This is a genomic window from Thermoleptolyngbya sichuanensis A183 (assembly GCF_013177315.1).
In the GTDB taxonomy this organism is placed as follows: Bacteria; Cyanobacteriota; Cyanobacteriia; order Elainellales; family Elainellaceae; genus Thermoleptolyngbya; species Thermoleptolyngbya sichuanensis.
The window spans coordinates 746,989-804,659 of sequence record NZ_CP053661.1 but is presented as its reverse complement, the minus strand read 5'-3'; the positions used below and the strand labels follow the sequence as shown (position 1 = coordinate 804,659).

The following is a 57,671-nucleotide window of genomic DNA, read 5'->3' as shown; positions in this document are numbered from 1 at the left end:
CAAACGGAATTCCGGAAGCAGTAGACTGTTAAGAAAGTTCAAAGCAGTAAGTTGGAAGAGCGTTGATCTGCGTCCTGGCAGATGCCAGGTTTTGACTATGGATGTGCTTCTTCCACGCAGATTGCTACCCTGACGTTTTCCTAAAGTTCTGTTGAAGTTCTGATTGAAGTGAGTGAGACAACTATGCGTAAGTGGGGTTCTTTGCTGCTGGCAGCCAGTCTGTCGGTAGCCGCAATCTCTGCCTGTACCTCAGCGCCTACGAATACTGCAAGCTCGCCCGGTGCTGAAGGCGCATCTCCAGCGGCAACTGCTGCGGGCAGAAGCCGACTTGACATGGTGAAGGAGCGGGGTAAATTGATCTGCGGCGTTGAGGGGACGATTCCTGGATTTAGCTTCGTTGACCCCAGCGGCAACTACTCTGGGCTAGATGTGGATGTCTGCCGCGCCGTGGCCGCTGCGGTTTTTGGCACATCGGAAGATATCGACAGCAAGATTGAATATCGAAACCTCGATTCTACGGCTCGTTTCCCAGCGGTGCAGAACGGCGAAGTGGATATGCTGTCTCGTAACACCACTTGGACGGCTAGCCGAGATGCGGCGGGCGGAAACGGTCTGGAGTTTGCGCCGACCACTTTCTATGACGGTCAAGGGCTATTGGTGAGTAAGGCCAGCGGCATCCAAGATGTGGCCGGTCTAGCAGGCAAGTCGGTGTGTGTGGAAACGGGAACGACGACCGAGCTAAACCTGGCCAGCCGCACCAAAGAAGCAGGTGTGACGATTAATGAAGTAAAGTTCCAGGACTCTAATGCGGCGATCGCCGCTTTCTCGGAGGGTCGCTGCGATGCCTTTACGTCTGACCGTTCTCAGCTTGCCGCCAAGCGCACCTCCCTGCCCAACCCTGACGACTATGTGCTGCTCGACGTGGTGATGTCCAAGGAACCTCTGGGCCCAGTGACCATCAACGGCGACTCTCGCTGGTATGACGTGGTGAAGTGGGTGACGTTTGGGCTGATTCAGGCAGAGGAGTTTGGCATTACCCAGGCCAACGTCGATCAAATGAAGCAAGACCCGAACCCCGACATTCAAAACTTCCTGGGGGCACAGGGTGAATTGGGTAGCCAGCTGGGTCTGCCTGCCGATTTCATGGTTCACGTTATCAAGGCGGTTGGCAACTACGGCGAAATCTACGAGCGCAACGTGGGCAGCGGCTCTGAGCTAAACATTTCTCGCGGCCCCAACGAACTGTGGACCAATGGCGGTCTGATGTACTCTCCGCCATTCCGCTAAAGTCTGCGCCGTTTTTCAAACACGCTGGAGGGCAGGTTTCGTCAACATTCAATCCGTCACAGCAGGCGGCTATGTTGCAAAGCCTGCCCTTCCTGGTATCTTTTCTGCAAAGGGCGAATTCTGAGGGGCGATATTGATTTTCGATTTTGGGTTTGCGATTTTGGATTGCCAGCTAAGGGGCTGCGGGGCTGCTGGCAATTTCATTCGTAGCGCCACTTAGAAGAATTGATAGACGCTCCGGTCAGTCCATTTGATGACGTAGTTTCTCAAGCGCATTTCCTCGCGTATTTTCTCCAAGTTTCCAGAAACAGAGCAGGTCGGCATGACGCACTCTTCTGACGGCACCGAAAAGATTCCCTTTTGGCGAGACGACCGGGTCTGGCGAATCATTATCCAGTTGGTTGTGCTGGGTGTTGTAGTGCTAATCGGGTCGATCCTGCTTGGCAATATGTTCCGCAACCTAGCGCAGTTGGGGCGGCAGTTTGACTTTGGGTTCCTAAGAAACCAGGCCGGCTTCAACATTGGCGAAACCATCGTGCCTTACCAGACCAACGATCGCTACTGGTGGGCGCTGGTGGTGGGTTTTTTGAACACGCTGCGGCTGATTTTGGTGGGCTTTGTGCTGGCGACGGTGATTGGGGTGCTGGCAGGAATCGCCAGTTTCTCTGACAACTGGCTGTTGCGTAAGCTCAACGTGTTTTACGTGGAAATTGTGCGGAACGTGCCGCTGCTACTCCAGCTTTTTTTCTGGATTTTTGTGGTGTTCTACAGCCTTGCGCCGCAGCGTAGCCTCAACGACCCGCCGACTCCGCTGCTGGGCAAGGGCTTTATTAATAAGGCCGGGCTGTTTATTCCTTGGCCCGCAAACAATGCAGGCGACTGGCTGGCGCTGCTGGGGGTTGTGCTGGGGGCGATCGCCGCTTTCTTCATCTGGCGCTGGCGCATCAAGCTGATGGAAACTGCTGGCGCATCGGGCAAAACGCAGCAGTGGATTTTGATTGGGCTGGCGATCGCCGGTCTGCTGGTTCTGCTGTTTGGCATGGAGTGGGAAACACCGGCCCTGGGCGAAAACAACAGAATTACCGGCGGCTTGAGAATTTCGCTGGAATACGCTGCTGTGCTGGCTGGGCTGTCGTTTTACACGGGCGCGTTCATTGCGGAGATCGTTCGAGCGGGCATCCAGTCGGTGTCGAAAGGACAGTGGGAAGCTGCCCGCGCCTTGGGGCTGCATACTGGGCTGGCGATGCAGCTTGTTGTCTTGCCCCAGGCCCTGCGGGTGATTATCCCCTCCCTCAATAGCCAGTACCAAAACCTGGCCAAAAACTCGACCCTGGCGCTGGCGATCGGCTATCCCGATTTTTTCTCCACCTTTCAAACCACGCAAAACCAGACGGGACGCGCCGTTGAGATGATTCTCATCCTGATGGCGGTGTATCTCATCATCAACTTAGCGATCACGACGCTGATGAACCTGCTCAACCGCGCTGTCCAGCTTAAGGAACGCTAGCCGCTGCGCCTGATGTCCCTGGTATCTGATTTAGATATCTGATTTAGAAGGCGATCGCCAAAACTCCCTTTCTTACTCCCAAGTTCTAGACCATGACCACCAGCTACCCCCCCGCCTCTACTTCCCCCCCACCCATCGCCCAGGTCGGCCCTGTCGCCTGGATGCGAAAGAACCTGTTCAATAGCTGGTTCAACAGCATTCTCACGATTCTGCTGGTGTGGCTTTTGGGCAGCACGGTGATTAACTTCGTGCGCTGGGCCTTTTCGCTGGCGCAGTGGGAGGTGATTCCGGCAAACCTGCCGCTGTACTTTGTGGGGCGATTCCCCGCGAGTCAGTATTGGCGGGTCTGGGTGTTGGTGGCGCTACTGGCGGCGCTGGCGGGGCAGACCTGGGGCATTTTGGCAAAGGCGGCTCCGCGTTTGTTTAGCCGTCCCGTGCTGATTGGGCTGGCGATCGCCGCGCTGACTGCCGTCATTTTTCCCACGCCGCCCCTCTATCGTCTGCTGATTTTGGGCGTTGTGCTGCTGGTGGCCGCGAGCGCCTGGATCGGCTGGCAAATCGGCAGCAAGACCCCCGGCTTTGGCAAGTGGCTGGCGCTGGCCTGGGCGATCGCCCTACCAATTGCGTTGTGGTTACTATTAGGCGGCTTTGGGCTGCGCCCGGTGAACATCAACGATTGGGGCGGGATGCTGCTGACGGTGTTTGTGTCGGTCATCAGCATTTTGCTGTCGTTTCCGCTAGGCATTTTGCTGGCGCTGGGCCGTCAAAGCACGCTACCCGTGATCCGCTGGCTGTCTACGGCCTACATCGAAGTGGTGCGCGGGCTGCCGCTGCTGTCAATTTTGTTTTTTGCATCAGTCATGGTGCCGCTGTTTATTCCGGGCAATATTCGGCTAAATCTGGTAATTCGCGCCATTATCGGTCTAACACTATTCACGGCGGCCTATCTAGCGGAAACCATTCGCGGCGGGCTGCAATCCATCCCTCGCGGACAAACCGAAGCCTCCCGCGCCCTGGGACTCAGCACGCCGCTGACGCTGGGGCTGATTATCCTGCCGCAGGCGCTGAAGGTGTCGATTCCGGCGATCGTGGGTCTATTCATCAGCCTGCTGCAAGACACAACGCTGTTGCTGATCATCGGACTGTTTGAGCTATTGGGCATCAGCCGCGCAATTTTGGCAAACCCGCAGTTTATCGGGCGCTATGCCGAGGTGTATTTATTCATCGGGCTGATTTTCTGGGTGCTGTGCTACGCCATGTCCTGGGGCAGCCGCAAACTGGAACAAAGCCTGAATACGACGCACTGAGGCTGGTAGTCCAACAAGATACGTTAGCGACAGAGCAACGAAAGGGTAACGAATTCTGCAAGACCTGGTTCTGCTCTTGTTGCTCTTACTGCTTCTATTGCTCTGACCAAGAAGGGCGAGGGAGCAGGCTCGAACGCTCCTGCCCCCGTCATCCCCAATTTGCTGCCTAGCGCACCAGCACCGTCATGAACTTATCTTTGGCAAAGGGCGCGGGTACGATGGGCGTGAACTTTACCCGATCGTTTGCGATCTTTTTCACGTAGAACTCGTTCATCAGGTGAATGACTTGGTCGCGTGTGCCGATGATTCAGACCTGCGGGCGCTCGTCCAGGGAAGACCGGGGAGCCGCGCCGCCGTGGGATTCGGACATGGGCGGGGTTACAGAAACGCTGGCGGTTGCGCGGTCAGTGGAGTTGGCTGCGGAACTTGCGGAACTTGCAGAAAAATCCGCAGCGAAAACGGGTTGCTGCGCGTGCAGCCCGTCGTTGCGTTCGGGAGACATAGGCTTTTCCTCGCTTGTGATTGGAAGCGGGTTTGGGAAACAAACAGGTTACCCACCGGAAAGGCATCCGATGGGAGGGAAAGGCTCAGGGTGTGGCGGTTTCCCAACCACTTGTCAGCACTTGCGAGGCGAATGATAATCATCAAAGCTTGGCTCCTGCCCCGACAGGAGTTAGGTTAGCTGGTTAGTTCGTGCTGGTTACACGGCTAATCAGAGCCTTCACCCTGAACCGGACAACCTCTACTGGAACTGAGAGAATTTAATTCCAGTGCCAGATACGACAGACCAAACTCTCGTAGAACGCAAGTATCAAACCCCAAAAATTCTCCAAATTTCTGTAACTTGATATCAACAACAGCACCCTACGGATTAGCGGCTCTTTCTGCCCTCAAATCCGGCGATCGCCGTGTGTAGCGTCAGGTAAATTCGGTCGGCTCCGATTTTCTCCAGCAGCCCCGATCGCCGCAGTTGGGCGTAGAGGTCTTGCTTCACCCGCGCCAAGGCGAAGGTGATGTGGCGGCTGGCTAGCTCGTCGCAAAATTCCGAGAGCATGTCGGCGGCGGTGATGTCGATTTCGGCGATCGCCTCCGTGTTCAGCACAAACCACTCGACGGGAACCCGCTCTGCGGCGATCGCCCCCAGGGCCCGCTGCTTGAAGTCTTCGGCGTTGGCAAAGCAGAGCGGCGCATCGTAGCGATAGATGACCAGACCAGGAATCGTGACTGCGCCGGGCCAGTCGTCGATGTCGTGCAGGCCAGGCACATCGGGCACGGTTCCCAAAACGGCATCGTGGGGCCGCGTGATGCGGGCAAACAGGTCGATCACCGATAGCCCGACGGCGATCGCCACGCCGACCAAAATATCCGTGAGCAATACGCCGAATAAAGTGGCGATCGCCAGCAAAAACTCGCTCTGGCGAAACCGCCTCAGCCGCTTCAGTTCGGGAATTTCAATCAGCTTGGTGGCGGCATAAATCACGATTGCCCCCAGCGCCGCCTTGGGAAACAGCGCCAGCAGCGGCCGCAAAAATAGGAGTACAACAATAACGACTCCGAAGGCCACCAGCGAAAACAACTGCGACTTGCTGCCCAGGGAATCGCCAATTACCGTGCGGCTGCCGCTGCTGCTGACGGGGAAGCCCTGCATCAGCCCTGTGCCCAGGTTGGCCGCGCCCAGCGCCAGCAATTCCTGATTTGCGTTAATTTCGTAGCCGTTGCGCGTGGCGAAGGCGCGGGCCGTCAGCACGTTGTCCGAGTAGCCCACCACCGCAATCCCCACCGCCGCCCCTAGCAGCGAAGGCAGTTCCGACAGGCTGGCCAGGGGCAGCGCCAGATGCGGCAATCCGGCGGGAATTTCGCCTACCACGGCCAGGCCCTGTCGCTCTAGATCCAGCAGCGCCACCGCCGTTGTCGCCAGCAGCACCGCCAGCAGCGGCCCCGGAGCCGTGCGCCACCGCCGCTGGATGCCAAACAAAAACGCCAGCACCAGCAGCGACAGGAGAAACGTGGGTCGATGAATCTGGTCAAGCTGGCTGAAAAATTCGCCAAACTGGCCAAACACGTTGTCCGACTGGATGGCCACGCCGCTGATTTTGCCCAACTGCCCGCCGATCATGATCAGCGCCACGCCGGCCATGTAGCCAATCAAAATCGGCTTGGAGAGCAGGTTGGCCAAAAAGCCCAGCCGCAGCAGCGAACCCGCTATGCACACCAGCCCCACCAGCAGCGCCAGCAGTGCCGCCAGGGTGGGATAACTCTGGGGCGAGCTGGCTAATAGAGGGGCGATCGCCGCTGCGGTCATTACGGCGGTTGTGGATTCCGGCCCGACGGAAAGCTGGGGCGACGACCCCAAAACGGCGTAAATCAGCATGGGTGGCAAAATGGCCCACAGCCCCGCCACTGGCCCCACGCCCGCCAGTTCGCCATAGGCCATGCACTGGGGAATCAGGTAGGCCGCCACTGTTGCCCCCGCCAGCACATCGCCCCGCAGCCAGTCGCGGCGATAGGCCCGCAGCCGATGCAGCCCCGGCATTGGCAGGCGATTCGGTTTCAGCAGGTTTGACTTGACGGCCACGGCAGTTCCTCTGGTTGCGACGGGTTAAGAAGAGATTAAGTCGCACCCTCTAGCCTAACGAAAAGGTGTCTCGGAATACCGTTATTCGCCGTTTTAGTAACCCTTCTCAGTAAACCTTTTCAAAATAATGGGTGTCTGGCATGTCGCGGCGCTGCCCCAGATCGACCCAGCCGCGCTTTTGGTAGAAGGCGATCGCCGCCAGATTGGTCGGACTGGCGCTGAGGCGGGCCCGGCCATAGCCGTGCTGCCCAAAGAACTGAGTCGCGTATTCATCCAGCCGTGCCCCCAGCCCTTGTCCCCGATATTCTGGAGCCAGATAAAACAAATTCACATAGCCCACGCTGGCATCGCGCTTCCAGCAGCCTAGCTCGATTTGCCCAATAATTTGCCCGGTTTTCCACAAATGCACGCAGCCGTCGGGCAACTCCGCAATCCGCTGCTCCAGCCACCGCAAATACTGCACGGCCCCGGCTCCATTTGGCTCGTAAAACCGCTCCGCCGACCCAAAGCTGCACACAAACGCATCCGCCCTGAACTGCACACACACCTGATGGTGTTTCGCCAGATCAATGGGCTTGAACTCGAAGGCAGCGTCGGAAGAGGGCATGTTGCAGAGGACAGTTTGCAGAGGTCAGTTTGCAGAGGTCAGTTTGCAGAGGTCAGTTTGTAGAGGTCAGACATTTTATTGAGCGTTTTGGGCAAAAGAAGGGCGATCGCCCCTTTAGAAACCTGAATTGCAGCGCAGGACTCCCGCTGCGTTGCACAAGCATTTCATGAGCATTTCATGAGCATTGCAGAATACTTAGCCAGCGATATTTACCCCCACGCAATTCCTCAATTTTATTCCAGGTGTAGATTAGCAGGGCAGATTAGCGGTGGGGGGCTGGGGGTCTTGCTGCGTCAGTCCTGCTTCAGAATCCGTTTGGCTGGCTTCCCAACTCAGCAAGGCCGACTTGCGCGACAGCCCCCAACGATAGCCGCCCAGCTCGCCCGACTCGCGGATGACACGATGGCAGGGAATCAGCAGCGCTACGGGGTTGCTGCCGATGGCGTTGCCGACGGCGCGGCTGGCGGTGGGGCGACCGAGGTGCTGGGCGATTTGCCGATAGGTGGCCAGGCTGCCGGGGGGAAGCTGGAGCAGCGATCGCCACACCTGAATTTGAAAATTGGTGCCCTTGACCCACAGGCTGATGGGCTTGGGGTTGTCGAGCGGGTTCAAGAGGCGATCGCCCACGGTCTGGGTCGCGGTGGGGTCGTAGCGCAGTGCGGCATTCGGCCAAAGCCGTCGCAGTTCCGCTTCCCCAGCGGACTCGGCAGCGTCCAACCCATCCAAAAACAGTAAATTGCATAGGCCCCGTGGGGTCATCGCCACCAGCGCCCGTCCAAACCGCGTCGGGTGAATACCGTAGACGATTTCCAGTCCTGCGCCGCCGGCCTTATATTCTCCGGGTGACATTGCCTCCAGCGACACAAACAGGTCATGCAGCCGCCCCGGACTCGACAGCCCCGCTTCCAGGCTCAAGTCCAGCAGGTTCTCGGTTTCCGCAATTTTGGACTTGGCATATTCCAGCGTCAGATATTGCAAAAAGCGTTTGGGGCTGATGCCTGCCCAGCGAGTAAATAGCCGCTGCACATGGGATTCGCTGAGGTGGAGATGCTGGGCTACGGCGGCCAGGTCGGGCTGTTCGACCCGGTGCGCCCGCAAAAAGGCGATCGCCGCTGCAATGCGCTGATAGTCGTCCAGATCGTCTCCGGCAACCGATCCTGCGACTGATCCGGCGACCGAGATTGGATGGGGTTGGCGCGTGTTCATTGCCGAAAATTTGCCGAAAATTTGCCGAGAGTTTGCCGAAAATTTGCCGAGAGTTTGCCAAGAACTTGCCAAGAATTTGCCAAAACCTGGCCGAGAACCTGCCGAGAATTTGCCAAAAACTTGACTAAACTTAGCTCAATCTAGCGATCGCCCCTGGCAAAACTCCACCCGATTTTTGCAATCCTGCGCCGCAAGTCCCCAAAAACACCGAGTAATCGCATTTTCTCGGAATCCTCTCCGTAGATTCCGTCAGGCACTTGTTTTCCTGCAACAGCTAGCCTCGGATTAGCTGTTGCAATCGTTTCAGGACTCCTGCTGTTTTGAAACTGCTGCTTCAGGGTTGCTATTTTCACAAAGTTCTATGCGTTTTTCCCAGCTTCATCAACCGCTCCGCTGGTTTGCACTGACTGTTTTTTCCGCCTCATCGATCGCCCTGGTTTCGCCACCCCGCGAATGGGCTGCCACCGCCCAAACCACCAGCCAGTCCGTGAGTCCAGAGATGGCCCAGGCTATGCTGCAACAGGCCGTGTGCCTCAACGACTGGAGTCAGGCAATTTACGCGGTGAACTTGCTGATCGGATCGCCCAGCACCGCGCCCGCCCTGCGAGAGCAATGGGTTCGCTATCGTCGGCAGCTTCAGGAATACCAGACCCTCCGCAGCAGCTTTGACCTGAGCAATACGCCAGAATGTGCAGGGGCGATCGCCCAGGCCCAGCAAGCCGCTGCCGCTCAGCAGGTCGCCCGTGCCCAGCCGCTCGACTGGGATCGCGCCACCGCCGGATTCCGCCAGTCCAGCCCATCCCACCCCCAGACGAGCGCCGCCCCCACAGGACGCAGCACAACAGCCTCCAGCACCGCCCGCAGCAGCGCCAACAGAAGCGGCGGGAACGACTGTGCAGACCTGATGAACCCCCGCAGCGGCGAACGTCGCGTCTCCACGGGTTCCGCCAGCAGCCGCTGGAACTACGCTATCTTCCAGGCATCAAGCAGGCAATATTATCTGCGCTATTGGGAACAGGCAGACTGCACCCGTCGAGGGGAAACTCGCTCGTTTAGCACCGAGCGGGAGGCGTATCGAGCGTTTATCTGTGAGCATGATCGAGAAAGGTGCGATCGCCTCCCCAACTAAACCCAGCGTAAGTCCCACAAAAATTCAGAGCATCGGACAGAAATCGTCATAGACATAGCCAAATCTGCTCGATGCTTTTATTTAAGCTAGCTTAAGCCAGTTTCTGAGCAGCAGGATAGAGTCATAATCGATGTCAATCGTTGTTTATTCCGAATCTTTGTCCTGGTTTCCTGCTTTGTGCTTCTGGCTAATCGCGCTAGGCTTATCACATGAGTCTTTTATGGAAGCCGCGTCGAGTTGCGATCGCCCGGCTTTTCTTCCGTAAGCATCCGAGGCCGTTGATGGCCTGAAGGAAACAAACCGAGCCATTCAAGGGACTACGATAAATATATCGAACGCTTGATATACAAAAGACTGGTTTTGAATCCCCCACTTTAGTCAATGCCAAAGATTGTTGACCACGAAGAATATCGCAAAGAGCTGCTGAGCAAATGCTTTGAGGTGATTGCTGAGAAGGGCTACAACGCAGTCACCATGCGACAAATCGCTCAGCGTGTCGGGGTTTCTACGGGCACGCTCTATCACTACTTTCCCAGCAAGGAAAGCCTGTTCGAGCAGCTTGTGGGTTTTGTTTGCGAACAGGACTCCTTCGAGTTTATGTCCCGCACTGCCCACCTGGAGAGCGTTTCAGAGCGTCTCAGGGTGGGGTTTGAGCTATTGGCGGAGCGGGAGGAATACTTTCAGCACCAGACGCTGATGATGCTGGACTTTGCCCGCCAACTCAGCCTGGAAGAGGTGAACTGCAACGAAACGCTGCAAGGCTCGGTGGAGGGTACAGAGCAGGGCATAATGCACTGTCTCGGCATTGATGACATTGAACTGGTGCGCTTTTTGGGCAATTTTGTAGATGGACTGCTGCTGCGGCGATTGTATGTGGGCGATCGCACGTCGATCCCGCGCCAGGCCGCGCTGCTCGGTGAAATGCTGCAAGCCTATCTCGCGTCCAAGCAAGCCGCCCCCACTGAACCCTCCGTTGAACCTCCTGTTGAACCCCCCGTTGAAATCCCTGACCAAGCCCTTAAGCAAACCCTAGAAAAAAAGCTGAGCAAAGAACTGGACACAGCCGCGCTGGTGGGCCAGGAGGAGCGCAACTAAGCCACCCTCAAGCGTCCTTGAAACCTTCTGCGGTGGTGGAGTTTGGGGCTAAACATGGCCGCCTGTGGTTTGTCTGAATTTTTTCAAAAAGGGAGTGACAAATTGAAACAATGCGCCTATATTGTTTTATAACTCCTGTTCGATATAAATTGTCCTGGCGATCGCTCCGGCCTGGGTTTTGCCTAACTGGACTGCGACGGGTCAATCAACCTTCAAGTTAACGAGCTTTTAAGTGCGAACGGACACCTCGATTAGTTGCCTTATTGAGAATTTTAGGAGTCTGAAACCCTCCTTTTCTCGTAGCCATTCTCAAGAGGATCTGAATTTTTCGAGGTGCCCGAGCTTTTAAGTACAAGCTTTCAAGAAGTTGGTTAAGGAACCGGGTTAATGCCCGCGCCTCAAGAGTCTGATACTTGTTCGAGAGTCGTGTTCAGTCCGTACTTCTATCAACACTGATTCGCCTCCTGGAAATCTTGGCCACCCCCCCTTTCCCCACCGTCTAGCTACTGTGTACACACAGTCTTCTATGCTTGAGCGGCGATGCTTTGCTCCCCCCTTAACCTCCCTTAAGTAAGGGGGAACCGGAGCCGAACCCAGAGTGACCCAAAGCGGGGAGAACGGGATCGGAAGTCCCTCTTACCATCGGAAGTCCCCCTTGGTAAGGAGAACCTGGGGGGATCTTTCGGGGCCTTATGCAAACAATCGAGATGGGTGTACGCAGTAACGGCTGTCTAGAGAGGTTTGCATGACTTGCTGACACTCTCTAACTTGTAGAGAACTTGCAGAGGAGTTTGTTTGTGCGTCTCGATTTGCATGTCAATCGTTCGATTGTCGATGCTAGAAATAACGACCGTTCGATATACAAAAAATCGCTTCGTCAATTTTCGTTCACGCTTAACCGCGACCCGCTGATGCCCTTTCCAAAGCCCGTGCGCTCCTAAGGTAACGCCGTGCTGGCTCGCCCAATTCTGGTTTTGCTTTCGGTCAGCCTTGTCCAAAAGATTGGCTACAAAATTTCTCCAAGAGCAGGTGTTCTTCTATGCAACCCATCAGTCCGTCCCCACTTGCAACGCCTAACCTAAAACTCGCGTTTCTCCCGGTCAAGCAGGCCCGTCGCCGAGCATCTAGCGTCCTTTCGGTGCGTGAGCAAGAGGTGCTACAGCTTATCGTCGATGGATGCCGCACATCTGAAATTGCAAAACGACTACACCTCAGCCAAAACACTGTAAAGGTTCACGTTCGCAATATCTTTAACAAGTTTGGCGTGAATGATCGCGTGCAAATGGTTGTCCATGCATTTCGGAATGACCTGGTTCACTAAGTAAATGATCCTAATTCTTTGCAAGTCAGGACTTACGCACTTGCGATAGGCTCTTTGGGTTTTGGACGATTTTTCGCGGGCTGCGTCCGCGAAAAATCGTCCAACTGCGTAAGTCCTAGCAAGTATTTGTAGGATGTACTAGCGCCAGCGTAACGCATTAAAGCTTTTCGGGTCAGTGCGTTTTTGGAAAGGCTTGTTCTAATAAAAAAGCGCCATCAACTGGGCGCTTTCGGGTGTGAGGACTCAGTACAATAACTCAGTGAATAGGACTCAGTGAACAGCGGAATAAGCGAAACATTCATCGATCCATTCAGCCTCAGGAATTGGGAGAGAAAAACTGCCCAATTCCTGATCTCAGAGCTAGATTACGCTTCCGCTTCGGTCGGCTCTTGCTGTCTTTTGGCTTTGTATTGCAGCACTGCCTGAGACAGTTCTGTTGCAACTAGCGTGATGAGCAGCGCGTCATCAATTTGTCCCAAGAACGGGATCATATCTGGGGAAAAGTCGAAGGGGCTGATGAGATAAATCAGCGATGCGCCGACGATCCACCAGCGGTACTTGGGGTTGGCAACCAGCTTGCGAAGCAACCCATAAAACGGCTGAGCAAAAAATTTCTTCATTTCAGTGACTCGATTCGCTTGACCACGACCTTACGTTATTCATCATCGCGGATTGCCCAGGGTTTTGAAAGCGCTTAAAGGTGCGGTTTATCGGGCTATTTTGGGGGTGAAAACCAGTCTTTGGGTGAGGGATGGGCGAGAAATTTTGGATTTTGGATTAGGGATTTTGAATTAGGGATTTTGGGCAGCATTCGTTTGCTGTCTAATTCTTGGAACCTGCCTGCTGATTCCTAATTCCTCAATGCAGAGTGTGCAGCTTGCGCCAGCGCTTTGAGGGCGGCGGCATCGGGGGGCGATTCGGTGCTGTCTAGGTTGAGCCAGAGCAGGTATTCGAGGTTGCCTGCGGGGCCGACGAGGGGCGACCAGGTGAGATTGGCGTAGCGCCAGCCGAGGGTTTGGGCAGCGGCCAACACCTGGGCGATCGCCCCTGCTTGGTCAGCCGCCTCTCGCACCACGCCCTTTTTGCCAATTTTTTCTTTGCCCACTTCAAACTGGGGCTTCACCAGCAAAATCACGTCGCGGGGAGGCTCCAGCAGGTTCCACAGCGCGGGTAGCACCTTGGTCAAAGAGATGAAGGATACGTCTACCACGCCCAAATCGGGATGTGGATCGGCTGGGCCGTAGAGGTCGGCGGGCGTGAGGTGGCGCAGATTGGTGCGTTCGCGCAGCACCACGCGCTCGTCTTGGCGGATGCTCCAGGCGACCTGACCATAGCCTACGTCAATGCCGTAGACTCGCGCCGCGCCCGCTTGCAGCAGGCAGTCGGTAAAGCCGCCAGTGGAAATGCCGCCATCCAAACACACGCGCCCTGCAACCGGGATTTGAAAGTCTGTCAGTGCCTTGGCTAGCTTTTCGCCGCCGCGAGAAACAAAGGGCGATCGCGCTTTGACTTCGATCTGGGCAGTTGGGTCAATTTCCGTGCCCGGTTTGTCGATCACCTGCTGGTTAACCCGCACTTCGCCAGCCCGGATCAGCCGTTGTGCCTGCTGCCGCGACTCGCACAGCCCCAGTTCTACCAGTTGTGCGTCCAGCCGCTGCCGCGCCACGCAATCGCCCCCCAAGAGTGCCCATGTCGATTTTAGATTTTAGATTGGGGATTTTAGGATTTTGGATTTTGGATCGTCCTGCTAAGAGATGCCGGGATTCCCATCGATCATGGAGAAACTTGGGCAGCCGCGTTCCTCTACTTCTAATCAATCTCACTGATCAACGTTATTGATCAGCCAATAGAGGCTTTCCCTCTTCGTTCTTCGTTCTTCCCTCTTCGTTCTTTCCCCCTTCCCTCTTCCCCATGCCGCTGATCACCCGATAGAGGATATTAGCTTTTGCACAGCATGGCTAGCTTGATACCACAGTTGGTCAGGGTTTAGCCCAAACACCAGCTTCACCAAAAACAGCAGGATCAAAATTGAGATGGCGCTGCTAATTAGCGACCCGGCAACGCGCAGCAGCCAGCCCAGCAGGGGTAGTGCGAGGGCGATCGCCCCTAGGATGAGGGCTAGAGTCAGGGCATCTTCTGGAAAGTGCAAGTTCATGGCAAAGCCTTGGTGCAAAATGGTTCAGATAGACTAGCATTTTCTCTGAATCAGCGGGTGTGCAGGGCGATCGCTTTTGGGGGCGGGGTTTGAAAGTTTTCTTTAAGAAACGCTGACTGGCACCTGGCACTTGCAAGAACTGCCCTATCTGGGGATCTCGCAGCCGTGAACTTACGGGAAGATAGAGTCTGAAGGCTAGTCCATCTCTTTTTGGTGTAGGCGAGTGAGCGTGATTCCCCCTCTGGATCTAACACAGCAATTTCAGACCATCAGCGCTGAGGTGAATGAAGCAGTGCTGACGGTGCTGGCTTCGGGTCAATATATCAACGGGCCGCGGGTGCAGCAGTTTGAGCAGGCGTTTGCGGCGTACATTGGTACATCGGAGGCGATCGCCTGCAATTCTGGAACAGACGCGCTCTATCTGGCGCTGCGGGCATATGATATCGGCGCGGGGGATGAGGTGATCACCACGCCGTTTACCTTTATCGCGTCAGCAGAAACCATTAGTCAGGCCCAGGCAACGCCTGTCTTTGTGGATATTGACCCGGCCACGTTTAACCTGGATCTGGCGCAGGTCGAAGCGGCAATCACGCCCCGCACTCGGGCAATTATCCCGGTGCATCTGTTTGGGCAGCCTGTGGACATGACGCGGCTCATGGCGATCGCCCAGGCCCACAACCTGATTGTGATTGAAGACAGCGCCCAGGCGGCCGGGGCCGAGTGGAACGGGCAGCGAGTGGGCAGCATTGGGCAGGTCGGCTGCTTTAGCTTTTTCCCTACCAAAAATCTAGGAGCCTGCGGTGATGGCGGCGCGGTGACGACGAGCGATCCGGCGATCGCCGCTCGGATTCGCGCCCTGCGAGAACACGGCAGCCGCACGCGCTACTATCACGACGAGATCGGCCTCACCAGCCGTCTGGATGCGGTGCAGGCGGCCATTTTGCAGGTGAAGCTGCGGTATCTGGAAACCTGGAATGAGCAGCGACGGGCGATCGCCGCTCGCTATACAGAACTGCTCCGCCCGATTCCGGGTGTGATTCCGCCGTTGCCTATTCCTGGCGGCAAACCCGTCTGGCATCAGTACACCATTCGCCTGTCGCCGCTGCCTGCGGGAACTGTGGGTGGAGAATACCGCGATCGCGTCCGGCAGTCTATGCAGCAGCAAGGCGTTAGCTCAATGATCTACTATCCATTGCCGCTGCATCTGCAAAAGGTCTACGAACCGCTGGGCTATGGCCCCGGCTCCTTCCCTATCACGGAGCAGCTTTGCCATGAAGTCCTATCGCTGCCCATGTTCCCCGAACTGACCCCAGAGCAACAGGAGCGGGTCGTCTATGCCCTGAAGGATAGCCTGAATCCTCAGGGATAGCTGGAGACTGCTGCCTCCAAAAAACCTGCCCTAAACCTCCGCTTGGCTGACCAACTGATTCTCCTGCCTGAGGCTGGCTTCAATAAAGGCATCCAGTTCGCCGTTCATGACATCGGTTACGGCGGTGGTTTCGACGTTTGTGCGAACGTCCTTCACCATCTGGTACGGGTGAAACACGTAGTTGCGGATCTGGTTTCCCCAGGCTGCTTCTACCATGTCGCCCCGGATATCGGCAATTTCTTTGGCGCGTTGCTCTTTGGCCATCACCAGCAGCTTGGCCTTCAGACGGGCCAGGGCTTTTTCCTTGTTTTGAAGCTGCGATCGCTCTTCGGTGCAGCGTACCAAAATCCCCGTCGGCAGATGGCGCACCAGCACCCCCGTTTCCACCTTGTTCACGTTTTGCCCGCCCTTGCCGCCAGAGCGCATGGTGGTAATTTCCAGGTCTTTTTCGGGAATGTCTAGCTCTACGGAGTCGTCGAGAATCGGCATCACTTCCACGCCCGCAAAGCTGGTCTGCCGCTTGTCGTTGGCGTTGAAGGGCGAAATCCGCACCAGGCGATGAGTCCCCTTTTCGTTTTTCAAATAGCCATAGGCGTAGCGCCCGTCAATTTCTAGCGTGGCAGATTTGATGCCCGCTTCGTCGCCCTCCGACAGTTCCGACAGCGATACCTTATAGCCGTGGCTTTCGCCCCAGCGGGTATACATCCGCAGCAGCATCTCGGCCCAGTCTTGCGCGTCGGTGCCGCCTGCGCCAGCGTTAATCGTCAGCACGGCACCCCGGTCGTCGTATTCGCCAGAGAGCAACTGCTGAAGCTCCCACTGGTCAAGTTCGCGGCTCATCTGGCTGAGGCTGTCCTGCGCCTCTTGCAGCAGCGATTCGTCAGATTCCAGTTCCAACAGTTCCAGCACTGCCTGGGCATCGTCCAGGGTGGTTTTCCAGCGCTGCACCTGCTCAACGTGGGATTTTAGGTCGTTGAGTTCTTGCAGCACTCGCTGGGCCTGGGCCTGGTTGTCCCAAAAGTCGGGCTGCGAGGCGACCTGCTCTAGGTCTTGAATTTTGGCGTTGAGGGCAGGCAGGTCAAAGATAGTCCTGGGTATGACCCAGGCGATCGGACAACTGTTCGATGCTGCGCTTGATGTCGGACGAATCGATCATTGGGGTTTAGAGGTAGAAGAGGGTTTGGTTGAGTCTTGGGACAGGTGGTGAAGCGGCGTTGAATTCAGGTATTGCCTCACCGTTGATACCTGGACAGGGTTGAAAGCTAGGTCGTTGATTGCCCTAAGTCGATAGCGCTCCAGCCCAGTTCCCCCCTTTTTAAGGGGGGCTAGGGGGGATCTTTTTAAGGAGGCAAGGGGGGAGCTTTTAAGGGGACTAGGGGGATCAAAAGGCTATAAAACACACCCTAATCCCTGGAATTCTCATTTTACCTCTGCGGCTGGGGCTTTGGGGGCGGCGATCGCCTTCGGGTAGGCAATCCGCTGGTGGTTAAACTGTTGCCACACCTGCACAAAGACTTCGGCAATGCGGGGCATTTCTGATCGCTCTAGGCCCGAATCGACCAACTGGTTGTCTTGCCAGCGGGCGTAGAGGATGCGGTTGACCATCGCCAGCGCGTCTTTGGGCGTGGCATCCTTGAGCGATCGCAGCGCAGCTTCGCAGGAATCGGCCAGCATCACAATGCCCGTCTCGCGGGATTGAGGAATCGGCCCATCGTAGCGAAAATCTGCCTCGCGAAGGATGAGCGATGGATTGGCTTTGACGCGCTGCTGGGCCTCGTGGAAAAAGTAGCCGACCAGCATCGTGCCCTGGTGTTCGGGAATAAAGGCGCGGATGGCGCGGGGCAGGCGATAGCGGCGGGCCATGGCCTCGCCTTCGGTGACGTGCTTTTTAATAATGCTGGCGCTCACCCAGGGGTCGTCAATGCTGTCGTGCTTGTTAGGCCCGCCCATCTGGTTTTCGATAAAGCCCAGCGGGTCGTGCATCTTGCCAATGTCGTGATACAGCGTTCCTGCCCGCACCAGTTCTACATTGCAGCCCAGTTCGCGGGCCGCTGCCTCCGCCAGCGTAGACACAAACAGCGTGTGCTGAAAGGTGCCAGGAGCTTCTTCGGCCAGTCGCTTGAGTAGCGGCCGGTTGGGGTTCGACAGTTCCACCAGCCGAATCGGGGTCACCAGGTCAAAGGCTTGCTCCAGGTAGGGACTGATGCCCAGCGCGACGATGCTCCAGGCAACGCCCAGCAGGCCCTGCGTCAACGAGGCCATGAGGATGGTGTACCAGACAATGCCGCTGCCGCCGCTGACGATCAGGCTCAGCAACAGATAGACCAATCCCTGCGTTAGCCCGATGGCTCCGCCCAGCAGGGCGAGTTCTTCGCGCGATCGCAGTCGGCCCGCCATCACCGCCCCCAGCAGGCTGCTGACCGAGCTGGCAAAGAGATGGCGACTGCCCACATTCATCCCCAGCGGCAGGGCCAGGCTGAGAAACGCAGCCACCGTTGCGCCTAGCGGCGATCCGTAGAACGTGCTGACCAGCAGCCCTACGGCGGGGAGCGTCGTAGTCGAGGCGCCAAACGCCAGCAGCACCGGGGTACTCAGCACCAGCAGCATGACCAGCACATAGTCGCGCCGTCGAAAGCCGGGGTGAAAGCGCCTTTCCAGCAGGAGAAATGCCGCCACGCCGCCGCTCACCAGGGCCGCGAAGCTGGTCAGCCCAAACCAGTTAATGCCGCGCTGGCTCAGCCCAAAGTGGTCGAGCAGCACAAAGCCTTCCTGGGTAATGACATCGCCCTGATCGACAATCACCTCGCCTCGACGAATCGTCACCATGACTGGCTCGACTGCCTGGGCAGCCTGCTCTGCCTGGAGTCGAGTTTGGGCTGGGTCTTGGATCAGGTTTGGCTCGATGGCAGAAATCAGGAGCGTGCTAGCCAGGGGCAACGTGTTGGCGGGCAGGTCGGTTCCCATCTGAATGCGAATGGCATCTTTCAAAATGCTGTTTGGCAGACCAGGCGCAACTCCCTGGGTGAGGATTCGTTCGAGGGCGCGACGGATTTTGACTTTGGTATCCAGCCATTCGGTATCAGAGAGTTGTAGCACGGCAGGAGAATAGAGGCTGGCTCCTGCTTCCGGCGTGTTTGACAGCTCCGCTAGGGCGATCGCATAGTTTTGGCGGGCCCGCACGATGACTCGCTTTAGTGCCGAAAAGTCTTCTTCCGACATCGAGCGTCGCTGATTTTGCAGTTCCAGAATGGCAAGCTGCTGAGCCGACCGCGACGACGGCTCGCGTCCGCTTGAGGTTGCCGGAGTAGAAGACAAGGGCAGGCGGCTTGCAGTTGACTCGACGGCCGCAACGATCGATTCCCACTCTGCCTTTGAGGTTTGCCGGAGATAGGATTGCGTCGCAGTCGATAAAGTACCTGTAGAGATGTATGGGAAGGGCCCGGCCATCTGGCGCAGCGCGTCCCCTTCGTCTAGGAGGCGCTGAATGGATTGATAAATGCGCTGATTGACCGCCGGATCGATCATCAGCACAGGTAGCGCACCCAGGCGGGCAGCCATCCGCTTTTCTTCGGTTGACTTGCTATCTAGCACCGTTGCATTCTCCGGAGCCCGCAGCGTTTGAGGAGCAACGGTGCCCACGGCAAGCTGAGGCTCGTTATAGAACCGATAGCCAATCACGCTCGTCAGCGTCAGCACGGCCAGCAGCGCATAGGCCCGGGGATAGGCACAGGTCGAAGAAAAGGAAGACTTGCGACGACGAGCCGGGGGACAGAGCCAATCTTGCCCTAGCCGAGCCGCTTGGGAAACCTGGAGCCACAGACGGTTGGCATATTCGCTAGAAAAACGAGTCGGCGGGATACCAGCTTGCTTGCTAGGGCGCAGACTGCCTGGCTTAGAGCGATGTCTTTGCCGCCCCGGTTCAAACTGTTTGGAAAATCCTCGGAACAGTTTCATCAGCGCACCAAGTGGCACTTAATTAAAGGGCTGTGGCGATCGCACCAAATACGAGACGATTTTTTCTTGGAAAGAAGAAACAGGAATTCTTAACCGATGGGTCAAAACCCCAGAGCCATCTCGCCTGCTACAGATCTCTAGTATAAGCGAGAGGTTTCGTTTACAAGAAGATAGAGCAGGGGTGCTTCGTGGGGCAATGGGGGAAAGCACTTTGAAAGCACTTTGGGGGATGCGTTTTACTCGCAGGATTGTACCCGCGCCATTCGCAGCACCAGCTCGTCCATCGTTGGGCGGACGGTTCGCACAGGCTGGTCAAAATGATTGACCAAGATGCTGATCGCCAGGGGCGGATGCTGGGGCGGCTCTAGATAGCCCGACAGTGAGGCGATGCCGCTGATGGCTCCGGTTTTTCCCCAGAGCCTTCCCTGCACGGGCGTATTGCGGAAGCGGTTTTGAAGGGTGCCACTGCTGCCGGCTACGGCCAGCGAGTCGCGAAACACGCGGGCGTTGGGAGTGCGGGCGATCGCCCTCAGGGTTTCCACCAAGGATTCTGGGCTGGCCAGATTTTTGCGGGCCAGTCCAGAACCATCGACAGGGGCGTAGCTGTCGGCGGATACGCCCAGTTGGGTCAGGGTTGCTTTGAGAGCCGTGATTCCGGCGGAGAGACTATTGGCGGACTGATTGGGCAATTGCTCTGCGCCCAAAATTCTCAGCATTGCCTCGGCGTAGAGGTTTTCGCTGTTGGCGTTGGTGGGTTTGAGCAATTCCGACAGGGGGGCAGAGGCGATGCTGGCGATTTCGGGTTCCGTGAGGCGGGTGGGCGTGGTGGCGATCGCCACTGGGCCAAGCACGATGCCCTGGTTGCGGAGCGAGCGCCGCAGTCGGTTGATGAAGTGGCGGGTTGGATCGGTGACGGGGATGATTTCTGGCTCTGCGGCGCTGCCGACCCGCAGTTGGCCGCCCACCCGCAGCAGCAGTCGGTCAAAGGCGCGGCGGACGGCTGTAAATTCGGCTTCGCTGGCGGCGACAGTGCGAGAGCGATTGTCGATGGCCCAGCCCGCGCCATCGGCCGGGTCGCGCCACACGACGCGGAGGGGCTGCCCCAGCGCTTGGGGAACCAACTGGAGGGCGATCGCATTGCCATCCACCATCACACTGCTGACGGGTGCGCCGTAGCCCGCCTGGGCATCTTCCCAGTCCCAGTTGGGGTTTACCTCGTCGCCCTGGAAGTAGGAGGTATCGACCGTCAGGCGATCGATGCGGGCGATGCCCTGTGCCCTGAGTTGTGTGGTCAGCGCATCGAGTTGGGCAGTGGTGAGCGTAGGGTCGCCGCGCCCCACTAGCCGCAGCCGGACTTGCCCTGCCTCTGCTGCTTCTGCCGCATCGCGGTCGCTTGCGTCGCGGTAGAGAGAGGTGCGAATGCGAAAGGCGGGGCCGAGGGCCGTCAGCGTGGCCGCTGTGGTGAAGACTTTGGCATTGGATGCAGGAATGAAAAACTGGTCTGCTTCGCGGGCATAGAGCGTTTTGCCCGTGTCGAGCGATCGCACCAATACGCCCCAGCGCGATCGCGGCACAGGCTCTGCATTCAGCAGCGCGTCCAGTTGCCCTGGCAAATCTGTCGCACAGAAACTGCCGGGAGATTGGGCGATTTGGGGATTTTGGATTTTGGATTTTGGATTTTGGGTAAGGTCTGGTTTAGGAACTTGGCTTTGGGCGATCGCCGTGGACAGGTTCCCACTGCCCAACAGCGCCAAGAGCGCGGCGAAGACGATCGGGGCCTTCTGGCTGCGGTGCCAGCCCTGCCAGCCGCCCTGCCATCCGACGCTCAAAGCCGCTCCTCCAGGGGCTTGCAGAAAGTCTCCACGCCCGTTTTTTGTACGTAAATGGCAACCAACGTCGCCAGATCAACGGGCAGCACCATTTCGGCTGCTAGAAGCTGGATGCCCAGGGCGATCGCCCCTGTCTCCAGGTGACCTCGAACACCGGACTGGCAAACGTAGACCCGCCAGCGCTTGGCAAAACCATCGAGCCAGCCTTCCGACTGATCGGGTTCCTGTCCTTCCCGCAGCGCCAGGGCGATCGCCGCATCTTCCAAATCTCCTTCGCAATCTTCCAGCATGGTCAATGCTGCCAGGGCCTCAGGATTTTCGGCTAGCTCGGCGCGATAACGAACCAATTCATCAGGCGAGACAATCATGCAGGATTTGGGCAAACGTAAAAGGGTGACGACTCTGGTACATCATAGAGCAGCGTTGAGCAGCATTGGGAAAGACGCGCCGTGAGTCTTCATGACCCCAATGACTAACGCGGCTTGCTGCAAGCCTGCGGCACTCTTGCGAGGCACCAAAGTCGTCAACTATGAAACACTGCCAGATAAAACACTGCCAGATAAAACACTGCCAGACCCTGCCTACAGAGATCTTGGCGGCTTCTGCCAGCGTCTTGGGGCTATAGTGCGCCCATGCTGGCTAGTCCCAAAATCACTCCCGCGCCAAGGATGTGACCGAGAGAGGTCGTTCCCAGCAGCGCCCCCAAACCCATGCCGCCAAACATATTAGAGGAGGGTAGCTCCGGCCCAACGCTGGGCTGTTGAATTGTGAATTTGCCAATGGCGATCGCCAGAATGTTGCACAGGATCATGACAATTGCCGTTTTGGGGCCCCATTCCAGGGTGGTGGGCACGGCAGCAAGTAACGGGGAAATGAACAAGGCTCGATCTCCTAAGTCATGAAAAGAGGAATGAATCAGAATGCTGATCTTTCCCACGCTCCGCAGGCCCCCGGCCAGCAAACCTGCCTCCCCGAAACCTCCGGCGGGCGAAAGACTAGCTTAAGGGCACTAGTATCAAAAAACGGACAACCTCTGGCATAGTTTGCATCAATAGTTAACGTTTGCCGCAACAAAATTCTACAAAGGGCGATCGCCCCCCGTCGCACTGGTTGCAGGTTGCGTCCTATGCGTTTTGCTAACCAAGCCTGGAAAGATCCGTCATGATCGAGAGTGATAGTCTCATTTCTCCTTGATCCCCTCGCCCCTGCCCCCTCTCACCCCCGGAGGGACAACATGTCCAACCTACTGCCGCTGCACGATCGCCAGGATGCCGGACAACAGCTTGCACCGCTGGTGGCTGCCGAGGTGAGCCTGCTGCGGTTTCGCTATCCCAATGCCCAACCGCTGGTCTACGCGCTGCCTAGGGGTGGCATTCCGGTGGCAGCGCCGATTGCCCAGAGCTTGCGCTGTCCGCTGGACGTGCTGGTAGCCAAAAAGGTGACGCGCCCCGACAATCCAGAGTTGGCGATTGGGGCGGTGACGGCCGACGGTCAGGTGATGCGATCGCGCCATGCCGGGATGATGGAAACGCGAACATCGCTATGGCGCAGCGCAGTGCAGACCGCACAGGCGAGCGCTCGTATCCAGCAAGACTTGTTTTCGGGAGGCATGAAGCCGAATGATCCCCGTGGGGCGATCGCCATTCTGGTCGATGACGGCATTGCCACTGGGCTGACGATGGCCGCCGCAGCTCGTGCCCTGCAAGCCAAGCATCCAGCGGCAGTGATCATTTGTGCGCCCGTTGCGCCTTCGCGGGTTGTGCCGTTTCTCAAGCATTGGGGCGATCGCATCGTCCTGTTGGCGGCTCCGCGCTCTTTTCTCAGCGTCAGCCGCTTCTATGTCGAGTTTCCCCAGGTCGAAACCGAAGAAGCCCTAGATATCCTCAAGCGTCATCATCAGACGCTTCAGGAGTCAGGGCTTCGTTAAGCTGAATTTCGTGGTTCTACAAAACCTGTCCATAAAACCTGAAAACCTGAATATGAAACCTGTCTGTGAAACCTGAATGTGAAATCTAGACGTGAACGCTGGACTTGGGCCTCTAGGCTCAGCATGATCAGCATGACATCGAGCTAGTGTTACAGCAGCGTTCCAGCCGTGAAGTGCACTTAGGACTCGTCGTAGGCTTCCATATCTAGCAGGTAATAGTAGGGTTCTGCCAGTTCGGGGCGCTGGAAGGCGATCGCCCTCAGCAGGTGCCAGTCGCGCAGCCCTTCAAAGACGTTTGCATAGTCGTCTTGTTCGAGCCGCTTCGCCAGGTTTTCTACCTCGCCCTCGGTCATTTGGGCGACATCTTGCTCGCAAAAGTCCAATGTACGCATGGCTCGCCCTCCAAATTCCGACTAGTCAGAAAGAACCCTTTAGAAAGCAATTCTCCAGAGCAGACTCCCATTCATACCTCCGCAGGCTTCGCTGCCTGCGTGGGCTTCGCTGAGAGCCATAGACCTCTACATCTCCTATCCTATTCGCTCCGGCTCGCTGACAACCGTATTTCTTCTGTAAAGTTTTGCGCCAATTTCAGTACCTCCGGGGTAATTTCGTGACCCGTTGATAGCTCGTGATACCACACCGATAGCCCCGCCGATTGCAGAACATCGCGCGATCGCCGGGCCGCACCAATCGGCACCACCAAATCTTGCTGACCATGCACCATCAGCACGGGCGGCGGCAGCGCGATCCCCAGTTGGGGTGGCCCGTGCAAATAGCCGCTCAGCACCAGCAGCCCCGCCAGCGGCAGACTCAGACCCACCTCCAAAGCCATCGCACCACCCTGCGAAAAGCCCGCCAGCAGCGTTTTTTCTAGCGGTACACCCGTGATCGACGAGAGCGATCGCAGCCAGTCTGTCAGTTGGGCAGCGCTCTCCCGCAGTTTGGGCTGATGGACAAATTCTGGATCGCTCTCGAAGGAATAGCCATCGGGCAAGTCGTACCAAACGCGACCTGTGGGCCCGTAGGGATAGGGAAACGGCGCATCAGGAAATAGCAGTTGCATCGTCGGCAAATCCAGCATCAGCGCCAGCGAAGCGACATCCTGGGCATTGGCTCCCCAGCCATGCAGCATGACCAGCAGCGCTTCCGGCGATTTGCCGCTGCGAGGCGGAATGGAAATCGCTCTCAGAGACACAGTCTTCCTCTTGGTAGAAAGTCAGCAGGCGTGTAAATCAGGATCGATGCGTGTGGACTCTGGATAGTGGCTTTGGATGGTAGTTTTGGGTGGTAATTTTTTTGAGTGGTAATTTTGGGTGGTAGTTTTGGGTGGTAGTTCGGGTGGTAGTTTTGCGTGGTAATTTCGGGCAGCGACTCTAGAAGACTAGAGGAGTTTGGCGCTGACCCTGCTTTGGCGGAGCCATTCAGCCAGGGTGCGAATTTAGCGAACCCAGGTTTAAACCTCCAGACGGCGATCGCCCTGAACACAGTTCCATCAAAATCAAGCGCAATTCGATCAAATCATACAAATCATAAGTTTCCCAGCCTATTGTTTCCATATACTCTGAGTATTCTGAGGAAGCGTCAACCGCAGCTTATTAGCAGTCCTGTAGTCCTTTTACGCAAGTGCGTCAGCCAGACGAACTGGTTAAGTGTTTTCATGAAATGGTGACGCGCTTGCGAGAAGTTTTCAGCCGTCATACCGCCGTTATTCAGGTTCGAGTCGGTTTAGAGTCGTTTTTGAGTTAGTAGAGTGCCATGACCCGTTTAGCTCTTCTGAGCGTTTCTGACAAAACCGGACTAGTGGCGTTTGCCCGCCAGCTCGTAGAAACGTTCGATTTTTCCATTATCAGTAGCGGTGGCACCGCCGAAGCGCTGAAGGCGGCAGGCATCCCAGTCACCAAAGTTTCTGACTACACAGGTTCCCCCGAAATCCTGGGTGGGCGCGTAAAGACGCTGCATCCCCGCATTCACGGCGGCATTCTAGCCCGACGGGACGTTCCCCAAGACCTGACTGATCTGGAGACCAACCAAATTCAGCCAATTGACTTGGTGGTGGTGAATCTCTACCCCTTTGAGCAGACTATTGCCCAACCGGGTATGTCGCTGGCGGACGCGGTGGAGCAGATCGATATCGGCGGCCCGGCAATGCTGCGGGCCTCGGCCAAAAACTTTGCCCATGTCACCGTGCTGTGCAATCCAGCCCAGTATGACGAATATCTGACGGAATTGCGGCGGGGGGATGGTCAGGTGTCGTTCGAGTTTCGCCGAGCCTGCGCGTTGGCGGGGTTTTCGCACACGGCGAAGTATGACGCGGCGATCGCCACCTATCTGGCCGCGCAATCGGCAACCCGCGAACCCATCGCCGCAGAATCGGGCAGCGAGCATCCAGCTTCGATTTTCATCACGGGTCGCCTGCTGCAACCGCTGCGCTATGGCGAAAACCCCCATCAGCCTGCCGCCTGGTATCAAACTGGGGAATCGCCCACGGGCTGGGCAGAGGCAACCAAGCTCCAGGGCAAGGAGTTGAGCTATAACAACCTGGTCGATCTGGAGGCGGCGCGGCGGATTGTGGCGGAGTTTGACGATGCGCCCGGTGCGCCCGCCGCCGCTGTGATTATTAAGCACACCAATCCCTGCGGTGTGGCGCTGGGCAATACGCTGCTGGAGGCCTATACCAAAGCCTATGAAGCCGACTCGACCTCGGCCTTCGGCGGCATTGTGGCGCTGAATCGACCCATCGATGTAGAAACCGCAGCGGCTTTGACCCAGACCTTTTTGGAATGCGTGGTTGCGCCGGGGTGTGATGCGGCAGCGGCAGAAATCCTAGCAGCAAAGTCCAAAGTGCGCGTGCTGACGCTGCTCGACCTGCACGCAGGCCCAGCGCAGGCGGTGAGGGCGATCGCCGGAGGACTGCTGGTTCAAGCCTCCGATGATCGTCCGATCGACATCAGCCAGTGGAAAGTGGCGACCGAAAAAGCACCGACCGACGACCAGTGGGCAGAACTGCGCTTTGCCTGGACAGTCTGCAAACACGTCAAATCCAACGCAATTGTGGTCACGAATCAGCGCACCACGCTGGGCATTGGCGCAGGGCAAATGAATCGGGTCGGATCTGTGAAGCTGGCGCTGGAGCAGGCGGGCGATCGCGCTAGGGGCGCAATTTTAGCCAGCGACGGCTTTTTCCCGTTTGACGATTCGGTGCGGCAGGCGGCGGCGGCGGGGATCGTAGCGATCGCCCAACCCGGCGGCAGTTTGCGCGATGCCGAGTCGATTCAGGCCGCAAACGAGCTGGGATTGGCTATGATTTTCACGGGCGTTCGCCATTTCTTGCACTAGGTCTTCCTGATTGCACTTCGCCGCCCAGATGTTCAAGTCGTAAAGACTGCATAACAATTAGCAGCCCATTGCTCGACTTTCCAGCAATTTCCCGATTTCCGTCTTATTTCGAGGGAAGTATAAATGAAGGCTTGTCGAGATTCAGCCATCGGGCTGCTGTTTTGCACGAACCCCCTGTTTTAAGTTTTCACTCAAGCTGTTGTTCAGCATTCACTCTATATTTAGGTAATCGCATGGTTTCTGATGCACCTCTGCCCCAAGAAGTCGCCGTCACCATCCTTCTCGATGGCGGCACGCAGCAAACGGTCACAATTCAGTCCAACAACATGCTCCTGCAAGAGCTGTTTGAGACGCTGGTTGCGCCACCCGAAAACCGCCCTCAGCGCCTTTTCCAGATTCCAATCACCGAGGGCAAAGCGATTCTCTGCTTTCCGAGCGATCGCCTCGTGGGGCTAGTCACCGAGCCGCCCATCATCCTGCGCCAACAGCCCCAGGCCGAGCCGACCAATGCAACGGACTCGCTCTTGCCGGGCATGTAGCGCGATCGCCCCCTGAGAGAAGGGTTACCAGCTCTACGCCCAGTCCTTCATCCGCAAACAAGTCTCCAAGCAAGTTCTCGCTGGGAGGCTTGTTTTTTGGAGGTAATCCTTTTCGGAACTGATCTGATTCGGAAGTGATCTGACCGCCTCCGCCTCCCGTCCATCCTGCTCGTCTCTTCCCAACGATGCTAATTGTGCTAATTTTTATTACAGTGCAGTTAGATTTTTTTAAGATTTGAGGCGCAGAGAGGGAGAGCGTAATGAATCCTGAGCTTTTGCAGTCGCTCAAGGTTTACAGCCAGTTTGTTCATCCGATCCTAATGTGGGTTTTGTTTGGGCTAACGATCTATGCCATGTATCTGGGCGTTCAGCTTCGGCGCACGCGATCTGCCGAGGGCGAGGTCAAAAAAGCATTGCTCAAAGGGCGTTTCAATATTCGCCATCACCAGATTGGCTCGATCTTGCTGGCGACGATGGTGCTGGGCACGCTGGGCGGCATGGCTGCCACCTATGCCAACAGCGGCAAGCTGTTCGTCAACCCCCACCTGCTGGTGGGCTTGGGCATGACGGGCATGATTGCCACCTCTGCTGCACTGACCCCGTTTATGCAGAAGGGCAACGATGCGGCCCGCTATGCCCACATCACGCTGAACGTGATTCTGCTGGCTCTGTTTGGCTGGCAGGCTATCACCGGAATGCAGATTGTGCAAAACGTCGTGAACCGCATGACGGGTAACACCTGAGGACTAAGGGTTGCTGGGGTTGGCGTGTTGCGCTGGGGCGATCGCCAACTCAAGTTATGATGAAAAACGACGCTTTTTCAGTTTTTGATTTCGACGGTCGCTTTCCAAATTGCCGATTTTTAGTTGCCGAGGTTCTATGAAGACTTTTCTAACTCGTCTGTTCGCCCTAGTGCTGGTGTGTGTCATTGGATTGACGGGCTGCTCCAGTGCGTCGGGAAATCTCAGTGGCAACTATCGGCAAGATACGCTGGCGCTGATCGGTAGCTTGCGGAACGCACTAGAACTGCCCGATGGAACGCCTGAAAAGGCCGCCGCCCAATCCGAAGCCCGCCAGCTAATCAACGACTTCTCAGCCCGATATCGCCGAGACAACTCGCTGCTCAAGCTGGGTTCCTTTACTACCATGCGGACAGCGCTGAATTCTCTAGCAGGGCACTATAGCTCCTATCCCAATCGTCCTGTTCCTGCCAAGCTGAAGGAGCGTTTGGAACTGGAATTTAAACAGGTCGAGTCTGCACTAAAGCGGGAAGCATAGTGCTTTTCTGAGAATTAGTTAGGACTTACGCAGTTGGACGATTTCTATCGGGCTGCGCCTGCGAGAAATCATCCAAAGCCCAAAGAGCTGATCGCAAGTGCGTAAGTCCTGTCAGTTTGAGAATTAGTTGGGATTCGTAGAAGGGAGAGCGAACCAGCCCTCCCTTTCTTATTCTCGCGTTGCTATACGTCCGGTTCAACACCCAACGCTCTTAGCTGCTCTGTCAATCGTTGTGCCGATTCTTGTGGAGACAGCACCAGGTTACCTGTTTCTGTAAAATAGCGCAGCATCCCAGCTTGAATACCTAAATAGAGTCCTAAGGTATGACTCCACAGCCAGCCCGAATCAGTTTCAGCAATCGGTTCATACTGCTGGTTAACTAGGCGATAGCCTGAAAATTCCAAAGTCTCAGGAGAAAACCAGAAATACTCTGGTGTGCGAAATCGGTTTTGATAGAGTTCCTTCTTTAAATTTCGATCGATTTGGGCTGTTGAGTCCGATAAGAGTTCAATAATCAAATCCGGGTATCTGCCGCCTTCCTCCCAGACAACCCAAGATTTTCGCGGGCGCTTTTCGGTGTTTTTCACTAAAAAGAAATCGGGGCCGCGAAACTCTTTGTTTTTGAGCTGCTCCCGGCTGAAATAAATTGTCAAGTTTGCCCCAATAAAAAAATCAGAGCGATCGCGCCAAAGCCACTCTAAACAAGCAACCAGCAGGGCTAGTTGGGCATAGTGTAGTGAACTCTCCATCTCTGGCTCGTCACTTTCTAATTGAGTGGCATCAGGCATCAAAGCAGCTAACTGTTGAGCAGTGAGTGACATTTGGTATCAACTCCTGAGCCAGAGCGTTATTTAACGTTGTTTAGCGTTGCTTAAATTTTAAGGGGTTAGACTTGAGCGGTTGAAACCAGTTTTGCGAATTTTGAAGGATTTTTGTAGATGCGGGGTTTCTGGCTGGAGGTGTTGCTACTGCCTCCAGCCAGCTTTTGCTGCGAGTCTTGCAGACCAATGGCTAGCGCGAGGACTCCGTTACCTCTTGCGCGACAGCATTGAATTGTCCGTTGCCATTGCCTGAGCGCGGGAACTCCTCAGATGGCTCTGCATCAGCCCGTAAAATGGTACTCAATATTAGCTCTGGTCGTTGCGGATGAGTCCAGGCAAAGGCATGGCGGAAGGCGGCATCCTGGCAGGCTTTTAGCTCCTCAAAGCCAATGATGTCGTGGGTCAGCAGCGTTTCATATTCAAACGGCAGCCGCACGTTATGTAGTCCCGCGTTGTCGGTGCAGATGGCGATATCCACCCCCGCCTCAAAACATCGGTCGAATACCCCCTTGAGCTGATGCAGGTCTTGCAGCGTGCCTGTTTTTAGATATGTGGTGGGACAGACCTCCAGGCATTGCCCCTGGGCGGCCACCTGGGGCAGCAGTTCGGGGTGCTTTAGCGGAATCTGGATGCCGTGGCCGATCCGCATTAGGTAGGGCAAAAGTTCGGGATAGCAGCCTTCTTCGGTTTCATACAAGTGCCCGGTGGTGTTGAGACCGAGCGATCGCGCGTAGTCATATAGCCGGATGAACTCACCGAGGCGATCGCCATACAGCCCATCTCCACCCGCCAGATCCACGCCACACACTACATCGCGCCGCGCCGCCGCCAGATCAACGATCGCCCGGTTTACCTCGTAGGGCAGCCGCGAGTGCATACAGAGAATTTGGCTGGTGACGATGGGATACTCCACAATCTGGCTGGCGCGGCCCACCACCTCCACAATTTGGCTCATTAAGGAAATGCGATCGCCCTGGCTGAGATGCTCCGGCGTTCGCAAATACGGCGTATAGCGCAATTCCAAATAGGCTAAATTCTCAAACACATATGCCCCACGCATCAGACGATAGATAAAGTAGGGCAGGGTGTCTTCTGTCTGCACGCTTTCCACCAGCGTATGCAGCTCTAGATATTCCGCCAGCGTATTGCGCGGGCGCGTATAAAAATCCTCAAACTCGGCATAGTCGGCAAATCGTTCTGCCAGGTCTGCCTGGTTGCGCTGAAAATAGCGCCAGAGAATACGGGGGACAACGGAACCACCCAGATGGCGGTGCAATTCGGCATATAGCGTCACAAGATACCTCTCAATCTAGTTGTTAACTCGCCTGCATTTCACTCAAAGCCACACACTGCATTCTTCTCAAGTTGAGCTTTAGAAATGGGCATTTCCACTCAGACTAGCAGTGTCTTGCTCCTAAGCATTGACACCAGGAACACGCGCTGTTGATAATGGAAGTTTGCGTATTTCTGAAAATTCTAGCAATTTAAACCCTTGGCAAACGTTGTAGTAATCGGGGCCCAGTGGGGCGACGAAGGAAAAGGGAAGATTACCGACCTGTTGAGCAAGTCCGCCGACGTGGTGGTGCGCTATCAGGGCGGGGTGAATGCGGGTCACACGGTCGTTGTGCAGGGGCAGACCTTCAAGCTGCACCTCATTCCATCGGGTATTCTGTATCCCACAACGGAATGCATCATTGGCTCTGGCACAGTGATTGATCCGAAGGTGCTGCTGGGTGAACTGGATCAGCTCGAAAAGCTGGGCGTTTCCAGCGAGAACCTGCTGATTTCTGAGACGGCCCACGTCACCATGCCCTATCACCTCATGATCGATGCCGCCGCCGAAGAGCAGCGCGGCAGCCACAAGATCGGCACGACCAAGCGTGGCATTGGCCCCACCTACGCCGACAAGTCCGAGCGCACGGGCATTCGCGTGGTGGATCTGATGGACGCAGAGGGACTGCGCGACCAGTTGACTTGGACGATCGAATACAAAAACGTCATTTTAGAGAAGCTGTATAACCTGCCGCCGCTCGACCCCAACGCGGTGATCGATGAATACCTGGGCTATGCCGAGCGGCTGCGCCCCCATGTGGTGGATAGCTCCCTGCGGATTAGTCAGGCCGTGCGTCAGCGCCGCAATATCTTGTTTGAGGGCGCACAGGGCACGCTGCTAGATCTAGATCACGGCACTTACCCCTATGTCACCTCGTCGAACCCGGTGTCGGGTGGCGCGTGTGTGGGGGCGGGCGTAGGGCCGACGATCATCGACCGGGTGATTGGTGTGGCCAAGGCTTACACCACTCGCGTGGGCGAAGGACCCTTTCCGACCGAACTGCTGGGAGATGTGGGCGAGGCGTTGTGCGATCGCGGCGCAGAATTCGGCACCACGACCGGGCGCAAACGCCGCTGCGGCTGGTTTGACGCAGTAATTGGTCGCTACGCCGTCCGCATCAACGGGCTAGACTGTCTTGCCATTACCAAGCTCGATGTGCTGGATGACCTCGACGAAATCAAAGTCTGCACTGCTTACGAAATCGACGGCCAGCAGGTGCGCGACTTTCCCTCGAATGCGCGAGTGTTTGCCCGCTGTCAGCCCATTTACAAAACTCTACCGGGCTGGAAGCAAGACACCTCCCACTGTCGATCGCTCGATGACCTGCCCCGCCAAGCGCTGGATTACCTTAAGTTTCTAGCGGAACTGATGGAAGTGCCGATCGCCATCGTGTCGCTCGGAGCCAGCCGCGACCAGACGATTATCGTGGAAGACCCGATCCACGGGCCCAAACGGGCGCTGCTGTATACCAACGGCGCAGTCGAAACCGCCCAATAAACGCCCAAAAAAACCTAAGGGGCGCACGCAGTTCATGATTCGTTTCAGAATACGGTTGCAAATGCGCTTGGAAGATTTCCGGGCGCATTTATTCTAGTGAAAAGCAAACGGCATACCTTAACTCCTAATCCCCAATCCATCATGTCCGACTCTGCCCTGCCGCCCGTGATCCAGCACATGCTGAAGCCGGAGTTCTATCCCCATCCGGTGCCGCCCGATCCGCTCCAGACTGTGGCCGGAGAGCCGCCAGAATATCCTGAAGACTTTTATCCGTCGGATGCGTCTCCGGTGCAGTTGATTCAGACGCATATTTCCTACGTGCTGCTGACGGGCGAGTATGCCTACAAGGTCAAAAAGCCGCTGAACTTCGGGTTCCTGGACTATTCCACGCTGGAAAAGCGGAAGCATTTTTGTAAAGAGGAACTGCGGCTGAATCAGCGGGCGGCGGCGGCGATTTATCTGGATGTGCTGCCGATTACCCAAACCTTGGACAAGGGCGTGCCCACCTTTCACTTGGACGGGCCGGGCGAGGTGGTGGAATATGCAGTGAAGATGCGGCAGTTTCCGCAATCCACCCTGCTGACCAATTTGTATGAGCGGGGCGAACTGACGGAGGACTTGCTAAAAGACCTGGCGGGGGCGATCGCCACCTTCCACCTCGCCACCGAAACCAGCGACTACATCCGCGAATTCGGTCGTGTCGAGCGCGTGCGACAGGCCTTCGATGAAAACTGGGCGCAAACCGCGCAATATATCGGCGGGCCGCAGACCCAGCAGCAGTTCGATGAGACGCGGGCCTACTGCGATCGCTTTTTTGCTGAAAAGGCTGATTTATTTGACGAGCGCCTTCAGCAAAACTGGATTCGCGAGTGCCACGGCGACCTGCACCTCCGGAATATCGCCTACTGGAACCAGCAGTTTTTGCTGTTTGACTGCATCGAGTTCAACGAGCCGTTTCGGTTTGTCGATGTCATGTTCGACATTGCCTACGTTGTGATGGATCTGGATGCGCGGCAGCGACCCGACCTGCGAACCGTGTTTCTAAACGAGTATGTAGAGCGGACGGGCGACTGGGACGGGCTGCGGGTGCTGCCGATCTACGTTAACCGCCAGACCTACGTGCGGGCCAAGGTCACGTCCTTTTTACTGAATGACCCCGGCGTGCCAGAGGAGGAAAAGCGCAAAGCCCACGACACCGCCGCGCTGTATTATCAACTGGCGTGGAACTATACGCAGCCCAAAACTGGCCGCCTGCTGCTGATGAGCGGGCTGTCGGGATCGGGCAAAAGCACGACTGCTAAGGCGATCGCCCAAAAGCTTGGCGCAGTGTACATCCGCTCCGACGCGGTGCGGAAACATCTGGGCGGCGTGGCGCTGACGGAGCGCGGCGGCGACGACCTCTACACGCCAGAAATGACCCAACAGACCTACGATCGGCTGCTGCACTTGGGCACGACGCTGGCCGCCGAAGGCTATACGGTAATCCTGGATGCCAAATACGATCGGCAGGCATTGCGAGAAGGGGCGATCGCCCAGGTCAGCGCCCACGGCATCCCACTCCACATTCTCCACTGCACGGCTCCCCTAGAAATTCTTGCTAAGCGACTTAGCCAGCGCACAGGCGACATCGCCGATGCCACTCCAGAAATCCTGGCGAAGCAGAGCTTTGAACCCTTTACGCCCACCGAAGCAGAATACGTTAGAACAGTAGACACCACCCAGCCGCTCGACGCGCTCTTAGATTCGCTTTGATGAAGACTCGCTATGACCAACGAACTGATTGTTGAAAGGCTAGACACCCTCGATTCCCACGTTGCAGCGGTAGATACCCGCATCGAAGTGCTGGATCAGCGCCTCACCCAGCGGCTCGATACGCTGGCCGAGAGCGTGCAGATTCTATCTGACCCAATTGGACGGATGACAGAAGAGATCACTCGCTCAGAAATTTCTACGCGAGAGGGCTTTGACGAGATTAGGGCAGGGTTTCGGGAGATGCACGAAGGCTTTCGAGAAATGCGCGAACAGTCCAAAAAGCGCGACGAGCAAATCGATCGGCTGCTGACGATTTTGGAGCGGCTGATTCCGGAGAGAGTAGGCGCATAGCGGTTGGTGGCTGGGGCTGAAAGTCAGAACCGTTGAGGCTTGTAGGATTTCTCGTGATTCGCACTCTCTCGTTGACTGCGGCTCATGGCATTGGAAGGAATTGCGCTTGAGGCATTGCGATGGGCAAGAATGATCCGGTGATTGTCGGCATCAAGCTATGGATCGTGTTTCTCATTGGCTTTGCGCTGCTGGGCTACTGGGTGCCGCTGAGCATTGGGCTGGGGGCGATCGCCGGACTGTCGGGCGCACTCATCGCCAGCTACCGCAAACAGGATAAGCCACTGCCCCCAGAGCAAAAGAGCCAGCGCGATCTGATTCCCCGGCTCAGCTTGGGGCGCAAATCTGAAGAAGAGCCAAATGAAAGGGCGATCGCCCGTCCGCGTCGTGGTTTTTTCAGCCGCCAGCCAGGGCCGAGCTTTAAATCGCGTCGTCGCTGAGCAATGTCTGTCAAAAAAAGCCCGCCTGGAAATGTTTTATTTTCATAAAATTAGGGCAACGGTCACCGAGAATTTACGGTTGTAGCTACCAAACGACCGGGGCTACAACTAAGGCGTTGCGGTCTTTATAGTCTTTATAGAGAGACTGCCCATCAGGGTTCCAGGATAAATTGCTGGATTCTATAGAAGTTTGCGGATTTCCGTAAAACTACGCGCAAAGCGTATATTTTTTCACTAAGTTCTCAATCAAAAAGCAGGCTTCACACTGAACCCAGCAATCTTGAAATTCCGAATGCATCTTATGCAAGAACGAGCCATGATACCGACTGTTGTAAATGAACGCTCTGTCCGCTCGTTCCGGTTCTATAGGGACGGCTACCTCTGTGAAGGCATCCGCTACGGCAATACGCTGTATCGCCTGGTCAAAACCTTTGGGAAACACGAGGAAGACAGCGCCTATTCGTGTTGCGGCCAGCTTCTCCAGTATTCCAGCGCCGATCACCCCGCCGCCATCATCACGACCTCCCCGCAGCAGTATCGACTTTGGGCAGAGTTGAGGGTTGAGTTGCCATCAGATGCCGCCGTTGCGCTGCAATATGCCTAGCTCGGCTCGCTGGAACAGAGCTACGGGACGCTCGGCTACGATAGGTATGCGGTGAACCGGATGCTGGAATGCTCTAAACACTTCGCTTACGGGTAGGGCGTGTGTAACTTGAGCCAGGTCTCCCCGATTCCCGAATCAATCGCGCGATCGCCCTTCTGCTAGATGCACCCTCTGCCTGCCCTCTGCCTGCCCCGTGCTTAAAACCAAGCCCAAGTCCAAATCCCAGCCCAGCCCAAGTCTAGCGGTTGAATCGCCCCAACCCACCCTGCGTCAGCGTCTTTCTCAGCGCCGTAAAGCCAATCGCCTGCGGCAAGAGTTGGTCATCTTCACAATTTTTGCGGCGCTATTTGCGACGGTAGTCGGCTTTGTCGTGGGCCTGGCCGCGGGGGTTCGTCCGGGCATTGGCACCTTCATTGGCACGCTCTGCACCGCGCTGTCGTTCAAATACCCCCGCCAAGCGCTGTGGGCCTTTTTGATCTACATGCCCCTCAGCGGATCTGTCACCTATGCGCTGGGCAGCAGCCCCCTGCTTCAGCTTGCCAAAGACGGGTTCTATATCCCTGCCCTCTTCGGCGTAATTCAATACTGCCGCCGCGAAAAGCTGCCCGTGCTGATTCCCCGGCAGATGGTTGCGCCCGTAGGCATTTTGCTGGGGCTGTGTCTGATGACGCTGCTGGTGGTGAACGGAGGGCAGCAGCTTAGCCCCACGCCTGGAGAGCAGCCTATCTTGATGGGCATTTTAGGACTAAAGGTGCTAATGGGCTATATGCCGCTGGTGGTGTGTGCATACTATCTGCTGCGCGATCGCCGCGATTTGCTATTCCTGATGCGGCTCACGGTTATCATCATCCTCACCTGCTGCGCCCTCGCGTTTATCCAGTATGTCCTGCTCAAAACCGGGTACTGCGCTGGCACACGCTTTGCCCAAGGGCCAGACCTCTACCGCGCTTCCCTCAATGCCCGCTGCTTTGTGGGTGGGTCGTTGCTCTATACGCCCCAACACAATCAGATTCGCTTGCCTGGAACCTTTGTTGCGCCCTGGCAATGGGGCTGGTTCCTGATTTCTGCCGCATTTCTGGCATTTGCGACGGCATTTAGCGACCCCAGGGCGCAATGGCGCACGACAGGGCTGATTTCTCTTGCGTCAGTCTTCATCATGGCGGTGCTATCGGGGCAGCGAGTGGCGCTGATTCTGGTGCCCAGCGTGTTCGTGACGCTGCTGGTGTTGACGGGGCAGGTGGTGAACCTGAGGCGCTTTATCCCAGGTGCGGCCATCCTTGGCTTGGTGCTGGGCTACGCCGCCCTGCGAAACCCCGACATCCTATCCCGGCGATTCGAGAGCCTGCAAAGTCGCTGGGAAGCCTCGCCACCGCATCTGTTTATTTTGGAACAGTTTCAGTGGTCGCTGAATCATCAAAACTTCTTGGGCAACGGGCTAGGTCGAGCCACCAACGCCGCCCGCACGCTGGGCGACACTGAGCTAATCGAAACGTATTATCCCAAGCTGCTGTATGAAATTGGAATGCTGGGGACGCTGGCGTTTTTGGCGCTGGTGACGATGCTGACGGCGCTGACCTTTTTGGCCTACCGCTCCATGCGCGATCGCACGTTGCGGAGCTATGGCGCAGCGCTGTGGCTATTCGTGCTGTTCATTAGCTACAACACCTACTACTATCCCCTCGACGTTGATCCAGTGGCGGTTTACTACTGGTTTTTTGCTGGAGTCGTGCTGAAATTGCCAGAACTGGAGCGCCAGGAACGCCTGGAAGCCGCTGCTGCCCAGCCCCAAGCCCAACGCCGTCGGTTCAAGCGACTGGGCTTTGCTTAGGTGAGGCATGAGGCTTGGTCTGCAAAAAACTCGCGTGGTCTGTAAAAAAAATTCAAAAAAATTCAGGGAGGCATCGGTGTCGATACCTCCCCGACGGAGCGGAGAAAAAGGGTGGATTGGGCGATCGCCCACGCTTTCAAACTACGTGTAAAACCGAATTCCGGTTCCGAATTGCTGTTCTAACCATTCCAGTTCTAACGGTGTCGCGGAGCTATTTATCCCGGCAACCTAGCTCATGGTCGAGCCGCTGCGGTCATAGCTCTGCACAAAAGATGGGTGGGGCTTGCCCTGGACATGGTTCCAGAGGGTGGGTGCTTCCGCAGGCAGCCCGATTTCGGCGGCGGCCCGGCTGAGCATCGATTGCTGGCGATTCTTGATGTTGTGGTGGTGGCGCATCATCAGGGCGCGGGCTTGATCTTGAGTAGACATAGTGAAATCCTTCTGGTGTTAAGTGATGGAATCTTGACGCTTCTTGTTTAATCATAGCAATAAATTCTGTATCTAAAAATACAGAATTGCGTTTTATCAGAAAAAACAATACTTCTTCACAACTTTAGTTTGGACTAATGGTGAAGAGGAAGGCAGTCAATGAGAAGCACCGACTGCCGTAAGGTCAATGAAGTACAACCAACATTGACCCCATGATTTTCAACGAACTTCAGCAATTTCGCCAAACGTTGTATGCCAGCTTGGGAAACGCCAGAGATGCCCTGTTTGATCTGATGGATGCCGTGTTAGTGAGTGCGTGCATCGTGTCGTTTGTGAGGCTATCGCAGAGTCCTGTCTTTCGTCGCCAGTGGTCGAGCACCTATGAAGCGTTGCGCGATAGCCGCCTACCCCGATCAAAGGTGCTGAAGCTGTTGGTGCAGCAGATACCGACTCAGCAGCAACCGTTGTTGGCAGGTGATGCGAGTCGGTGGAACCGTCCTGCTGCCAGGCGTTTGAAAGACCGCACCTTATCAGGCAGAACAGGACATGCCCCGATAGCCGGACAAAACTACAGTACCTTAGCCTGGATTGCTGAAGACAGGGGCAGTTGGGCATTACCATTGCGGCATGAGCGCATCACCAGCTTTGAAACACCCGCCAGTAAAGCGGCATTCCAACTCAAACAAGTGACTCGGCAGTTAGCGGTGCGTCCGTTGGCGATCTACGACCGAGGGTACGGCAATGCCAGTTTTGTCAACCAAACGGCAGGGATTGAGGCAGACTTGCTGCTGCGGGTTACATCCAATCGATGTGTCTATGGCGCGCCCCCAGCGTATCGAGGGCGAGGCGCACCTGCCAAGCATGGACATAAGATGAAACTCAATGACCCTGACACTTGGAGTGTCCCGGTCGAAACCGTTGAAGTCGATGATCCCAACTGGGGACGAGTGCGGGTCAGTCGTTGGAGTGCATACCATTTCCGCAAATCCCCCAAACGGGCAATGGAAGTGTTGCGCGTGGAGGTGCTGGAGACACAGAGCAGCACGCGACGCTTGGCTCCTTTGTGGTTAGTTTGGCTGGGTGAGCAGATGCCTCCGTTAGAAACCCTGTGGTTGCACTACCTCCGTCGCTTTGCCATTGAACACTGGTATCGCTTTGCCAAGCAGAGGCTATATTGGACACATCCCCAGTTCAGTTCTGTATCGGCAACCGAACAGTGGAGCAGCCTGATGCCGTTGCTCAGTTGGCAGTTGTGGTTAGCGCGAAAGGACTGTACTGACCACCCCTTGCCCTGGCAGGCACCGCAAGAAACGTTGACTCCGGGTCGGGTCGCACAAGCGTTTGCAGGCATTTTGGCAGCGATTGGCACCCCTGCTCCTGCGCCTAAACCTCGTGGTAAATCGCCAGGACGAGGCAAGGGGCACAAGCCAACTCCTCGTCCCTGCTATCCGATGGTCAAAAAACGAGCCTCGAAACGCAAGACATCCGAACAATCCCTGAACAGTCCGGTTGCAACAGCAGCTTAACTGCGAGCAGGATTGTATCCAATTCCTTAAGTTCAACTGTTATGAACGGTTGAGCAGATTCTTTATGGCATCCTGTTGAGCATTATTGTGATGCCAGTTAGTCCAAACTAAAGTCACAATGTGTATCGCCCTGCTGAGTGGCGATGCTAGATACTCATGCCGAGTGGGTCGCGACTGGGTGGGCGATCGCTCTGTTTGCTAAATGTTGATGCGATGTGCAACTTTCAATCTGCCCTGATCCCCCAACCGCTTCTCCCAAGTCGGGAAGAGGGGAGCATGAGAAGCTTGAAGTCCCTGTCTTGAAGTCCCTGTCTTGAAGTCCCTGTGTAGATGTTGGCTGTCGCGCAAAGTTGCCATGCCAAGTTGAGAGGGATCGCGTGGGCGATCGCGCTCCCATGGCGACAGATTAAACAGATTAAACAGCTTGAACGGCTTAGACGGCAGCAGGGGAACAGGGTCACTTGATCAGGGTCGCTTGGGACGGTGATGACGCACCCGGCTAGCCTTGTCCCGCTCGTAGGCGATTAGGCGGCCGTAGATTTCGTGCTTGCTTAAATTCATCGACAGGTAAACGTGGCGACGCGGATTGCCAAACCCCTTGCGCCGAAAGAACTTGATCGCAGGTTCGTTGGCTGGATCGGTATCCACCAGCATGAACCGAGCGCCTTCTTCAATCATGCGCTCGACGATTTTGTCTACGAGCTTATCCGCCACGCCGCGCCGCTGAAACTTGGGACTGACTCCTAGCCAGATAATATAGCCATAGACCCAGGATGCCTTGCTGATAATAGTGCCCAGCACAAAGCCTGCCAATTCGCCTTCAATCTCTGCGACCAGGCAATATTCTGGGTCTGTATTGTATTGCCCAATCACTTCCCACTCGTCCCAGGTGCGATAAAGGTAGGGATAGAGGTCGCTGGTAAACAGGCTTTCCCCCAGATGAAACACCGGGGCGAGGTCGTCGATGTCCATGTCCCGAATCTCGACGGGCAGGGAGTTGGCGATCGCCCGTTCCCGCTCAGCTTTATTGGTTTCAGAATGGGAAGCCATAGTTGGGGGTCAGAGGATTGGAAAGTAGGGTTTCAGGAATAAGAGCAAGAGCAGAAAGCTGGCTGAAATGCCGTCTGAAATTAGAACGTTTGGAATACCTGTCGGGCTGCTGAGTCGGGCTGCCGGGTCGGGCTGCCGGGTCGGAAGGATGGATTGGGAGAATGAATCAGGAAAACGGATAACGCTGAGGGTTGTGGCGATGGCAACACCACTCATCCCACTCAACCTTATCGCGATTCCGGTGGGGGATTGGGCTAGTTTTCCCCCGCGATTGATCCTGCAAAAGCCTCGCTTTTTGGGCGGAAACCCGCCTTTTGAAAAACCCGTCTGCGATAGGACGGTGTAGAATAGCCTCTCAGACCCAATCGGGGATCGCTAGACCGAAGGATTAGGCTAGACCGCATGGATCGATTGAATAATGCGCTGACGCTGTTTTTCAGCCTGCTAGTGGAGGCGATGCCCTTTTTGCTGCTGGGCGTGCTGTTTTCGAGCGTGCTGCTGCTATTCGTTGATGAGCGGCGGCTGATTGCGGCAGTGCCCAAACATCCGCTGCTGGCGGCGATGATTGGCGGCGGCATTGGCTTCCTGTTTCCCGTGTGCGAGTGCGGCAATGTGCCTGTGGCGCGGCGGCTGATTGTGCAGGGTGCGCCCGCGTCGATGGCGGTGGGCTTCTTGCTGGCGGCTCCCACGGTGAATCCGGTGGTGTTTTGGGCAACGTGGATTGCCTTTCGGGATCAGCCGGAGATTGTGTTTTTGCGGGTGGGGCTGTCGCTGGTGGTGGCAGTAATTGTGGGCTGGGTGTTTAGCGCTCAGGCAGACCTGCGACCGCTGATGCAACCGGGAGTGGCGCGGGCCATGCCAGCGGTGCGCGGGGCGGCTACAAAGCCTTCGGGTGAGTCGTCCCTGTTGCAGTCAGGAACCTATTGGCTGGGGCAGGCGGATCAGCCCATTCGCCCCGATGGGTCGCTGTCTTCGTCGGCGATCGCCATCAATCCCGTCCTCACCAAGCCGCTGTCGGACAAGCTGTGGCTTTTGGTGAATAACATTGTGCAGGAGATGCGCGAGTTGGGCGGTGTGCTGATTTTGGGAACGGCGATCGCCGCAATCGTTCAAGTCTTTGTGCCGCGCGAGTGGGTGATTGGGCTGGGGCAGGGCCCGGTCACGTCGATTTTGGCGATGATGCTGCTGGCGTGGATTGTGTCGATTTGCTCGACAGTGGATTCGTTTTTTGCCCTGTCCTTTGCCTCTACTTTTACCAGCGGCGCATTGCTGGCGTTCCTGGTGTTTGGCCCAATGATCGACCTGAAAAACATTGCGCTGCTGCTGTCGATGTTTCGCGGTCGGGCGATCGCCTATTTGTTTATTCTGGCGGGTCAGCTCACGTTTTTGTTTTGCTTGCTGATTAATCTATATATCAGCTAGATACTATCAGCTAGATACCAGTAGATATCAGCTAGAACGTGAGGTCGGGTGACGGACTGACAGGGTGACAGGGTGACAGGGTGACAGGGTGACAGGGTGACGGACTGACAGGGTGACAGAGTGACAGAGTGACGGAGTGATGGCAAGCAGAAGAGGCAACCAGACTCGTAAAAATCGGACAGGGCTTTGGCTAATCTGGCTGGATGCAGTCATGCTGCTAGCGTGGGGCGGGCTGATGCTGCGCTTTTGGCTAACCGGGCGGATCAACATTCTGCTGCATCCAGATTATGTCTGGCTGGCGATCACCGCTGGGTTTGCGCTGTTGGGGTTGGGCGTTGCCAAACTTTGGGAGGCGCTGCGGCTGGCGCGACGCGGCATCGCCATTACCCAGCCCTCAGAGTCCCATGCAAACCTGCTGCCGCCTGGATGGAGTAGCGCCCTGCTGCTGGCGATCGCCCTGTTTGGTCTCCAGTTTACGCCCCGCGCCTTTGCCAGCCAGGTCGCCATCGAGCGCGGCGTCGCGGATACGCTCACCCTAACGCGATCGCAGCCCCAGTCCTTCCGCACCAACACCCGCCCCGAAGACCGCTCGCTAATCGACTGGGTGCGCCTGCTAAATGTCTACCCCGAACCCGATGCCTACACCGGACAAAAAGCTTCGGTCGAGGGGTTCGTTATCCATTCGCCAAACCTGCCCAGCAACTATTTCACCATCACCCGCTTTGTGATTACCTGCTGCGCCGCAGACGTATATCCAGTTGGGCTGCCCGTGCGGATTAAGGGCGATCGCACTGCCTACGAACAAGACCAGTGGCTCCGCGTAGACGGTGACATGGCGACAGAAACCCTCGACGGTCAGCGCCAACTGGTCATTCAGGCTACGTCCTTGACCCCGATTGAGGAACCCCAGAATCCGTATGATTATTAGTGATTATTAGTGATTACTAGGCACGGTGGGCCGACGATCAAATTCTTGCAGCTAGTCCACCTTCCATCTCTACTGGCGGCAACTCTAAGAACTCGCGAATCGCCTCGGCTACCGCTTGTTTGCCGGGTACACCAGCACTGTAGGTATGTATGAGCGGAAGGCGATCGCCCGACTGCATCACAAACACAATTCGAGCCACGGCCTGGCCTTCCAAAGTGGATTGCTCAATCACGATGGACTGAATCTCTCTCAAAGAAATCTGCCGCTTGAGGCGGCCATCAGCCCCAAAGATTTGAGATTTGCAGCGTACCTGCCAAACGGTCAAACTCGAAGCGAAAGCCCTTGCGACGCAACAAGGCCCTGATTGCTATCAGACCTCCGACAGACATCGACGTGAGGGCCCAGTCGTCGAGTACATTGATGGTATCTACAGCAATCTCAGAACGGGCAGGATTCGCGAGAAATCGCTGAAGATTGTCAGCAATCTGCTGGGCCCGTTCAATATCTCGATTATTGTGCAGCCTCAGTCGAGTCGTAGTTTTTGTGCCCGTGAGTTGAACATCGTAAACCAAATATTCGCAGCTATCAGAATGCTGGAATTCACGAACGACCTGCACGTCCGTTAAGGAACCTAGTTCAAGGCTTCTCAAGGGAATCAGCCCTGGCCCAAAGAAGCGCGTAACTTGACAGTGCGTTGTCGAAAATGTGGGGCGATCGCACGTTAGCCGACTGCTGCCCCCAAAAAAGAGAGCAGTAAGTACAAACATTGACATGAAGACTGCAACCATCGGTTCCCACCTTGGGCTTTGCAGTACCAAGCGTCCACTCTCCTGATGCTTTATCTTGGGGCCTAGGTCAGCGTTGGTCGATCCTCCCCAAGCCCATTTTCTTGCGTCCATATGCACCTCTGCTGGATGCTGTCTTTAGTTTGGACTAATGGTGAAGAGGAAGGCAGTCAATGAGAAGCACCGACTGCCGTAAGGTCAATGAAGTACAACCAACATTGACCCCATGATTTTCAACGAACTTCAGCAATTTCGCCAAACGTTGTATGCCAGCTTGGGAAACGCCAGAGATGCCCTGTTTGATCTGATGGATGCCGTGTTAGTGAGTGCGTGCATCGTGTCGTTTGTGAGGCTATCGCAGAGTCCTGTCTTTCGTCGCCAGTGGTCGAGCACCTATGAAGCGTTGCGCGATAGCCGCCTACCCCGATCAAAGGTGCTGAAGCTGTTGGTGCAGCAGATACCGACTCAGCAGCAACCGTTGTTGGCAGGTGATGCGAGTCGGTGGAACCGTCCTGCTGCCAGGCGTTTGAAAGACCGCACCTTATCAGGCAGAACAGGACATGCCCCGATAGCCGGACAAAACTACAGTACCTTAGCCTGGATTGCTGAAGACAGGGGCAGTTGGGCATTACCATTGCGGCATGAGCGCATCACCAGCTTTGAAACACCCGCCAGTAAAGCGGCATTCCAACTCAAACAAGTGACTCGGCAGTTAGCGGTGCGTCCGTTGGCGATCTACGACCGAGGGTACGGCAATGCCAGTTTTGTCAACCAAACGGCAGGGATTGAGGCAGACTTGCTGCTGCGGGTTACATCCAATCGATGTGTCTATGGCGCGCCCCCAGCGTATCGAGGGCGAGGCGCACCTGCCAAGCATGGACATAAGATGAAACTCAATGACCCTGACACTTGGAGTGTCCCGGTCGAAACCGTTGAAGTCGATGATCCCAACTGGGGACGAGTGCGGGTCAGTCGTTGGAGTGCATACCATTTCCGCAAATCCCCCAAACGGGCAATGGAAGTGTTGCGCGTGGAGGTGCTGGAGACACAGAGCAGCACGCGACGCTTGGCTCCTTTGTGGTTAGTTTGGCTGGGTGAGCAGATGCCTCCGTTAGAAACCCTGTGGTTGCACTACCTCCGTCGCTTTGCCATTGAACACTGGTATCGCTTTGCCAAGCAGAGGCTATATTGGACACATCCCCAGTTCAGTTCTGTATCGGCAACCGAACAGTGGAGCAGCCTGATGCCGTTGCTCAGTTGGCAGTTGTGGTTAGCGCGAAAGGACTGTACTGACCACCCCTTGCCCTGGCAGGCACCGCAAGAAACGTTGACTCCGGGTCGGGTCGCACAAGCGTTTGCAGGCATTTTGGCAGTGATTGGCACCCCTGCTCCTGCGCCTAAACCTCGTGGTAAATCGCCAGGACGAGGCAAGGGGCACAAGCCAACTCCTCGTCCCTGCTATCCGATGGTCAAAAAACGAGCCTCGAAACGCAAGACATCCGAACAATCCCTGAACAGTCCGGTTGCAACAGCAGCTTAACTGCGAGCAGGATTGTATCCAATTCCTTAAGTTCAACTGTTATGAACGGTTGAGCAGATTCTTTATGGCATCCTGTTGAGCATTATTGTGATGCCAGTTAGTCCAAACTAAAGTTAGTCCAAACTAAAGTAATCAAGGATTTCCGAGAAACCGCTTTTCCTGGGCAAACATGACCTCAAAGCCACACATGCCAAGAGTTTCAGGCTTCTTAAGATTTGCTTCATAAATTAGCTCTTAGCCCCTAGTTCCCAATTTGCGCTCTCGGCGGAGGCTTAGAAGGCTGACCAGCAGGGCGATCGCCGCCGCCAGGTAAAACACAGACGGGAGTCCAACGTTTTTCCAAATGGGGCCCAGCAGCAGGGGGGCTGAAAACAGGCCCAGCGAGTTGAACCCCGTACCAATGGCCAGGACGCTGGCCCGTAGCTCTGCCGGAGCCTGATCGGCGAGTAAATCGTAGAGATTTGGCGTAATGATGCCGAAACCCGCGCCAAACAGGGCCGCAACGGGAAGGATGACAAAAATCTGCGTGAGCGACGGAATTGTGGCAATGGTCAGCCCCATCAGACAAAAGCCAAGGGCGATCGCCCCCCGTCGATTGTTCAACCGTCGCGCCAGCCGACTGGCCAGCACCGCCGAACTCACCGCCGCCCCCGCCGCCCGCAGACCCAGCACCACGCCGTTGAGCGCCGGGTCTGCGCCGATGGTTTCTTTCAGGTAAATCGGCGCATAGGCCACGGTGGCTTGCATCACCAATGCCGCCGCCGCCAAAAAAAAGTAAATCATCAGCACCGACGGCTGGCGCACCACGGGCAACAGCCCACCCGTATCAGACAAGCCCGCACCGCTTGTATTGCGAGGTTCCTCCCGAAACACCAGCGCGGCGATCGCCATCAGCGGAATCCCCAGCAGGTAGAGATAAAAAGCGTGCTGCCACTGGTTTCGCCCGACCCAGCCGCCCAGCAGCGGAAAGATAATCGCCGCCGTGGTCATGGCGCTGGTGGCAAAGCCCAAAATGCGCGATCGCTCGTCGCCTTCATACATCGTGCCCAGCAGCCCAATCGTAGCCGCCGCCACCGCCCCGCTGGCCGCGCCGATCAGCCCCCGCATTAGCAGCAGCGTCGGCAGCGTCGTCATGAAAATCGTCGCCACCCCAAACAGCGCATAGCACAGCAGCGCAGGCAGCATCACCGTCCGCTTGCCCACCCGATCAGCCAAAATGCCAAACACGGGCGTAAACAGCGCCGTCGTCAGGGCGTGAGTACTGGTCAACATGCCTGCCCAGGAGCGATCGAGCTGCAAATCTCGCACAATTTCTGGAAATACAGGCGTAACGACGCTACCCGTCATGGTGGTCAATCCGCCCGCCGCCAGGAGCACCAGCAGTTGACGAAATCGCTTGGACGCAAAGAGCTTGGCAAGGTTCATGCAAAATCATCCGGTCTGGCGGATGCACCAGGGTAGGGTGGGCTGTCTTCAATATAAGGGGATGGACTATAAGGGGGTGGAATGAGGGGCAGGTGAGTGCGACAGGGGACTGGCTGCTGAAGTATGCCGACGATCTGCCGTGTTGCACAAGTTCCAGTTTCGTCCATCGGATTCACCTCGCCATGAAACTACAGCAAGCGCCATCCTTCAGCCTCCAGACCAATAGCCCGTCACGTCGTAGCCCAACTCGGCGATCATCTGGCGCAGCAGCGGCAGGCTGAGACCGATGACGTTGCTGTGGCAGCCCATCAGTTGTTCCACAAATAGCCCGCCCCGACCCTCCAGCGCAAAGCATCCGGCGCAGTTCATCGGCTCTCCCGTGGCAACGTAGGCTTCAATCTGGCGATCGCTCACATTGGCAAACTGTACCTGCGTCATGCCGCACCGCACCAGCATCTTGCCCTGCGTCCCGTCGATCAGCGCGTGCCCGGTATATAGCTCGCCGACGCGCCCCCGCATCTGTTTCCAGCGGGCGATCGCCTCCTCTGCGTGGGCGGGCTTGCCGTGGATCTCGCCGTTCAGCGCCAGCACCGAGTCGCAGCCCAGCACCAGCGCATCGGGAAACTTGGGCGCAACTGCCCGTGCCTTGCCCTCCGCCAGCTTTTGCACCAGCACGCTGGCATTTGGCTCCCGCACCTGCGCCTCATCAAAAGCGCTGGGATAGACAATCGGCTCAATCCCCGCCAGTTGCAGCAGTCGCCGTCGGGCAGGAGAGGCAGAAGCAAGGACCAAGGGAGGAAGCATAGGCAAAAGGAAAGAGAGAAAAGGAAAGAAAGAAGAGTGAAGAGAGAAAAGAGAAAAAGTTTCACTCTTCGTTCTTCGTTCTTCGTTCTTCGTTTTTCGTTCTTCGTTCTTCTTTTCCGCCCTCCCTTACCACGGGGCCCAATCAGCCCAGTCGAGGTTGAAGATCGACGTGTCGGGAAACTCGATCGGGTTGCCGTTGCGGACGAGGAGGCGCTGGAGTTGCTCAAGCTGGGGTTCGCGGCGGGGCAGGTCGTCTACCAGTTGGTAGGGCGGGACGTTTTCCCGCAGGGCAAAGGCGGCCGTCGTACCCGCAGCCGCGCCAACAGACCACTCAAAGGAATGAACCCGGTAGGCAGCAGCGACCATCGTACTGGTGGCGATGCTCTTGCCCGCGACCAGTAAATTATCCAGCTTTTGGGGAATCATCGCTTGCAGCGGGATTTGCCCCGGATAGGCCTGCCCGTGGCCCTGGCGCGTGCCCGGTCGCTCGATGTTTCCCGGTGCTTCGGGTGGAGAATAGGCCATGCAGGGGTGAAAGTCAATGGCGTATTGGGCAATGCCCACCGCGTCGGGGTAAATCGTCGAGCGGGTGCGGCGCTGAATCTGGTCGGGGGGCGTGTTTTTGGCGATCGCCGACACAGTTTCCAGCCCCGCCAGCGCAATCCACAGGTTGCGATACATCTCTGGCGACAGATTTTGGCGGTAAAAATCGGCGCGGAAGTCAGCCTTAGAGATGTCCAACTCGTTCATGCTAAAGCCGTTGCGGTAGCCGTAGGTGGGGCGACCGATAATGCGCCGTCCTTCGCGGATGTAGGGATATTTCGACAGACCGTGAACCGTGCCCATTGGCGACTCTAGCCCTGCCAGCAAGCGGTGATTGGGTGCAGGCTTTTTCACCCCATCCCCCAGTTGCGAATCCGTCGTGCCCATCGTGAACCAGTAGTAGTAGCCCAGGGCCAGTTCTTCGCCCGCCGCCAGGGTTTCCGTCCGCAGCCCGCCTAGCCAGCCACCGGCAGCAAGCTGTCCCCGCTCCTGCAACTGCTGGCGGGTATAGATCAAATTGTCGCGGGAGGTGCCGGGGCGATAGTCGTTGCCCCAGACCCAGTTCTGCATCGAAATATCGCCTGGTTTGGGGCGCGACACGCCAAACACGCGCTCGGTGGAACGAGGCTCTGGACTCCAGATGCGGCGATAGGTAAACACCACGTCAATGTCGGCCAGGCGCGGGTTGGGGTCATAGCCGTAATAGGGTTCGTAGCGCTCATAGAAAGGCGGCTTTTGCTGGGGCTGGGGTTCTGCCGTGCGCTCCATCGCGAAGGTGTAGGTAAAGCCCTGGGTGCAGTAGGGGTCGCCATTGGTGGTGGGGAGGGACGGGTTGAGGTGCGATCGCGGATCAAGGCCCAGCCGATAGGGCACGTCCGCTAGGGCAATTAGCTCTCCGGTTTCCGTCGCCTCCACCACGTACCAATCCGCCACACCGGGCTGTCGCCGCGCCTTGGGCACGAAGCGGATCACCTTCTTATTCAAACGGCTGGAATTTTCGTAGCGGTAGGCATCTTCGATGATTTGCGACAGCGGCTCCGTATTCAGGGGCGGCGTGTTGGGGGCAGGGCTGTGCTGGATGGCAGTAGCGGCGGCGATCTGCTTGCCGTCGGCGGTGTAGTCCAGTTCCTTAATCACGGTCGAGGGAAACCACTTGAGCCGGCCTCGTCCCTTTCGCGCCGCGTCCCGCAGCATGTCTTCCAGAATCTTTTCGGCATCGCGGGGCAAAAAGCAGGAAACGCTCACCCAGCAGTCGCCAGGGCTGAGCCTGCGATATTTCTTTTGAATGCGATCGCGCAGTTCTAGATACCCCTTGGAATAGTAGAGCAACTGCCGCTGCCGCCGCGCCTCATCCAGCGCCGACGTGCCCTGGGAGGTGATCTGTCCGCCCATCCAGTCGGTGAGTTCCGTCATGCAGACGGTGCGCCCGGCCAGCAGCGCCTCGTAGGAGGTAGCCACGCCTGCCAGCCCGCCGCCGACGACCAGAATTTCGCAGTCCACGGTTTCGCTAGGGGCGGGGCGATTGGCGGACACTGGAGCTTGGGCAGATGCCGCCGGGGCCAGGGTCGTGAATCCGACCAGGGAGGCCAGAAAAGCCGCAAAGGAGCGCGTGCGTTTGTTTCGAGTCATACCGAGTGTCAATAAATCGGGATCGGGGGTTGGGGCCTGGGAGTGGAGCTTGAGGCTGGAGCTTTGGGGGTGCAGAGAGATTCACACGTCTCGTCTGTATTTGAACCGTGTCGGGCCCAGCTTTTGCAATGGCTAGACTAGCGCAATTGGGGCAAATGGCGGTGTGATGGGGGTAGAGCTTGACCTCAGCATTATCAGCATTGCGGTGCAATTCAGCATTGCGGCGCAATATGGCTCAACGGTCTGCACCACCCCAAAAACACCCGATTCCTCCCACACTCCGCCACTCTTAATCCCTACGCTCGCTGCTCTCGCTCGTCAGCAAGGATTGCACTAGCTCATACAGATCTGGCTCTGGCCGCCCTTCAAGCTGGCGATTTTTCAGGTCGATCAGGCCTTGGGCTAGCGCGGGGGCGCGGTTTTTGTAGGCGCTGTTGGCGGTCAGCAGGTCGAGAAACACCTCCCGTTCCACCTGGTCGCGGCTGGCCTCTTCCCCCAGAGGGGAGGCAAACGTCAGCACGTCTGCCTCGAATTTCAGCAGGAAGATCAGCGCGTTGCTGAGGGACTGGAGCTGTTGCTGGAGCGATCGCACGTCTAGCTCCGTCCGCTCAAACCCGACCTCACCCTCCAGCCGCAGTTCGACAATTGGCTGTGCATCGGGCTGGAGTTGTCCCAAGGAGATAGCCTGCTGAACCAGGGCGATCGCCGTTTGTTCCACCTCCTCCACCGTTTCCGAGCCGCGCAGGGACTGCCTGAGCCGCACAATTGGCCGCTGGCGATAGTCGCGCTTCAGTTCTGCCCGGATGCCGTCTGGGTCAATGTCTACCACATACGCGCCCCGCTCAAACCGGGCTTCGTCTATGCTGTTGGCTTCCAGGGAGCCAGGGTTAAACACCCAGCCCTCTATCTCGTAATTTTTGTGAATATGCCCCAGCGCCAGATAGTCTACGCCCGCCTGCTTCAGCGGCAGCAGATCGCTATAGCGCAGCGCCCCCTGATAGCGAGCAATCTGCCCCTCCAGCCCGTGGTGAAACAGCAGCACCGTCGGCCCTGGCGCAGGCGGCAATTCCCCAATAGAAGCGGCAATTTGCTCAATCGCCTTGGGAGCCGTCGAGCCATACCAGCTTGACCCCAGCACCCGCACGCCGCAGGGCAGGTCGATGTAGCCGCCGCGCTTCCTCTCTGCATCCCAGGGAGAATAGAACGGTTCGCCCTGCGCCACGTCCCCCGGCTCCAGCAGGTACAGCATTTCCCAATCTGACAGATAGCGCAGCCAGCTTGTATTCACGCCGTAGGGTCGGTTGTCGTGGTTGCCCTCGATGGCCAAAACGGGGATGCCTGCGTCTTTGAGGAGGGATAGCACTGCCTGTGCCTGGTTCAAGATGTGCGGCTGGAGGTTGCGATGCTCGAAAAGATCGCCCGCAATCAGCACAAAGTCTACCTGGGGGGCAATGCCCGAAGGGAGCGCTTCGCGAATCGCATACCGTTCGACCACATCCATCAGCGTGTAGAAGAAATCCTGCGTCCGCACTTTGTTGTCGTAGCGGTCGAAGCCCAGGTGAATATCGGCGATGTGGAGAAATCGAGGCATTTGGAGAACTGGAGTATGAGTGTTCTATCACGCTATTTCTATCACGCTATCTCACCTTGTGCCGCTCTGGCACTCTAACCTTCACACTCCCCGCCCAATCGCATCCGCCACGCGGCACACATCCCACATCTCAGCCACATCGTGGACGCGCAGGATATCGGCTCCGTGGGCGATCGCCATCGCGCAGGCCGCCGCCGTGCCCCAGATTCGCCGCTTCGGATCAGGCTGGTTGAGGATATGCCCAATGAAGCTCTTGCGGGACGGGCCGATCAGGATGGGGCAGCCGAGGGGCTTGAAGGCCTCGATCTGGCGCAACAGTTCCAGGCTTTGGGCGGCGGTCTTGGCAAAGCCAATGCCGGGGTCGATGGCGATGTGCTGGTGGGGAATGCCGTGGGCGATCGCCATCTCGACGCGCCTCGCCAAAAAGTCGTAGACTTCCTGCACCACGTCCTTATAATCGGTTAACTGCTGCATGGTTTTGGGCGTGCCGCGAATATGCATCAGCACAATGGGCACGCCCAGTTCAGCAACGGTGGGCAGCATTGCGTCATCAAAGGTCGCTCCCGAAATATCGTTGACAATATTGGCTCCGGCAGCGATCGCCGCTCTGGCCACGGCGGACTTGGTCGTATCAACGGAAATCAGCGTATCCAGCGGCGCAAAATCGGCAGCCCCCTGGCGAAGTGCCTGGATCACCGGAATCACCCGGCGCAACTCTTCCTCCAGCGCCACATCTTCGGCCTGGGGACGGGTGGACTGGCCGCCAATATCCAGCACGTCTGCACCGTCTTTTGCCAGCCGATGGGCTTGCTGGAGCGCAGAGTCCAACTGGTCAAACTGGCCGCCATCGCTAAAGCTATCGGGCGTAACGTTTAACACGCCCATCAGATAGGTGCGATCGCCCCAAATCAGTTGGCGATCGCCAGAAAACTGCCACATTTCCACACTTTCAACGAGTTCTAATTTGAAGCTTGCGTATGCTTTGCGTTAAAAATTCTGATCCTTAGTCGAGAATACTGAGATTTCGGGCACTCTAAAATTAAGCCCAGAGACAGTCTCGCTGCAACTTTGGGTAAATACAGAACTTCATCTACCGCATTCACGCATTTTTACTGAAAAAGCAGCTTTAACGGCACTGCTGTTGCGAAATGAAGGCTTTTGGGGAATAGAAAACTACTAGGGGCGATCGCCCGGCCTTCAGGCACGGCTTTATCCCAGCGTCTACCCCTGACCATCAAAGCCAGACGAAATCCAACCAAATCAATCGCAGACCGAATCTCGATTTTTGAAGCGAATCAGGGAATTAGTAAAGAGAGCCAAAAGAAAGCCATTGGGTTAAACCGAATTTAGCACCGAACGCCAAGCCAAACCGTAAAACCTTCAGTTTTTACCGTTTGAGCATCCTCATTTAGCATCCTCAAAGGCTCACACCAGCCCTTGCAGAGGGTTGGATTGTTCGCGTCGCAGAGCGCGTATAGAAAAGTCTCGCAAGTTCGGCAATCCTGAATGAATGCAGTCTGGCTTTTAGTCTCAACTCTTAGTCTCAACTCAGCCTCTCGCCTTTAGCACCTAACCCCAGCACACACCAAAGAGGGTGGATATGGAGAACCTTGGGCAAAACCGCACCACCGAGCGGATTAACTTAGTGGCGCTGCTGCTAATTTTTATCCTGCCGTTTGCAATGGTGGTCTACCAACTGGTGGCGGAAGTCAACCAGCGAATTAACTTTGCTCAATATGAAATTTTCGGCAACGCCTACCTGCGCCCCCTAGAGCAGTTGATGCTGGACTTGCCTCAGGGACGACGACTGGCCCAGCAGACAGCCCAAGACTCGTCCTTGGAGGCGTTAACCCAGTTACAGGAAGCGTTTCAGAGTCAGATCGACCTAGATCTGGCACAACTGCAAGCGGTTGAACAGCAGTTTGGGCAGCGCCTCCAGACCCCAGAGCGCTATAGGGCATTGGTGCAAAGCTGGGACGCGCTTCGGACTGGGGTAGACGCGACGGGCACGCCCCTCCCTCCCGACGAGGTGCAAACTCGGTATACCGATCTGATTGCTCAGGTGCGCGGGCTGATCTCCCAGGTAGGCGACGTTTCTAAACTGATTCTTGATCCAGCTCTGGATAGCTATTACCTGATGGATTTGGCTCTGCTCAAGTTGCCCAGCGCTCAAGACCTGATGGCGCAAGTGCAGCAGCTTGGGGAGTTGGTTGTGCAGCGGCGATCGCTCTCGTCGGAAGAAAAGGGCCGCCTGCTCGTGCTGATGGGTCGGCTCCAGGAGATCGTGCAAGACAGCCGCACCAGCCTGAACACGGCCATTCACAACAACCCTGCGCTGCAAATTCCCCTGGAAGCGCCGATGCAGACGCTAACCCAACAGACCGATCGGTTTCTGGCAGCGCTGAGGCAGGCTATTGCCCAGTCCAAAACCGTGCAGGTGCAGCCCACGGCGTATGATCCCGTGGCGTACGAGGCTGCCGCAACTGAAATGCTCACCGCCAGCCATGCCTTCTGGCAAGACACCTCCGCCCAGCTCGATCGCCTGCTGGAGCGGCGAATTCAGAGGTTTGCCCGCAAGATTTACACCGTTGAAGCGTTTGCGCTGCTGGTGCTGGGGACAGTGTTCTATGTGTTCATCTCGCTTGCCCGCAATTTGGTCAGCCAGCGGCGATCGCAGACTCGCCTCGCCACCCAACACGCCCTCACCCGCATCCTGTCGGAAGCCACCACCCTGGAAGAATCTGCACCCCAAATCCTACAGACGATCTGCGAAAGCTTCCGCTGGGACGTAGGTGAACTGCGCCGCCTCGACCCAGAAACCAAAACACTGGCCTATGTGGCAGGCTGGCATTGCCCACAGCTAGACGCAGTCCAGCTTGAGTCAGACTTATGGAAACGCCCCATTGCCGAAAGCGAAGGCATCATCGGACAGGTCGCCACAAGCCGCGAGTCGCTTTGGCTGGTTGATATCCTTAGTGATGATTTCTTTTTGCAAAGAGCCATTCGCCGATCTGTGATCGAAGCACTGGGGTTGCGGAGTTGGTTGGGGTTCCCCATTTTGAATGGAGACGAGGTGTTGGGCGTGATGTGTTTCCTCAGCCGCGAGGCACAAAGGCCCGATGCCGACCTGCTCAAGGTCATGACGACGATTGGCAGCCAAGTGGGGCAGTTTATCAAAATTCGGCTGTCGGAGGAGGCGCTACGCCAGAGCGAGGAACTGCAACGAATGGCGCTGAGTGCGGCCAAGATGGGCGCGTGGGATTGGAACGTCCTCACAGGGGAGGAAAACTGGTCAGAAGAAGCAGAGCGCATTTTTGGCTTAGAAGCCGGACAGTTTACCCGAACCTATGCCGACTTCTTTGAATTTATCCATCCTGAAGACCGCGACAGGGTGAACGAAGCCCAAGCGCGATCGCTCCAAGACGGGGCAGACTACGCGCCAGAATATCGCGTCCTTTTGCGGGACGGTAGTCTGCGCTGGATCGCCAGCCGTGGTCGGGTGCTGCGCGATGCCGAGGGCAACCCCACGCGGCTGGTCGGCGTGACGATGGACATCACTGAGCGCAAACGGTCGGAACTGGCTCTAGCCGAGAGCGAACGCCGCCTGCGGGCCGCCGAAGAGAAATACCGCAGCATCTTTGAAAACGCGGTCACGGGCATCTTCCAAACTACAGCCGACGGCCGCTATCTCAGCGCCAACCCCGCCTTGGCGAAAATCTATGGCTACGAGTCTGTCGAGGCGCTAATGGAGGCGCTGCAAGACATCGAGCATCAGCTATACGTAGACCCCACTCGGCGGCAGGATTTTATCGACCAGATGGCAGCCCACGGCGCAGTGGAGGATTTTGAGTCCCAGGTTTATCGCCAGGATGGAGAGATTATCTGGATTTCTGAAAATGCGATCGCCGTTCGAGATGACCAAGACAACCTGCTGTATTACGAAGGCACAATCGAAGACATCACCCAGCGCAAGCAGGCTGAAGAAACCCTGAAGCGACAACTGGCAGCAATCGAGGCATCTGCTACAGGCGTGGGCATCCTCAACGCAGCAGGCGAATTTCTCTATCTCAACAGCGCCCACGCCACCATCTATGGCTATGACGACCCAGCAGAACTCATCGGTCAATCCTGGACTATGCTCTATCAATCCAAGGAGTTAGCCAGATTTCAGCAGGAGATCATGCCGGAGTTTACCCGGACGGGGCAGTGGCGCGGCGAAGCAATCGGTACCCGCAAAGATGGCAGCACCTTTCCCCAGGAGGTATTTCTCACAGCGCTAGACGATGGCGGGCTGGTGTGTATTGTGCAGGATATTACCGCTCGCTACCAGGCCGATGCGGCCCTGCGCGAACGAGAAGCCCGCTTTAGCTCCCTAGTGAACAATATTCCGGGCGTGGTCTATCGCTGCGCCTGCGATGAACACTGGACGATGGAATACATTAGCGATCCAATTCGCAACCTGACGGGCTATGAGCCAGAGGAGTTCATCGGCAATCGACGGCTGAGCATAAATGACATTACTCCGCCGGAGTATCAACTGATCATTGCCCAGACGGTGGAACAGGCGATCGCCCAAAAGCAACCCTACGTTTTGGAATATCCCATCCAGCACAAAGACGGCAGCATCCGTTGGGTCTACGAAAAAGGACAGGGAATTTACGAAAACGGCGAGTTGCTGTGCCTGGACGGGGTGCTGTTTGACATCACCGAGCGCAAGCAGACCGAGGAGCGCCTGCGTCTGCTGGAGTCGGTCGTGGTGAACACCAATGACGCGGTGATGATCACGGAGGCGGGCGACCCGGCCCACCTCAAGATCGTCTACGTCAACGAAGCCTTTGCCTGCATGACGGGCTACGCGCCAGAGGAGGTCATCGGCAAAAATCCTGCCATGTTCCAGGGGGCAAACACTGACCGAGAGACAGTGGCACGGGCGCGGGCCGACCTAGCGCAGTGGAAATCGGTTCAGCTAGAGCTAATTAACTATCGCAAGGACGGCTCCGAGTTTTGGGTGGAAATCGAGATGGTTCCCATTGCCGACAAAGGCGGCGAATATACCCACTGGATCTCGGTGCAGCGGGATATTAGCGATCGCAAAGCGGCGGAAGAAGCCCTCCGCAGGGGCAAAGAAGCCGCCGAAGAGGCCAACCGCGCCAAGAGCCAGTTCCTTGCCAACATGAGCCACGAGCTACGCACTCCGCTGAATGCCATCATCGGCTACAGCGAAATGCTGCAAGAAGATGCCCACGACTTTGGCTATGGCGACATCGTGCCCGATCTGGAAAAAATTCGCGGTGCAGGGCAGCACTTGCTGGCGCTGATCAACGACATCCTCGACATTTCCAAGATCGAGGCGGGGCGCATGGAGCTGTACCTGGAAACCTTCGAGCCAGAGTTGCTTTTGCTGGAGGTGCAGGCGACCATCGAGCCACTGATAGCCAAAAACCACAATACCTTCTCGATTCACTGCCCCGACGGCCTGGGCACCATGCACGCCGACCTGACCAAGGTGCGCCAGTCACTGTTTAACCTGCTCAGCAACGCTGCTAAATTCACTGAAAACGGCACGGTCACCCTCACGGTCGAAACGCGCGAAGTCACTAGCCCTGCCTACGAGAACCCCGACGCGCCGCTCAGCCTTGCGCCTGCCCCCTTCCTCCTGTTTCGGGTGTCCGACACGGGCATTGGCATGACGGTCGAGCAGATGGCGAAGGTGTTCCAGGCCTTTACCCAGGCGGACGCTTCGACTACGCGGAAATATGGCGGCACGGGGCTAGGACTGGCCATCAGCCGCCGCTTTTGCCAGATGATGGGCGGCGACATCACGGTGTCGAGCGAGGTGGGCAAGGGCAGCACCTTCACGATCTGGCTGCCGATGCGGGTGGTCGATCCCAAGCAGATTGAAGCGCTGCCCGCTCTGACCCCTGCTGCTGACACGGATCAGGAGACTCCTCAGAAGGGCGATCGCAGCACTCTTGCGGAGCAGTATCGCCCGTCCTGCGACAACCCCTCCTCTAACTTGGGCGATTTGCAAAGCGATCCCTGCGGGAAGCGCAGAACCGTGCTAGTGATCGACGACGACCCCGCCGTGCGCGACCTAGTGCAGCGCTATCTCACCAAAGAAGGCTTTCGGGTAGAAACGGCCGCCAACGGCACAGAAGGCTTGCATCTTGCCCGCCAGATTCGCCCCGATGCCATCACGCTAGACGTGCTGATGCCCGACACAAACGGCTGGAGCGTGCTGTCGGCTTTCAAAGCCGATCCCGACCTGGCTGAAATTCCTGTCGTCGTGATGACAATTGTGGACGACAAAAACCGGGGCTTTGCGCTGGGTGCAGCGGATTATCTCACCAAGCCTATTGACTATCAGCGGCTTACCCACCTGCTGCAAAAGTTCCAGTCCAATAGCTCAGGGGATGCGGCGCAAACCCGTCGGGTGCTGGTGGTCGAAGACGACTCCGACATCCGCCAGATGTTTCGACGAATGCTGGAGCGGGAACACTGGCAGGTCGCTGAGGCCGAGAACGGGTGCGTAGGGTTACAGGTTCTCCAGCAACAGCGCCCCGATTTGGTCTTGCTCGACCTGATGATGCCAGAGATGGATGGCTTTCAGTTCATCAGCGCGGTGCGAGAAAATCCCGAATGGCGATCGCTCCCGATCATCGTCGTCACAGCCCTCGACCTCACCCCGTCCGACCATCTGCGGCTCAATGGCTATGTAGAGCAAATCTTGCAAAAGGGCACCTACAGCCGCGACGAACTGCTGCACGAAGTCCATGATCTGGTGTTAACCTGCATTCGCCACTGTCCCACCAGGGTTCGGGAGGTTTCCCTATGAAGTTAGGCTGGGGATCGGTACTGGTCATTGATGATGAAGCAGTAACGCGCCTACTGGTGGCTCGTCGCCTCAGCGATCGGGTGGCCTCGGTGACAACCGTAGAAAGCGGACAAGAAGGGC

At 56.7% G+C, this 57,671-nt stretch carries 49 protein-coding genes (1 of these 49 running past the window's edge); 24 read left to right on the top strand and 25 right to left on the bottom strand.

The genetic code is table 11. From position 1 onward, the window contains the following. The first annotated feature begins 183 nt into the window (after nucleotides 1–183). From HPC62_RS03500 to HPC62_RS03490, 3 genes are all read left to right on the top strand, one after another. Nucleotides 184–1,287 (top strand): amino acid ABC transporter substrate-binding protein, encoded by a 1,104-nt coding sequence (locus tag HPC62_RS03500; RefSeq protein ID WP_172353768.1) that lies wholly within the window; start codon nucleotides 184–186, stop codon nucleotides 1,285–1,287. A 322-nt stretch (nucleotides 1,288–1,609) separates the two neighbouring features. Continuing rightward, entirely contained in the window at nucleotides 1,610–2,794 is a 1,185-nt protein-coding gene (locus HPC62_RS03495; RefSeq protein ID WP_172353767.1) for an amino acid ABC transporter permease, read from the top strand. Nucleotides 2,795–2,886: 92 nt separating this feature from the next. Continuing rightward, entirely contained in the window at nucleotides 2,887–4,101 is a 1,215-nt protein-coding gene (locus tag HPC62_RS03490) for an amino acid ABC transporter permease (protein ID WP_172353766.1), read from the top strand. A gap of 307 nt (nucleotides 4,102–4,408) precedes the next feature. Here HPC62_RS03490 and HPC62_RS03485 read toward each other — a convergent pair whose 3' ends face one another. From HPC62_RS03485 to HPC62_RS03470, 4 genes are all read right to left on the bottom strand, one after another. Continuing rightward, nucleotides 4,409–4,603 (bottom strand): hypothetical protein, encoded by a 195-nt coding sequence (locus tag HPC62_RS03485; protein ID WP_172353765.1) that lies wholly within the window; start codon nucleotides 4,601–4,603, stop codon nucleotides 4,409–4,411. 369 nt (nucleotides 4,604–4,972) lie between these two features. Beyond that, on the bottom strand, nucleotides 4,973–6,634 hold the full coding sequence (locus HPC62_RS03480) for a SulP family inorganic anion transporter (RefSeq protein ID WP_172358761.1): 1,662 nt from the start codon (nucleotides 6,632–6,634) through the stop codon (nucleotides 4,973–4,975). A gap of 148 nt (nucleotides 6,635–6,782) precedes the next feature. Further along, nucleotides 6,783–7,283, bottom strand: a complete 501-nt coding sequence (locus HPC62_RS03475) for a GNAT family N-acetyltransferase (RefSeq protein WP_172353764.1) — start codon at nucleotides 7,281–7,283, stop codon at nucleotides 6,783–6,785. Between the two features lie 249 nt (nucleotides 7,284–7,532). After that, complete coding sequence (locus HPC62_RS03470) at nucleotides 7,533–8,489, bottom strand: methylated-DNA--[protein]-cysteine S-methyltransferase (RefSeq protein WP_172353763.1); 957 nt, start codon at nucleotides 8,487–8,489, stop codon at nucleotides 7,533–7,535. A gap of 361 nt (nucleotides 8,490–8,850) precedes the next feature. On the opposite strand from HPC62_RS03470, the gene HPC62_RS03465 reads away from it, so the two are divergent. The 3 genes from HPC62_RS03465 (at nucleotide 8,851) to HPC62_RS03455 (ending at nucleotide 12,034) form a co-directional block, all read left to right on the top strand. Further along, nucleotides 8,851–9,618 carry a hypothetical protein gene (locus tag HPC62_RS03465; protein ID WP_172353762.1) on the top strand — a complete coding sequence of 256 codons (768 nt, stop codon included), beginning with the start codon at nucleotides 8,851–8,853 and terminating at the stop codon, nucleotides 9,616–9,618. Between the two features lie 381 nt (nucleotides 9,619–9,999). Further along, nucleotides 10,000–10,713, top strand: a complete 714-nt coding sequence (locus tag HPC62_RS03460) for a TetR/AcrR family transcriptional regulator (RefSeq protein ID WP_172353761.1) — start codon at nucleotides 10,000–10,002, stop codon at nucleotides 10,711–10,713. Between the two features lie 1,039 nt (nucleotides 10,714–11,752). After that, nucleotides 11,753–12,034, top strand: coding sequence for a response regulator transcription factor (locus tag HPC62_RS03455; protein ID WP_172353760.1), 282 nt, complete (start codon nucleotides 11,753–11,755; stop codon nucleotides 12,032–12,034). A 365-nt stretch (nucleotides 12,035–12,399) separates the two neighbouring features. On the opposite strand, the gene HPC62_RS03450 is transcribed toward HPC62_RS03455, so the two are convergent. The 3 genes from HPC62_RS03450 to HPC62_RS03440 form a co-directional block, all read right to left on the bottom strand. After that, nucleotides 12,400–12,654 (bottom strand): YkvA family protein, encoded by a 255-nt coding sequence (locus HPC62_RS03450; RefSeq protein WP_172353759.1) that lies wholly within the window; start codon nucleotides 12,652–12,654, stop codon nucleotides 12,400–12,402. A 230-nt stretch (nucleotides 12,655–12,884) separates the two neighbouring features. Beyond that, a complete protein-coding gene (locus tag HPC62_RS03445; RefSeq protein WP_172353758.1) occupies nucleotides 12,885–13,700 on the bottom strand; it encodes a TlyA family RNA methyltransferase in 816 nt (271 codons plus the stop codon). A gap of 255 nt (nucleotides 13,701–13,955) precedes the next feature. Further along, on the bottom strand, nucleotides 13,956–14,189 hold the full coding sequence (locus HPC62_RS03440; RefSeq protein WP_172353757.1) for a hypothetical protein: 234 nt from the start codon (nucleotides 14,187–14,189) through the stop codon (nucleotides 13,956–13,958). A 223-nt stretch (nucleotides 14,190–14,412) separates the two neighbouring features. Here HPC62_RS03440 and HPC62_RS03435 point away from each other — a divergent pair, with 223 nt between their 5' ends. Further along, nucleotides 14,413–15,558 carry a DegT/DnrJ/EryC1/StrS family aminotransferase gene (locus HPC62_RS03435; protein WP_172353756.1) on the top strand — a complete coding sequence of 382 codons (1,146 nt, stop codon included), beginning with the start codon at nucleotides 14,413–14,415 and terminating at the stop codon, nucleotides 15,556–15,558. Nucleotides 15,559–15,588: 30 nt separating this feature from the next. Here HPC62_RS03435 and prfB read toward each other — a convergent pair. The 5 genes from prfB to psaK form a co-directional block, all read right to left on the bottom strand. Beyond that, nucleotides 15,589–16,714, bottom strand: a protein-coding gene (prfB, locus tag HPC62_RS03430) for a peptide chain release factor 2 (protein ID WP_216655321.1) whose coding sequence is annotated in 2 segments (ribosomal slippage) — nucleotides 15,589–16,638 and nucleotides 16,640–16,714 — 1,125 coding nt in all. Because the reading frame shifts where the segments join, the coding sequence is not laid out codon by codon here. A gap of 263 nt (nucleotides 16,715–16,977) precedes the next feature. After that, nucleotides 16,978–19,512, bottom strand: a complete 2,535-nt coding sequence (locus HPC62_RS03425) for an HD family phosphohydrolase (RefSeq protein ID WP_172353755.1) — start codon at nucleotides 19,510–19,512, stop codon at nucleotides 16,978–16,980. A gap of 236 nt (nucleotides 19,513–19,748) precedes the next feature. Further along, nucleotides 19,749–21,341 (bottom strand): D-alanyl-D-alanine carboxypeptidase/D-alanyl-D-alanine endopeptidase, encoded by a 1,593-nt coding sequence (gene dacB / locus HPC62_RS03420; protein ID WP_172353754.1) that lies wholly within the window; start codon nucleotides 21,339–21,341, stop codon nucleotides 19,749–19,751. After that, entirely contained in the window at nucleotides 21,338–21,709 is a 372-nt protein-coding gene (locus HPC62_RS03415; protein ID WP_172353753.1) for a hypothetical protein, read from the bottom strand. The genes dacB and HPC62_RS03415 overlap by 4 nt, the downstream gene beginning before the upstream one ends. Nucleotides 21,710–21,960: 251 nt before the next feature. Continuing rightward, on the bottom strand, nucleotides 21,961–22,221 hold the full coding sequence (gene psaK, locus HPC62_RS03410) for a photosystem I reaction center subunit PsaK (RefSeq protein WP_068516001.1): 261 nt from the start codon (nucleotides 22,219–22,221) through the stop codon (nucleotides 21,961–21,963). A gap of 354 nt (nucleotides 22,222–22,575) precedes the next feature. On the opposite strand from psaK, the gene HPC62_RS03405 reads away from it, so the two are divergent. Beyond that, nucleotides 22,576–23,268 (top strand): phosphoribosyltransferase, encoded by a 693-nt coding sequence (locus HPC62_RS03405; RefSeq protein WP_172353752.1) that lies wholly within the window; start codon nucleotides 22,576–22,578, stop codon nucleotides 23,266–23,268. A 179-nt stretch (nucleotides 23,269–23,447) separates the two neighbouring features. Here the strand turns inward: HPC62_RS03405 and isiD are convergent, their stop codons facing one another. Both isiD and HPC62_RS03395 read right to left on the bottom strand, forming a co-directional pair. Then, nucleotides 23,448–23,660, bottom strand: coding sequence for a protein IsiD (gene isiD, locus HPC62_RS03400; RefSeq protein ID WP_172353751.1), 213 nt, complete (start codon nucleotides 23,658–23,660; stop codon nucleotides 23,448–23,450). Nucleotides 23,661–23,800: 140 nt separating this feature from the next. Beyond that, complete coding sequence (locus tag HPC62_RS03395) at nucleotides 23,801–24,463, bottom strand: alpha/beta hydrolase (protein WP_205370397.1); 663 nt, start codon at nucleotides 24,461–24,463, stop codon at nucleotides 23,801–23,803. Nucleotides 24,464–25,023: 560 nt separating this feature from the next. On the opposite strand from HPC62_RS03395, the gene purH reads away from it, so the two are divergent. The 4 genes from purH (at nucleotide 25,024) to psb27 (ending at nucleotide 28,421) form a co-directional block, all read left to right on the top strand. Beyond that, nucleotides 25,024–26,604, top strand: coding sequence for a bifunctional phosphoribosylaminoimidazolecarboxamide formyltransferase/IMP cyclohydrolase (purH, locus tag HPC62_RS03390; RefSeq protein ID WP_172353750.1), 1,581 nt, complete (start codon nucleotides 25,024–25,026; stop codon nucleotides 26,602–26,604). Between the two features lie 233 nt (nucleotides 26,605–26,837). Then, entirely contained in the window at nucleotides 26,838–27,143 is a 306-nt protein-coding gene (locus HPC62_RS03385) for a hypothetical protein (protein ID WP_172353749.1), read from the top strand. Nucleotides 27,144–27,403: 260 nt separating this feature from the next. After that, nucleotides 27,404–27,886, top strand: a complete 483-nt coding sequence (locus HPC62_RS03380) for a DUF4079 domain-containing protein (RefSeq protein ID WP_172353748.1) — start codon at nucleotides 27,404–27,406, stop codon at nucleotides 27,884–27,886. Between the two features lie 136 nt (nucleotides 27,887–28,022). After that, a complete protein-coding gene (gene psb27 / locus HPC62_RS03375) occupies nucleotides 28,023–28,421 on the top strand; it encodes a photosystem II protein Psb27 (RefSeq protein ID WP_068508368.1) in 399 nt (132 codons plus the stop codon). 182 nt (nucleotides 28,422–28,603) lie between these two features. Here psb27 and HPC62_RS03370 read toward each other — a convergent pair whose 3' ends face one another. Further along, nucleotides 28,604–29,242, bottom strand: coding sequence for a Uma2 family endonuclease (locus HPC62_RS03370; RefSeq protein WP_172353747.1), 639 nt, complete (start codon nucleotides 29,240–29,242; stop codon nucleotides 28,604–28,606). 190 nt (nucleotides 29,243–29,432) lie between these two features. Beyond that, nucleotides 29,433–30,536, bottom strand: coding sequence for an adenosine deaminase (locus HPC62_RS03365; RefSeq protein ID WP_172353746.1), 1,104 nt, complete (start codon nucleotides 30,534–30,536; stop codon nucleotides 29,433–29,435). 198 nt (nucleotides 30,537–30,734) lie between these two features. On the opposite strand from HPC62_RS03365, the gene HPC62_RS03360 reads away from it, so the two are divergent. From HPC62_RS03360 to hpsL, 6 genes are all read left to right on the top strand, one after another. Further along, nucleotides 30,735–32,072: an adenylosuccinate synthase gene (locus HPC62_RS03360; RefSeq protein WP_172353745.1), complete on the top strand. Its 1,338-nt coding sequence runs from the start codon at nucleotides 30,735–30,737 to the stop codon at nucleotides 32,070–32,072. 141 nt (nucleotides 32,073–32,213) lie between these two features. Further along, nucleotides 32,214–33,824 carry a bifunctional aminoglycoside phosphotransferase/ATP-binding protein gene (locus tag HPC62_RS03355; protein WP_172353744.1) on the top strand — a complete coding sequence of 537 codons (1,611 nt, stop codon included), beginning with the start codon at nucleotides 32,214–32,216 and terminating at the stop codon, nucleotides 33,822–33,824. Between the two features lie 12 nt (nucleotides 33,825–33,836). After that, a complete protein-coding gene (locus tag HPC62_RS03350) occupies nucleotides 33,837–34,175 on the top strand; it encodes a hypothetical protein (RefSeq protein ID WP_172353743.1) in 339 nt (112 codons plus the stop codon). Nucleotides 34,176–34,294: 119 nt separating this feature from the next. Further along, a complete protein-coding gene (locus HPC62_RS03345) occupies nucleotides 34,295–34,612 on the top strand; it encodes a hypothetical protein (protein ID WP_172353742.1) in 318 nt (105 codons plus the stop codon). A gap of 316 nt (nucleotides 34,613–34,928) precedes the next feature. Then, on the top strand, nucleotides 34,929–35,216 hold the full coding sequence (locus tag HPC62_RS03340) for a hypothetical protein (protein WP_172353741.1): 288 nt from the start codon (nucleotides 34,929–34,931) through the stop codon (nucleotides 35,214–35,216). 193 nt (nucleotides 35,217–35,409) lie between these two features. Next, a complete protein-coding gene (gene hpsL, locus HPC62_RS03335) occupies nucleotides 35,410–37,044 on the top strand; it encodes a hormogonium polysaccharide biosynthesis protein HpsL (RefSeq protein ID WP_172353740.1) in 1,635 nt (544 codons plus the stop codon). Nucleotides 37,045–37,272: 228 nt separating this feature from the next. Here hpsL and HPC62_RS03330 read toward each other — a convergent pair whose 3' ends face one another. After that, nucleotides 37,273–37,473, bottom strand: a complete 201-nt coding sequence (locus HPC62_RS03330) for a hypothetical protein (protein WP_172353739.1) — start codon at nucleotides 37,471–37,473, stop codon at nucleotides 37,273–37,275. Nucleotides 37,474–37,685: 212 nt separating this feature from the next. On the opposite strand from HPC62_RS03330, the gene HPC62_RS03325 reads away from it, so the two are divergent. Beyond that, complete coding sequence (locus HPC62_RS03325) at nucleotides 37,686–38,999, top strand: NF041680 family putative transposase (RefSeq protein WP_172353244.1); 1,314 nt, start codon at nucleotides 37,686–37,688, stop codon at nucleotides 38,997–38,999. A gap of 465 nt (nucleotides 39,000–39,464) precedes the next feature. Here HPC62_RS03325 and HPC62_RS03320 read toward each other — a convergent pair whose 3' ends face one another. Next, nucleotides 39,465–40,049 (bottom strand): GNAT family N-acetyltransferase, encoded by a 585-nt coding sequence (locus tag HPC62_RS03320; protein WP_172353738.1) that lies wholly within the window; start codon nucleotides 40,047–40,049, stop codon nucleotides 39,465–39,467. A gap of 402 nt (nucleotides 40,050–40,451) precedes the next feature. Between HPC62_RS03320 and HPC62_RS03315 the strand changes: the two genes are divergently transcribed. Together HPC62_RS03315 and HPC62_RS03310 are read left to right on the top strand one after the other, a co-directional pair. After that, nucleotides 40,452–41,471, top strand: a complete 1,020-nt coding sequence (locus tag HPC62_RS03315; protein ID WP_172353737.1) for a permease — start codon at nucleotides 40,452–40,454, stop codon at nucleotides 41,469–41,471. A gap of 211 nt (nucleotides 41,472–41,682) precedes the next feature. Then, entirely contained in the window at nucleotides 41,683–42,399 is a 717-nt protein-coding gene (locus HPC62_RS03310) for a TIGR03943 family putative permease subunit (RefSeq protein WP_255548853.1), read from the top strand. Nucleotides 42,400–42,436: 37 nt separating this feature from the next. On the opposite strand, the gene HPC62_RS03305 is transcribed toward HPC62_RS03310, so the two are convergent. After that, nucleotides 42,437–42,652: a hypothetical protein gene (locus tag HPC62_RS03305; RefSeq protein WP_172353735.1), complete on the bottom strand. Its 216-nt coding sequence runs from the start codon at nucleotides 42,650–42,652 to the stop codon at nucleotides 42,437–42,439. A gap of 25 nt (nucleotides 42,653–42,677) precedes the next feature. Beyond that, nucleotides 42,678–43,016 carry a hypothetical protein gene (locus tag HPC62_RS03300; protein ID WP_172353734.1) on the bottom strand — a complete coding sequence of 113 codons (339 nt, stop codon included), beginning with the start codon at nucleotides 43,014–43,016 and terminating at the stop codon, nucleotides 42,678–42,680. Between the two features lie 394 nt (nucleotides 43,017–43,410). On the opposite strand from HPC62_RS03300, the gene HPC62_RS03295 reads away from it, so the two are divergent. Further along, a complete protein-coding gene (locus HPC62_RS03295; RefSeq protein ID WP_172353733.1) occupies nucleotides 43,411–44,724 on the top strand; it encodes an NF041680 family putative transposase in 1,314 nt (437 codons plus the stop codon). A 234-nt stretch (nucleotides 44,725–44,958) separates the two neighbouring features. Here HPC62_RS03295 and HPC62_RS03290 read toward each other — a convergent pair whose 3' ends face one another. The 5 genes from HPC62_RS03290 to folP form a co-directional block, all read right to left on the bottom strand. Then, nucleotides 44,959–46,149, bottom strand: coding sequence for an MFS transporter (locus HPC62_RS03290; protein ID WP_172353732.1), 1,191 nt, complete (start codon nucleotides 46,147–46,149; stop codon nucleotides 44,959–44,961). 207 nt (nucleotides 46,150–46,356) lie between these two features. After that, entirely contained in the window at nucleotides 46,357–46,953 is a 597-nt protein-coding gene (locus HPC62_RS03285; protein WP_172353731.1) for a Maf family protein, read from the bottom strand. Nucleotides 46,954–47,079: 126 nt separating this feature from the next. Then, a complete protein-coding gene (locus HPC62_RS03280) occupies nucleotides 47,080–49,125 on the bottom strand; it encodes an FAD-dependent oxidoreductase (protein ID WP_172353730.1) in 2,046 nt (681 codons plus the stop codon). Nucleotides 49,126–49,414: 289 nt separating this feature from the next. Next, nucleotides 49,415–50,716, bottom strand: a complete 1,302-nt coding sequence (locus tag HPC62_RS03275) for a metallophosphoesterase family protein (protein ID WP_172353729.1) — start codon at nucleotides 50,714–50,716, stop codon at nucleotides 49,415–49,417. 81 nt (nucleotides 50,717–50,797) lie between these two features. Beyond that, the gene (gene folP, locus HPC62_RS03270; RefSeq protein WP_172353728.1) at nucleotides 50,798–51,655 is read right to left on the bottom strand and encodes a dihydropteroate synthase; all 858 of its coding nucleotides are present in this window, start codon (nucleotides 51,653–51,655) and stop codon (nucleotides 50,798–50,800) included. Between the two features lie 661 nt (nucleotides 51,656–52,316). On the opposite strand from folP, the gene HPC62_RS24265 reads away from it, so the two are divergent. Both HPC62_RS24265 and HPC62_RS03260 read left to right on the top strand, forming a co-directional pair. Next, entirely contained in the window at nucleotides 52,317–57,551 is a 5,235-nt protein-coding gene (locus HPC62_RS24265; protein WP_172353727.1) for a PAS domain S-box protein, read from the top strand. Then, a protein-coding gene (locus HPC62_RS03260; protein WP_172353726.1) for a response regulator crosses the window boundary here: on the top strand, nucleotides 57,548–57,671 show its 5' portion. The gene runs 1,940 nt beyond the window's last position; only the first 124 of its 2,064 coding nucleotides appear in the window; the start codon lies at nucleotides 57,548–57,550; the stop codon falls past the right edge of the window. Before HPC62_RS24265 ends, HPC62_RS03260 begins: the two co-directional genes overlap by 4 nt.

Bases quoted from the DNA above. Each gene is read 5' to 3' on its own strand.
- HPC62_RS03500 (WP_172353768.1), top strand. From the start codon at position 184: ATGCGTAAGTGGGGTTCTTTGCTGCTGGCAGCCAGTCTGTCGGTAGCC.
- HPC62_RS03495 (WP_172353767.1), top strand. From the start codon at position 1,610: ATGACGCACTCTTCTGACGGCACCGAAAAGATTCCCTTTTGGCGAGAC.
- HPC62_RS03490 (WP_172353766.1), top strand. From the start codon at position 2,887: ATGACCACCAGCTACCCCCCCGCCTCTACTTCCCCCCCACCCATCGCC.
- HPC62_RS03485 (WP_172353765.1), bottom strand. From the start codon at position 4,603: ATGTCTCCCGAACGCAACGACGGGCTGCACGCGCAGCAACCCGTTTTC.
- HPC62_RS03480 (WP_172358761.1), bottom strand. From the start codon at position 6,634: ATGCCGGGGCTGCATCGGCTGCGGGCCTATCGCCGCGACTGGCTGCGG.
- HPC62_RS03475 (WP_172353764.1), bottom strand. From the start codon at position 7,283: ATGCCCTCTTCCGACGCTGCCTTCGAGTTCAAGCCCATTGATCTGGCG.
- HPC62_RS03470 (WP_172353763.1), bottom strand. From the start codon at position 8,489: ATGAACACGCGCCAACCCCATCCAATCTCGGTCGCCGGATCAGTCGCA.
- HPC62_RS03465 (WP_172353762.1), top strand. From the start codon at position 8,851: ATGCGTTTTTCCCAGCTTCATCAACCGCTCCGCTGGTTTGCACTGACT.
- HPC62_RS03460 (WP_172353761.1), top strand. From the start codon at position 10,000: ATGCCAAAGATTGTTGACCACGAAGAATATCGCAAAGAGCTGCTGAGC.
- HPC62_RS03455 (WP_172353760.1), top strand. From the start codon at position 11,753: ATGCAACCCATCAGTCCGTCCCCACTTGCAACGCCTAACCTAAAACTC.
- HPC62_RS03450 (WP_172353759.1), bottom strand. From the start codon at position 12,654: ATGAAGAAATTTTTTGCTCAGCCGTTTTATGGGTTGCTTCGCAAGCTG.
- HPC62_RS03440 (WP_172353757.1), bottom strand. From the start codon at position 14,189: ATGAACTTGCACTTTCCAGAAGATGCCCTGACTCTAGCCCTCATCCTA.
- HPC62_RS03425 (WP_172353755.1), bottom strand. From the start codon at position 19,512: ATGAAACTGTTCCGAGGATTTTCCAAACAGTTTGAACCGGGGCGGCAA.
- HPC62_RS03415 (WP_172353753.1), bottom strand. From the start codon at position 21,709: ATGATTGTCTCGCCTGATGAATTGGTTCGTTATCGCGCCGAGCTAGCC.
- HPC62_RS03405 (WP_172353752.1), top strand. From the start codon at position 22,576: ATGTCCAACCTACTGCCGCTGCACGATCGCCAGGATGCCGGACAACAG.
- isiD (WP_172353751.1), bottom strand. From the start codon at position 23,660: ATGCGTACATTGGACTTTTGCGAGCAAGATGTCGCCCAAATGACCGAG.
- purH (WP_172353750.1), top strand. From the start codon at position 25,024: ATGACCCGTTTAGCTCTTCTGAGCGTTTCTGACAAAACCGGACTAGTG.
- HPC62_RS03385 (WP_172353749.1), top strand. From the start codon at position 26,838: ATGGTTTCTGATGCACCTCTGCCCCAAGAAGTCGCCGTCACCATCCTT.
- HPC62_RS03380 (WP_172353748.1), top strand. From the start codon at position 27,404: ATGAATCCTGAGCTTTTGCAGTCGCTCAAGGTTTACAGCCAGTTTGTT.
- psb27 (WP_068508368.1), top strand. From the start codon at position 28,023: ATGAAGACTTTTCTAACTCGTCTGTTCGCCCTAGTGCTGGTGTGTGTC.
- HPC62_RS03370 (WP_172353747.1), bottom strand. From the start codon at position 29,242: ATGTCACTCACTGCTCAACAGTTAGCTGCTTTGATGCCTGATGCCACT.
- HPC62_RS03355 (WP_172353744.1), top strand. From the start codon at position 32,214: ATGTCCGACTCTGCCCTGCCGCCCGTGATCCAGCACATGCTGAAGCCG.
- HPC62_RS03350 (WP_172353743.1), top strand. From the start codon at position 33,837: ATGACCAACGAACTGATTGTTGAAAGGCTAGACACCCTCGATTCCCAC.
- HPC62_RS03345 (WP_172353742.1), top strand. From the start codon at position 34,295: ATGGGCAAGAATGATCCGGTGATTGTCGGCATCAAGCTATGGATCGTG.
- HPC62_RS03340 (WP_172353741.1), top strand. From the start codon at position 34,929: ATGATACCGACTGTTGTAAATGAACGCTCTGTCCGCTCGTTCCGGTTC.
- HPC62_RS03330 (WP_172353739.1), bottom strand. From the start codon at position 37,473: ATGTCTACTCAAGATCAAGCCCGCGCCCTGATGATGCGCCACCACCAC.
- HPC62_RS03325 (WP_172353244.1), top strand. From the start codon at position 37,686: ATGATTTTCAACGAACTTCAGCAATTTCGCCAAACGTTGTATGCCAGC.
- HPC62_RS03320 (WP_172353738.1), bottom strand. From the start codon at position 40,049: ATGGCTTCCCATTCTGAAACCAATAAAGCTGAGCGGGAACGGGCGATC.
- HPC62_RS03315 (WP_172353737.1), top strand. From the start codon at position 40,452: ATGGATCGATTGAATAATGCGCTGACGCTGTTTTTCAGCCTGCTAGTG.
- HPC62_RS03310 (WP_255548853.1), top strand. From the start codon at position 41,683: ATGCTGCTAGCGTGGGGCGGGCTGATGCTGCGCTTTTGGCTAACCGGG.
- HPC62_RS03295 (WP_172353733.1), top strand. From the start codon at position 43,411: ATGATTTTCAACGAACTTCAGCAATTTCGCCAAACGTTGTATGCCAGC.
- HPC62_RS03290 (WP_172353732.1), bottom strand. From the start codon at position 46,149: ATGAACCTTGCCAAGCTCTTTGCGTCCAAGCGATTTCGTCAACTGCTG.
- HPC62_RS03285 (WP_172353731.1), bottom strand. From the start codon at position 46,953: ATGCTTCCTCCCTTGGTCCTTGCTTCTGCCTCTCCTGCCCGACGGCGA.
- HPC62_RS03280 (WP_172353730.1), bottom strand. From the start codon at position 49,125: ATGACTCGAAACAAACGCACGCGCTCCTTTGCGGCTTTTCTGGCCTCC.
- HPC62_RS03275 (WP_172353729.1), bottom strand. From the start codon at position 50,716: ATGCCTCGATTTCTCCACATCGCCGATATTCACCTGGGCTTCGACCGC.
- folP (WP_172353728.1), bottom strand. From the start codon at position 51,655: ATGTGGCAGTTTTCTGGCGATCGCCAACTGATTTGGGGCGATCGCACC.
- HPC62_RS24265 (WP_172353727.1), top strand. From the start codon at position 52,317: ATGGAGAACCTTGGGCAAAACCGCACCACCGAGCGGATTAACTTAGTG.